Source organism: Hydrocarboniphaga sp. FW305-C-57, from assembly GCF_058783045.1.
The window spans coordinates 281013-324886 of sequence record NZ_JBYSYG010000007.1; the positions used below are offsets into that span (position 1 = coordinate 281013).

The 43874-nt window shown below is 63.5% G+C and carries 50 protein-coding genes (1 of these 50 only partly in view); 27 read left to right on the plus strand and 23 right to left on the minus strand.

Translation table 11 applies throughout. The annotated features are described in order from the left end of the window. The 6 genes in view from fabF to AC3WUM_RS16130 are tightly spaced (at most 46 nt apart) and all read left to right on the plus strand, a layout consistent with a single transcriptional unit that may run on beyond the window. Positions 1-293, plus strand: the end of a protein-coding gene (gene fabF / locus AC3WUM_RS16105; protein WP_492411324.1) for a beta-ketoacyl-ACP synthase II. 952 nt of this gene lie to the left of the window's left edge; only the last 293 of its 1245 coding nucleotides appear in the window; its start codon lies off the left edge, out of view; the stop codon is at positions 291-293. A 15-nt stretch (positions 294-308) separates the two neighbouring features. Then, positions 309-1625: an aminodeoxychorismate synthase component I gene (locus AC3WUM_RS16110; protein ID WP_492411326.1), complete on the plus strand. Its 1317-nt coding sequence runs from the start codon at positions 309-311 to the stop codon at positions 1623-1625. Further along, on the plus strand, positions 1622-2641 hold the full coding sequence (gene mltG, locus AC3WUM_RS16115) for an endolytic transglycosylase MltG (protein ID WP_492411328.1): 1020 nt from the start codon (positions 1622-1624) through the stop codon (positions 2639-2641). Before AC3WUM_RS16110 ends, mltG begins: the two co-directional genes overlap by 4 nt. An 8-nt stretch (positions 2642-2649) precedes the next feature. Next, on the plus strand, positions 2650-3267 hold the full coding sequence (tmk, locus tag AC3WUM_RS16120) for a dTMP kinase (protein ID WP_492411428.1): 618 nt from the start codon (positions 2650-2652) through the stop codon (positions 3265-3267). Then, the gene (gene holB / locus AC3WUM_RS16125; RefSeq protein ID WP_492411330.1) at positions 3264-4265 is read left to right on the plus strand and encodes a DNA polymerase III subunit delta'; all 1002 of its coding nucleotides are present in this window, start codon (positions 3264-3266) and stop codon (positions 4263-4265) included. The genes tmk and holB overlap by 4 nt, the downstream gene beginning before the upstream one ends. Before the next feature lie 46 nt (positions 4266-4311). Next, positions 4312-4671: a PilZ domain-containing protein gene (locus AC3WUM_RS16130; protein ID WP_492411332.1), complete on the plus strand. Its 360-nt coding sequence runs from the start codon at positions 4312-4314 to the stop codon at positions 4669-4671. A gap of 10 nt (positions 4672-4681) precedes the next feature. Here the strand turns inward: AC3WUM_RS16130 and AC3WUM_RS16135 are convergent, their stop codons facing one another. Then, positions 4682-5713: a cyclic nucleotide-binding domain-containing protein gene (locus tag AC3WUM_RS16135; protein ID WP_492411334.1), complete on the minus strand. Its 1032-nt coding sequence runs from the start codon at positions 5711-5713 to the stop codon at positions 4682-4684. 163 nt (positions 5714-5876) lie between these two features. Between AC3WUM_RS16135 and dksA the strand changes: the two genes are divergently transcribed. Next, on the plus strand, positions 5877-6800 hold the full coding sequence (gene dksA / locus AC3WUM_RS16140) for an RNA polymerase-binding protein DksA (RefSeq protein ID WP_492411335.1): 924 nt from the start codon (positions 5877-5879) through the stop codon (positions 6798-6800). Positions 6801-6875: 75 nt separating this feature from the next. Here the strand turns inward: dksA and AC3WUM_RS16145 are convergent, their stop codons facing one another. The 3 genes from AC3WUM_RS16145 to AC3WUM_RS16155 are packed head-to-tail and all read right to left on the minus strand — an operon-like array spanning position 6876 to position 9078. Beyond that, positions 6876-7163 carry a hypothetical protein gene (locus AC3WUM_RS16145; RefSeq protein ID WP_492411336.1) on the minus strand — a complete coding sequence of 96 codons (288 nt, stop codon included), beginning with the start codon at positions 7161-7163 and terminating at the stop codon, positions 6876-6878. Further along, complete coding sequence (locus AC3WUM_RS16150; RefSeq protein WP_492411338.1) at positions 7160-8761, minus strand: PepSY-associated TM helix domain-containing protein; 1602 nt, start codon at positions 8759-8761, stop codon at positions 7160-7162. The genes AC3WUM_RS16145 and AC3WUM_RS16150 overlap by 4 nt, the downstream gene beginning before the upstream one ends. Next, positions 8758-9078, minus strand: a complete 321-nt coding sequence (locus tag AC3WUM_RS16155; protein ID WP_492411339.1) for a hypothetical protein — start codon at positions 9076-9078, stop codon at positions 8758-8760. Before AC3WUM_RS16155 ends, AC3WUM_RS16150 begins: the two co-directional genes overlap by 4 nt. A 170-nt stretch (positions 9079-9248) precedes the next feature. Between AC3WUM_RS16155 and AC3WUM_RS16160 the strand changes: the two genes are divergently transcribed. After that, positions 9249-10202: a DedA family protein/thiosulfate sulfurtransferase GlpE gene (locus AC3WUM_RS16160; protein WP_492411341.1), complete on the plus strand. Its 954-nt coding sequence runs from the start codon at positions 9249-9251 to the stop codon at positions 10200-10202. On the opposite strand, the gene wrbA is transcribed toward AC3WUM_RS16160, so the two are convergent. Beyond that, the gene (wrbA, locus tag AC3WUM_RS16165) at positions 10199-10801 is read right to left on the minus strand and encodes an NAD(P)H:quinone oxidoreductase (RefSeq protein ID WP_492411343.1); all 603 of its coding nucleotides are present in this window, start codon (positions 10799-10801) and stop codon (positions 10199-10201) included. The two genes, AC3WUM_RS16160 and wrbA, sit on opposite strands and share 4 nt — an antisense overlap. Before the next feature lie 112 nt (positions 10802-10913). Here wrbA and AC3WUM_RS16170 point away from each other — a divergent pair, with 112 nt between their 5' ends. The 10 genes from AC3WUM_RS16170 to AC3WUM_RS16215 all read left to right on the plus strand — a co-directional run bounded on the left by AC3WUM_RS16170 (position 10914) and on the right by AC3WUM_RS16215 (position 18887). After that, the gene (locus AC3WUM_RS16170) at positions 10914-11483 is read left to right on the plus strand and encodes a rhomboid family intramembrane serine protease (protein WP_492411344.1); all 570 of its coding nucleotides are present in this window, start codon (positions 10914-10916) and stop codon (positions 11481-11483) included. A 49-nt stretch (positions 11484-11532) separates the two neighbouring features. Further along, positions 11533-11853, plus strand: coding sequence for a hypothetical protein (locus AC3WUM_RS16175; protein ID WP_492411345.1), 321 nt, complete (start codon positions 11533-11535; stop codon positions 11851-11853). Between the two features lie 244 nt (positions 11854-12097). Continuing rightward, positions 12098-12949, plus strand: coding sequence for an STAS domain-containing protein (locus tag AC3WUM_RS16180; RefSeq protein WP_492411347.1), 852 nt, complete (start codon positions 12098-12100; stop codon positions 12947-12949). Between the two features lie 10 nt (positions 12950-12959). After that, positions 12960-13349: an STAS domain-containing protein gene (locus AC3WUM_RS16185; RefSeq protein WP_492411348.1), complete on the plus strand. Its 390-nt coding sequence runs from the start codon at positions 12960-12962 to the stop codon at positions 13347-13349. Then, the gene (locus AC3WUM_RS16190) at positions 13330-13734 is read left to right on the plus strand and encodes an anti-sigma regulatory factor (RefSeq protein ID WP_492411350.1); all 405 of its coding nucleotides are present in this window, start codon (positions 13330-13332) and stop codon (positions 13732-13734) included. Before AC3WUM_RS16185 ends, AC3WUM_RS16190 begins: the two co-directional genes overlap by 20 nt. An 11-nt stretch (positions 13735-13745) precedes the next feature. After that, a complete protein-coding gene (locus tag AC3WUM_RS16195; RefSeq protein ID WP_492411351.1) occupies positions 13746-14750 on the plus strand; it encodes an ATP-binding SpoIIE family protein phosphatase in 1005 nt (334 codons plus the stop codon). Beyond that, positions 14747-15625 (plus strand): sensor histidine kinase, encoded by an 879-nt coding sequence (locus AC3WUM_RS16200; RefSeq protein ID WP_492411353.1) that lies wholly within the window; start codon positions 14747-14749, stop codon positions 15623-15625. Before AC3WUM_RS16195 ends, AC3WUM_RS16200 begins: the two co-directional genes overlap by 4 nt. Beyond that, positions 15622-17208 carry an ATP-binding response regulator gene (locus AC3WUM_RS16205; RefSeq protein ID WP_492411354.1) on the plus strand — a complete coding sequence of 529 codons (1587 nt, stop codon included), beginning with the start codon at positions 15622-15624 and terminating at the stop codon, positions 17206-17208. The genes AC3WUM_RS16200 and AC3WUM_RS16205 overlap by 4 nt, the downstream gene beginning before the upstream one ends. A 122-nt stretch (positions 17209-17330) precedes the next feature. Then, entirely contained in the window at positions 17331-17915 is a 585-nt protein-coding gene (locus AC3WUM_RS16210; protein WP_492411355.1) for a cysteine hydrolase family protein, read from the plus strand. 84 nt (positions 17916-17999) lie between these two features. Then, positions 18000-18887 carry an SDR family oxidoreductase gene (locus AC3WUM_RS16215; protein WP_492411356.1) on the plus strand — a complete coding sequence of 296 codons (888 nt, stop codon included), beginning with the start codon at positions 18000-18002 and terminating at the stop codon, positions 18885-18887. Positions 18888-19021: 134 nt separating this feature from the next. Here AC3WUM_RS16215 and AC3WUM_RS16220 read toward each other — a convergent pair whose 3' ends face one another. Both AC3WUM_RS16220 and AC3WUM_RS16225 read right to left on the minus strand, forming a co-directional pair. Then, complete coding sequence (locus AC3WUM_RS16220; protein WP_492411357.1) at positions 19022-19204, minus strand: hypothetical protein; 183 nt, start codon at positions 19202-19204, stop codon at positions 19022-19024. A gap of 53 nt (positions 19205-19257) precedes the next feature. Next, positions 19258-20187 carry an iron-containing redox enzyme family protein gene (locus tag AC3WUM_RS16225; RefSeq protein WP_492411358.1) on the minus strand — a complete coding sequence of 310 codons (930 nt, stop codon included), beginning with the start codon at positions 20185-20187 and terminating at the stop codon, positions 19258-19260. Between AC3WUM_RS16225 and AC3WUM_RS16230 the strand changes: the two genes are divergently transcribed. Next, on the plus strand, positions 20186-20524 hold the full coding sequence (locus AC3WUM_RS16230; protein WP_492411360.1) for a hypothetical protein: 339 nt from the start codon (positions 20186-20188) through the stop codon (positions 20522-20524). The two genes, AC3WUM_RS16225 and AC3WUM_RS16230, sit on opposite strands and share 2 nt — an antisense overlap. 39 nt (positions 20525-20563) lie before the next feature. Here the strand turns inward: AC3WUM_RS16230 and AC3WUM_RS16235 are convergent, their stop codons facing one another. Together AC3WUM_RS16235 and AC3WUM_RS16240 are read right to left on the minus strand one after the other, a co-directional pair. Next, positions 20564-21058: a DUF421 domain-containing protein gene (locus tag AC3WUM_RS16235; RefSeq protein ID WP_492411362.1), complete on the minus strand. Its 495-nt coding sequence runs from the start codon at positions 21056-21058 to the stop codon at positions 20564-20566. A 38-nt stretch (positions 21059-21096) separates the two neighbouring features. Further along, positions 21097-21675 (minus strand): hemerythrin domain-containing protein, encoded by a 579-nt coding sequence (locus AC3WUM_RS16240; protein ID WP_492411364.1) that lies wholly within the window; start codon positions 21673-21675, stop codon positions 21097-21099. Between the two features lie 87 nt (positions 21676-21762). Here AC3WUM_RS16240 and AC3WUM_RS16245 point away from each other — a divergent pair, with 87 nt between their 5' ends. Next, on the plus strand, positions 21763-21945 hold the full coding sequence (locus AC3WUM_RS16245) for a hypothetical protein (protein WP_492411365.1): 183 nt from the start codon (positions 21763-21765) through the stop codon (positions 21943-21945). Between the two features lie 182 nt (positions 21946-22127). Beyond that, the gene (locus AC3WUM_RS16250) at positions 22128-22859 is read left to right on the plus strand and encodes a response regulator transcription factor (RefSeq protein WP_492411367.1); all 732 of its coding nucleotides are present in this window, start codon (positions 22128-22130) and stop codon (positions 22857-22859) included. Positions 22860-22958: 99 nt separating this feature from the next. Here AC3WUM_RS16250 and AC3WUM_RS16255 read toward each other — a convergent pair whose 3' ends face one another. The 8 genes from AC3WUM_RS16255 to AC3WUM_RS16290 all read right to left on the minus strand — a co-directional run bounded on the left by AC3WUM_RS16255 (position 22959) and on the right by AC3WUM_RS16290 (position 32112). Continuing rightward, the gene (locus AC3WUM_RS16255) at positions 22959-25271 is read right to left on the minus strand and encodes an FdhF/YdeP family oxidoreductase (RefSeq protein ID WP_492411368.1); all 2313 of its coding nucleotides are present in this window, start codon (positions 25269-25271) and stop codon (positions 22959-22961) included. Between the two features lie 5 nt (positions 25272-25276). After that, entirely contained in the window at positions 25277-25459 is a 183-nt protein-coding gene (locus AC3WUM_RS16260) for a hypothetical protein (RefSeq protein WP_492411370.1), read from the minus strand. 426 nt (positions 25460-25885) lie between these two features. Next, complete coding sequence (locus tag AC3WUM_RS16265; RefSeq protein WP_492411372.1) at positions 25886-27004, minus strand: c-type cytochrome; 1119 nt, start codon at positions 27002-27004, stop codon at positions 25886-25888. Then, positions 27001-27603, minus strand: a complete 603-nt coding sequence (locus AC3WUM_RS16270; protein WP_492411374.1) for a cytochrome c oxidase assembly protein — start codon at positions 27601-27603, stop codon at positions 27001-27003. The genes AC3WUM_RS16265 and AC3WUM_RS16270 overlap by 4 nt, the downstream gene beginning before the upstream one ends. A 29-nt stretch (positions 27604-27632) precedes the next feature. Next, the gene (locus AC3WUM_RS16275) at positions 27633-28025 is read right to left on the minus strand and encodes a hypothetical protein (RefSeq protein WP_492411376.1); all 393 of its coding nucleotides are present in this window, start codon (positions 28023-28025) and stop codon (positions 27633-27635) included. Beyond that, on the minus strand, positions 28022-30541 hold the full coding sequence (gene ctaD / locus AC3WUM_RS16280; RefSeq protein WP_492411378.1) for a cytochrome c oxidase subunit I: 2520 nt from the start codon (positions 30539-30541) through the stop codon (positions 28022-28024). The genes AC3WUM_RS16275 and ctaD overlap by 4 nt, the downstream gene beginning before the upstream one ends. After that, positions 30538-31548: a cytochrome c oxidase subunit II gene (coxB, locus tag AC3WUM_RS16285; protein WP_492411380.1), complete on the minus strand. Its 1011-nt coding sequence runs from the start codon at positions 31546-31548 to the stop codon at positions 30538-30540. Before coxB ends, ctaD begins: the two co-directional genes overlap by 4 nt. Positions 31549-31653: 105 nt before the next feature. Then, positions 31654-32112 carry a hemerythrin domain-containing protein gene (locus tag AC3WUM_RS16290; RefSeq protein WP_492411382.1) on the minus strand — a complete coding sequence of 153 codons (459 nt, stop codon included), beginning with the start codon at positions 32110-32112 and terminating at the stop codon, positions 31654-31656. Positions 32113-32297: 185 nt separating this feature from the next. On the opposite strand from AC3WUM_RS16290, the gene AC3WUM_RS16295 reads away from it, so the two are divergent. Both AC3WUM_RS16295 and AC3WUM_RS16300 read left to right on the plus strand, forming a co-directional pair. Beyond that, positions 32298-32783, plus strand: coding sequence for an asparaginase domain-containing protein (locus AC3WUM_RS16295; protein ID WP_492411384.1), 486 nt, complete (start codon positions 32298-32300; stop codon positions 32781-32783). Positions 32784-32940: 157 nt separating this feature from the next. Beyond that, entirely contained in the window at positions 32941-33972 is a 1032-nt protein-coding gene (locus AC3WUM_RS16300) for a site-specific integrase (RefSeq protein ID WP_492411385.1), read from the plus strand. Between the two features lie 9 nt (positions 33973-33981). Here AC3WUM_RS16300 and AC3WUM_RS16305 read toward each other — a convergent pair whose 3' ends face one another. Continuing rightward, positions 33982-34644 carry a TetR/AcrR family transcriptional regulator gene (locus AC3WUM_RS16305; protein WP_492411387.1) on the minus strand — a complete coding sequence of 221 codons (663 nt, stop codon included), beginning with the start codon at positions 34642-34644 and terminating at the stop codon, positions 33982-33984. A 584-nt stretch (positions 34645-35228) separates the two neighbouring features. On the opposite strand from AC3WUM_RS16305, the gene AC3WUM_RS16310 reads away from it, so the two are divergent. From AC3WUM_RS16310 to AC3WUM_RS16320, 3 genes are all read left to right on the plus strand, one after another. After that, positions 35229-35834, plus strand: a complete 606-nt coding sequence (locus AC3WUM_RS16310) for a tyrosine-type recombinase/integrase (RefSeq protein ID WP_492411389.1) — start codon at positions 35229-35231, stop codon at positions 35832-35834. Further along, positions 35831-36190, plus strand: a complete 360-nt coding sequence (locus AC3WUM_RS16315; protein WP_492411390.1) for a tyrosine-type recombinase/integrase — start codon at positions 35831-35833, stop codon at positions 36188-36190. Before AC3WUM_RS16310 ends, AC3WUM_RS16315 begins: the two co-directional genes overlap by 4 nt. A 159-nt stretch (positions 36191-36349) precedes the next feature. Then, entirely contained in the window at positions 36350-37375 is a 1026-nt protein-coding gene (locus AC3WUM_RS16320; protein ID WP_492411392.1) for a site-specific integrase, read from the plus strand. Between the two features lie 176 nt (positions 37376-37551). Here AC3WUM_RS16320 and AC3WUM_RS16325 read toward each other — a convergent pair whose 3' ends face one another. The 5 genes from AC3WUM_RS16325 to AC3WUM_RS16345 form a co-directional block, all read right to left on the minus strand. Continuing rightward, positions 37552-38151, minus strand: a complete 600-nt coding sequence (locus AC3WUM_RS16325) for a hypothetical protein (RefSeq protein WP_492411393.1) — start codon at positions 38149-38151, stop codon at positions 37552-37554. A gap of 860 nt (positions 38152-39011) precedes the next feature. After that, positions 39012-39506: a hypothetical protein gene (locus AC3WUM_RS16330; RefSeq protein WP_492411395.1), complete on the minus strand. Its 495-nt coding sequence runs from the start codon at positions 39504-39506 to the stop codon at positions 39012-39014. 330 nt (positions 39507-39836) lie between these two features. Next, positions 39837-40957, minus strand: a protein-coding gene (locus AC3WUM_RS16335) for an IS3 family transposase (protein WP_157534484.1) whose coding sequence is annotated in 2 segments (ribosomal slippage) — positions 39837-40699 and positions 40699-40957 — 1122 coding nt in all. Because the reading frame shifts where the segments join, the coding sequence is not laid out codon by codon here. Positions 40958-41001: 44 nt separating this feature from the next. Then, the gene (locus AC3WUM_RS16340) at positions 41002-41955 is read right to left on the minus strand and encodes a DUF4238 domain-containing protein (protein WP_492411397.1); all 954 of its coding nucleotides are present in this window, start codon (positions 41953-41955) and stop codon (positions 41002-41004) included. A 262-nt stretch (positions 41956-42217) separates the two neighbouring features. Next, positions 42218-42649 (minus strand): helix-turn-helix domain-containing protein, encoded by a 432-nt coding sequence (locus AC3WUM_RS16345; protein ID WP_492411398.1) that lies wholly within the window; start codon positions 42647-42649, stop codon positions 42218-42220. Between the two features lie 99 nt (positions 42650-42748). On the opposite strand from AC3WUM_RS16345, the gene AC3WUM_RS16350 reads away from it, so the two are divergent. Then, complete coding sequence (locus tag AC3WUM_RS16350; protein ID WP_492411400.1) at positions 42749-43555, plus strand: hypothetical protein; 807 nt, start codon at positions 42749-42751, stop codon at positions 43553-43555. The last annotated feature ends 319 nt before the right edge of the window (positions 43556-43874 follow it).

Consider the following 43874-nt stretch of genomic DNA (forward strand, 5'->3'; position numbering starts at 1 on the left):
TCGCGGTCAAGCATGCGCTCGGCGAGTATTCGAAGAAGGTCGCGGTGAGCTCGACCAAGTCGATGACCGGTCATCTGCTCGGCGCGGCGGGCGGCATCGAGGCGATCTTCTCGATCCTCGCGATTCGCGACGGCATCCTGCCGCCGACCATCAACCTCGACAATCCGAGCGAAGGCTGCGATCTCGACTACGTGCCGCACAAGGCGCGCGAGTCCAAGATCGACGTCGTGGTCTCGAATTCGTTCGGTTTCGGCGGCACCAACGGCTCGCTCGCCTTCGCGCGCTTCAAGTAAACGGCGGCGCACGACATGAGCGTGCGCGCCGATCTCGCGGGCGAGGTCGATCTCTTCGATCTCCATCGCCACGATCCGCAGCGCTATCCGTTTCTGCTGCAATCCGTCGCCGGGCATCCGGTGTCGGGTCGCTACGACCTGCTGTTCGGTTTTCCGCGCGAGGCGCTGACGGGAGCGGATTTCTTCGCCCGGCTCGACGCCGAGTTTCGCGCGGCCGAAATCGAAAGCCCGCATCCCGATCTGCCCTTCGTCGGCGGCTGGTTCCTGCTGCTCGGCTACGAGGCGGCGGGCCAGGTCGAGCCGAGTCTGCGGTTGCCGCAATCGCCGTTTCGCCTGCCCGATGCGCTCGCGGTGCGCTGCACGGCGGCGGCGATCTATGACCGCGAACTCAAGCGGCTCACGCTGATCGCGGAGGACGACGATGCGCTACAGCTCGAGACGATGCGGCGCGATCTCGCTGCCTGCCGTAGCAGCGCGAACGCGCGAACCGAAGTCCAGACCGTCATCGGCCCCGCTCAGGAAGACGATCCGCAGCGCTATCTCGACGGTGTCGAACGCATCCTCGAATACCTGCACGCCGGCGACATCTTCCAGGCCAATCTGTCGCGCGGCTGGAAAGCGCCGATGCTGCAGGGCGACGCAGCTTCGCTTTACTCGCGGCTGCGCGAAAGCAATCCGTCGCCGTTCGCGGGCATCGCGCAGTGGCGGGGCAGTGCGGTGCTCAGCTCGTCGCCCGAACGCCTGCTGCGTATCGACGGCGGCATCGCCGACACGCGGCCGATCGCCGGAACGCGGCCTCGCGGTGTCGATGCGGCCGAAGACCAGCGCCTGCGCGAACACCTCGTCGGCAATCTCAAGGAGCGCGCCGAACACGTGATGCTGATCGATCTCGAGCGCAACGATCTGGGCCGCGTCTGCGAACCCGGCAGCGTCGGCGTCAGCGAGCTCATGACCGTCGAGAGCTACGCGCACGTGCATCACATCGTGTCGAACGTGCGCGGCCGCCTGCGCAAGGGAGTCGGCCCGGGAGCCGCGCTCGAAGCGGTGTTTCCGGGCGGCACGATCACGGGCTGCCCGAAGGTGCGCTCGATGGAAATCATCGCGGAACTCGAAGGCGTCGGCCGCGGCCCCTACACTGGCGCCATGGGCTACCTATCGCGCTGCGGCAAACTCGACACCAACATCCTGATCCGGAGCTTCGTCGTCGAAGACGGCTGGGTCAGCTTCAGGGCCGGCGCCGGTATCGTTGCGGATTCGAACGCGCAGGCCGAACTCGCCGAGACGCGCGCCAAGGCGCGCGGCCTGCTGCGCGCGCTCGGAGTGCAGGCATGAAGAAGTTTTTTCGCTTCCTCGTGCTGCTGATCCTGCTCGCGCTCGTGGCCGCGGCCGGTCTGCTCTACGACGCGCATGCGCAGCTGTCGACGCCGCTGCGCTACGAGCAGCCCGAGAACCTGCAGCTCGCTCCGGGCGCGCGCCTGCGCGACACCGTGCTCGCGCTGCGCGACGCCGACAAGCTCGCGAGCCTGCGCCAGGGGCTTTATCTCGAAATCTACGCGCGCCGTTCGGGCAAGGCCGCGCGCATCAAGGCCGGCGAATACCGCATGGAGCCCGGCATGAGCGCGTATCAGGCGCTCGATCTGTGGGTGTCCGGCAAAGTCGTCGTCTACGAATTGCGCGTCGTCGAAGGCTCGCGCTTCGAAGTGGCGCTGTCGCAGATCATCGCGCATCCGCAGATCCGCAAGACGCTGACGACCACCGACGCCGCGCAGATCATGTCCGCGCTCGGCCGCGCCGGGCAGCATCCGGAGGGGCGTTTCTTCCCGGACACCTACCTGTTCCCGCGCGACACCACCGACGTCGCCTTGCTCAAGCGCGCTTTCGATGCGATGGACAAGGCGCTCGCGGCCGAGTGGGAGACGCGCGCCGCCGATCTGCCGTATCGCTCTGCCGAAGACGCGCTGACGATGGCCTCGATCGTCGAAAAGGAAACCGGCCTGCCGGCCGAGCGTCCCGAGATCGCGGGCGTGTTCGTGCGTCGCCTGCGTCTGGGCATGCGCCTGCAGACCGACCCGACCGTGATCTACGGACTCGGCGCCATCTTCGACGGCAATTTGCGCAAGCGTGATCTGCTCGCCCCGAATCCGTACAACACCTATCTCAACACCGGTCTGCCGCCGACACCGATCTGCCTGCCCGGACGCGCGGCGATCAAGGCCGCGTTGCATCCGGCCGACGGCAAGACGCTGTACTTCGTCTCGCGCGGCGACGGTTCGCACCAGTTCTCCGAGACGCTCGAAGAGCACGAAGCCGCGGTGCGTCGCTTCCAACTGCGGCAAGGCCAGCGTTGATGTCTTCCGTGCGCGGCCGACTCATCACGCTCGAAGGCGGCGAGGGCGCCGGCAAGACCACGCAGGCGCGTTTCATCGGCGACTGGTTGCGCGCACGCGGACGCGAGGTGGTGATGACGCGCGAGCCCGGCGGCTCTCCGCTGGCCGAGGCGATTCGCCAGGTCGTGCTCGCGGACTGGAGCGAGGGTGTCGCTCCGATCACCGAACTGCTGCTGATCTTCGCGGCGCGCTCGGCGCATCTGCAGGCGACCGTATTGCCTGCGCTGCAGCGCGGCTGCGATGTGGTCTGCGATCGTTTCGTCGACGCGAGCTGGGCGTATCAGGGCGCGGGCCGCGGCGTCGAAGCGCACAAACTCGCGGCCGTCGAGCAGATGGTGCTCGGCGATCTGCGGCCCGATCTGACCTTGGTGTTCGACATCGAGCCGGGCGTCGGGCTCGCGCGTGCGCACCGGCGCGGCGACGCCAATCGCTTCGAAGCCGAGACGCTGGCTTTCATGCAGCGTGTGCGTCAGGCCTATCTCGATCGCGCGGACGGCGAGCCGCAGCGCTGCGTGGTGATCGATGCGAGCCTGCCGCCTGATGCGGTGAGCGAGCGCATCAAGAACATTCTGGAGCAGCGACTGTGAGCCGCATCGAAGCCCTGCCTTGGCAGCGCGAACTCTGGACCGGCCTCAACGAGGCGCGCAACAACGGCCGGCTCACGCATGCGCTGTTGTTCGCCGGGCCCGAAGGCGTCGGCAAGCGGCACTTCGCGCGTGCGCTCGCCTACGGCCTGATCTGCGAAGCGGCGGGGCCGGATGGCTACGCCTGCGGCCAATGCCGCAGCTGTCTGCAGCTGGCCTCGGGCACGCATCCGAACCTGCACTGGATCCGCGTCGATCACGACGAGAAGACCGGCAAGGACAAGCGCGACATCAGCATCGACCAGCTGCGCGATCTGAGCGCCAGACTCGCGCTGAGCAGCCATTACGGTGGCGCGAAAGTGGCGGTCATCGATCCGGCCGATGCGATGAACGTCGCCGGCGTCAACGCGCTGCTCAAGACCATCGAAGAACCGCCGCCCGCGACGCATCTGATCCTCGTCTCCGAGCGCCCGATGGCGCTCGCCGCGACCTTGCGCAGCCGTTGCCAGCGACTGCGCTTCACCGTGCCGTCCGAGGAAGATGCGCTGGCCTGGCTGCGCTACGAGGAGCCCAAGCTGCCGGCCGAGGCGCTGCAACTCGCATCGGGTGCTCCGCTCAAGGCGCTCGCGTTTCATCGCGACGGGCTGCTGCTGCAGCAGATGCAATGGCGCCGCGACTGGCTCGACGTCTGGTCGCAGAAGAAAGCGCCGCTCGCGGCCGCGACGAGCGTCGGCAAGGATCGCGAACTCGCGTCGGTCTGGCTGTCGGCGCTCGTGGTGTTCCTCGGAGAAGTGCTGCGCCAGCGCGTCGCGGGCGATGCGGGCGGTGAGATCGGTGCGATCGCGGCGCGCATCAGCATCAACGGTCTGCAGCAGCTCATCGACGAGGCGCTCGAAAGCCAGCGCCGCCTGCGTTCCAACGCGGCGCCGCAGCAGGTGCTCGAATCGCTCATGATCGCCTGGTGGCGCTGGTCGATGACGCGCCCGGCCGTGAGCGCCTGAGCCCAGTCTTGCGGCAACCCGGCGGTTTGCGGATAGTGCGGAGGCCATGACTCCCCAGCGACCCACAGGCGTGCAGCCCGGCATCCTGACCTTGAACCTCAAGGACAAGAGCGCGCTGTACGTGTCCTACATGCCGTTCATCAAGAACGGCGGCCTGTTCATTCCGACCAGCAAGGAATACCGCCTCGGCGACGAGGTCTTCATCCTGCTGACGCTGATGGACAACGCCGAACGCCTGCCGGTGGCCGGCAAGGTGGTCTGGGTCACGCCACGCGCCGCGCAGGGCAAGCGTGCCCAGGGCATCGGCGTGCAGTTCAGCGCGCAGGACGGCGGTGCGACGCAGAAGAAGATCGAGTCGATCCTGGCCGGTGCGCTGACGGCGGACAGGCCGACGCACACGATGTGATGCTCGGCTTTCAGCCCTGAAGATTCAGCGCTTCGAAACCGCCTTCGAGCGCGAACGCGCCGATTCCGCGCTGCTGCAGCAGGAAGGTCGCGACCCGGCTCCTGAAGCCGTTCTCGCAGACGCAGATGTATTCACGCTCCGGATCGAGCTGCTCGCTGCGGCTGCGCAGCAGATGCGCCGGCATGCGAATGCCGTGTTCGAGCGGAGCGCTGTCGTCGGCGCGCAGGTCCAGCCATAGCGCTTGCCGTTTCGAGATGCGCGCCAAGGCGTGATCGAGGCCGATGCTCCGCGTCAGCGGCTCGTTGAGCAGCCTCAGGAAGTTGGCCCGATCGATGCGCCGCAGCCGGCTCGCCCGGTTCGCGACGACGGTCGCGCTTCGCGGTGCGCCCGATATCAAGGCCTCCTCACCGAAGCAGTCGCCCCCCGTGAAGCGGGCGAGCAGTTCGGGCTCGACATCGGAGCCGCGCTCGTACAGCACCCGGCATTCGCCTTCGTCGATCACGTAGAAGTAATCGCCGTGTGCGCCTTGCTCGATGATGCGGGTTCCGGCGCAGACGTCGAAGGGCTGCATCGCCATGAACAAGGCCTGCAGGTGAGGCGACGGCAGTTGCTGCATCGTGCGGGTCTGCAGCAGCCGGAAGATCCAGTCGCGATCGCCGAAGCCGCCGATCTCGGCGACCTCGACGCCGCTGGACTGATCCCAGCTCAGGGTGATTTCGAGCAGGCTCGCATCGATGCGCAGGCAGAGCACGTCGCTGATGCAGCGGGCACTCGTCGTCTGCGGCGACTCGGTGCCGAAGGCATCGCTGGCCGACGCGCTCGAGCCGCGCAGTTCGGCGAGCGGCCGGCCGTGCTCATCTTCGATCTGGACGATGCCATGCAGCAGGAACAGGGCCTGGGTCGATTGCTGACCGCGGCGGAACAGCCAGCTGCCGGCCTCGTGCCGACTGCGCTCGGCATGCCTGGCCAGCTGAGCCACGCCCTCGGTCCGCAGGCGACGAAGTGCGGCGAAGGCTTTGAAAAGATCGGGATTGACGGGCATGGTAGGGCGCTCCGGCTGCACTTGTCTGACCGGTCTTTTGTGCCACAATGCTGTATTGCATAGCTTGAAATGGATCACGTCGTTCGATGGGAATCGAGTGCGGCGTGGGGCGTAATGCCGCGCAAGCTGGCTCTTTCGCTGTAATTGGTCATGGAGAGGCTCTATGGCGTCCAGCAAAGGTACGAAGTCATCCGGCTCTAAAGAAAAGAGCTCCAAGAAGGTCATCGCAAAAGCCGTCGCGAAAAAAGCTCCGCCCGCCAAGGGCGCAAAGAAAGTCGCCGCTCCGGCGAAAGGCGCTCCCGCCAGCAAGGGGGTTCAGCAAACGGCAAAGTCCGCAACCGCAAAATCCGCCGCCGCCAAGTCTCCCCGGAAGCCCGCACCCATCTCGTCCGTTTCCAAGAAGTCCGCAACGTCCAAGACAGCCGGGGCCGCAAAAGCCGAGACCAAGCCCGCCGCTCGTTCGCCTGCCAAAGAAACGGCAAAAAAATCGGCGCCGACACTCCCAGCTGCCACGAAAGTTGCATCCACATCCGCTAAGTCAGCCGCAGCACCTGCGGCCGCACCAGGAAGAATTGCCAAAATGACGTCCGCCTCCAAGGAAGCCGTTGCCCCTGTGGCCACCCCAACGAAGTCCGCCGCCAAAGCTTCCAAGTCTTCCAAGGCGCCTGTGATCGCCGGCCTGCTGAGCGAAGAACAGATCCGCAATGCTCCGAACTCCGAGTACATGAGCGACGAGCAGCTCGTGTTCTTCCGTGAGCGCCTGCTGCAGATGCGGAGCGAGGTGCTCGCCCGCGAACTCGAGGTCAAGGAACGCCTGCATCAACGCGAAGTGTTCGCCGATCCGGCCGACCGCGCGAGCGCCGAAGAAGAGCACTGGCTCGACTTGCGCCTGCGCGAGCGCGAGTCGCTGCTGCTGCGCAAGATCGAAGACGCGCTCAAGCGCATTCGCGACAAGGAATACGGCTACTGCGAAAAGACCGGCGAGCCGATCGGCATCGCCCGCCTGCTCGCGCGCCCGACCGCGACGGTCTGCGTCGACATCAAGGGCCAGGACGAGCGCGCCGAATCGCAGTATCGCGATCGCTGATCGGTTCGACGCTGGTCGAGCAAAAAAAGAGGGCGCCGCAAGGCGCCCTCTTCGTTCATGCGTTGCGCCCGTTTTTCAGTGCCCGCGCATCGAGTTGATCGCGAAGCCCTGGGCGAGGCCCCAGCCGATCGCGGCGACGGCGCCGAGCCAGATCAGAAAAGCCGGCCACTGGCCCGCGGCGATCGTCGCGATTCCAGGCAGCAGGCTGCCGTAGCCGAGCATGGTGCGCATCGTCGAACCCATCGCGACACGCTGGGTCGCACGAAGGCTGCGCAGGCGTTTCGGATCGCGCAGGGCGAGGGGCGTCAGCAGCATGGCGCTGGCGACGATGGCGCCCAGTGCCCAGATCAGGGTCGGGCTCATGCGAGCTGGCTCTCGGTCTCGATGCCGCTACGGGCCGCGGCGGCGAGTCGGGCGTTCGACTTGCGCGCGGCAAGGCCGCAGAGCACGCCGCCGACGAGCATCGCCAGATCGAGCGAGAACACCGGCAGCAGTCCGTTGGCGAGCGCCGATGCCCAGCCCGGGCCGCCGGTCGCGAGCCGCAACAGCGGCAGCGACAGCAACACGAGCCCGGTCGCCGCGAGCAGCACGCGGCGCAGGCTTTCGAGATCGCGCAGGCTCAGCGCGAGCACGCCGGCGAGCGCGGCGGCGCTCAGGAACGCGCTTGCCATCGAATCGTGCAGTTCGACGAGGCCGAGCGAGCGCCCGATGAAGAAGCCGATCGGCGAGGCGGCGAGCGACAGCGGCAGGCCGTAACCGACCCAGATCGTTGCCCGAGCCAGACGCTGCCAGGCCGGTGATTCGGCACGGCGCATGGTCCACAGCAGCATGCCGGTCAGCGTGACGTAACAGGCCGCGAAGCCGAGCGCGAACCAGACCGCTTTGGACAGCACGCCGGCGAAATTGCCGAAATGCAGTGGGCCCATGAGGTCGAACAGCAGGCCGCCGGCCGAGGGCACTAGGCCCAGGCCCGGCTTCTGGTGCATGAAGGCGCCGCTGGCGCCGTCGTAGACGAGGTTGTTCGAGGAGACATGGCCTTCGGACGGCGGCGTGAACACGTTCACGCGCGCATCGGCCCGGCCGTAGTGCGCGATGCTGACGAAGCTCGGCTCGACGCCGACGCGCGAGTGCGCATCGGCGATCATCGCGTCGAGATCGGCGAGCGGCCTGGGCGTCTTGTCTTCGGCCGGCGGGACGCCGACGAGGGTTTCGATGAGCTTTTCCTGGTCGCCGCCGAAAGCCACCATCGCCACCACCGGAATGCCCACCGTGCTCGCGAAGCTGAAGAAGCTTCCCGTGAACGCGAGGATGAAGGCGAATGGCAGGTTCCAGGTTCCCGCGATCACGTGCGCATCGCGCTTGGCGAGCAAATCCTGGCGGCGCCGGCGGATCGTGAACAGCTCGCGCAGCAGGTGCCGGTGCACGACCAGCCCGCTGACCGCGGCCACCATCATCGCCAGGCCGAGCGCGCCGGTCAGCAGCAGGCCCCAGGGATTCGGCACGTGCAGGCGCACGTGCAGGTCGATGAGGAAGGCCGACAGCGCAGCTGGAGTGTTGTGCTCCTGGATCGCCTCGCTGATGCCCTCGCGGCGATCGAGCACGGCGAGCGTGTTCGGGTCGAGGTCGAATTCCACGCCCTCGGCGCTCGGCTGGCCGTCGACGACGATGTCCTTGTGGAAGAAGGTGCGGATGCGCCCGCCGGCCTGCGGGAAGAAGAACAGGTCGTCGTGATACTGCTCGTCGACCTGCGTCGACAGCTCGGCCAGTTTGGCTCCGATGCCTTTGGGCAGCGCAGCCGCGGGCTCGTGCTGCAGCGGGCTCGACCAGCCGCCGATCTCGTCGGCGAACACCGCGATCACGCCGGTCAGGATCACCGCGTAGAGCAGCAGGCCGAGCAGGGCGCCGCTCCAGCCGTGGATGGCGAGCAGCGATTTGGCGTTGTCCTGGGACAGGCGAATCATGAGGCGGCTCCCGCACGGACGTAGACGAGCGCTGCGAGTCCGGCGTTGACGAGCAGCAAGGCGAAGGTCACGAGATATGCCCGGCCTAGCCTGCGATCGAGGCTCGTGTAGAAGAAAACGGCCGCCCAGATCAACGGAAAGAAGCCGATCGGCAGCGCGATGTTGTCGATCTGCGCGGCGCCCTTGGGCAACCAGGCGGTGCCGCCGGCCATGATCACGCCGGCGGTCAGGAAGGCCAGCGGGCCGGCGAGTACGCCGCGCGCCCAGGCACGCTTGGGCCACGGACTCGATGTGGCGGGGGAACGGGGATGAGCCATGTGGGACAAGAGGCGTCCAGCAGATGAGATGCCAGTGTAAATGCGAAATATTCGCAATGCCAGGTTCGCGCAGGACTGCACAGGCACCGCCCGACGCTGAATCCGGCACTTGCAAGCGCGCGATTCGACCTCAGAATCAGCGCCAGTTTCATCGGTGGATCGACCGTCCCATGCTCAGCTCCATAGACCCCAGCGTGCTTGCCCCCGTGCTGGCCGGACTGTGTGTGCTCGCGGCTTCGCTGGGCTTGCCGGTTCCGACGATGCCGGCGCTGATTTACGCGGGCAGCGTCGCCGCCGGCAGTTCCCAGCCCGCGAGCATCGTGGCCGCGAGCTTCGCCAGCGCATTCGCGGGCGGGCTGGCCGGGGACATCGCCTGGTTTTTCGCAGGCCGGCGCTATGGCTTCCAGGTGCTGCGGCTGTTGTGCCGGGTCTCGCTGTCGCGCGATACCTGCGTGCGTCGCACCGAGAGCTTCTTTTCGCGCAGCGGCGTGCGGATATTGCTGATCGCCCGCTTCGTGCCGGGACTATCGGTGGTTTCGGTCCCGATGTCGGGAACCGCGCGCACTCCGTTCACGCGCTTCGTCGCGCATGACGCGATCGGCGTCGCCCTGTGGATCGGCTGCGGCCTGCTGCTCGGCCATTGGTTCGCGAACCAGGTCGACGCCCTGCTGCTCGTCCTGCATCAGTTCGGGCTCGGAATCGGCAGCGCGGCCCTGCTGATCCTGCTCGGCTTCACGGCCTGGCGCTGGAGCCGCCGGCGCAAGCTGTTGCGCGACCTAGAGACAAGCCGGGTGTCGGTCAGCGAGCTCTACGAACTCATGGCGGCCGAGACCGGGCCCGTGATCATCGACGTGCGCTCGGCCGAGAGCCGGCAGCATGATCCGTTCCTGATTCCGGGCTCGATGCTGCTCGATCTCGGCGCGCTCGAGCAGGCGATGGCGGGCGTCGATCGCAAGCGCTGCATCGTGGTCTATTGCGCGTGTCCGAACGAAATCAGCGCGGCGCTGATCGCCAAGCAGCTCAGAAAGCTCGGCTTCGACAACGTGCGGCCGCTGCTCGGCGGCATCGACGCCTGGCGCGAGCAGGGCGGGGAGCTGCATCCGCTGCAGGCGGCGACGGTTTAGGCCGCGAGCTTGGCCGCGATCTGGGCCACATGCCGGCCCTGGAATGCGGCCATGCCGAGCTCGATCTGGCTAGGCTGACGCGAGCCGTCGCCATCGGCGATCGTGCTTGCCCCATACGGCGATCCACCCTTGATTTCGTCGAGGCCCATCTGCCGCTGCTCGCTGTACGGCAGGCCGACGACGATCATGCCCAGATGCAGCAAGGTCGGATGGAACGTCAGCAGCGTGCTCTCCTGGCCGCCATGCTGGGTGGCGGTCGAGGTGAACACGCTGCCGACCTTGCCGATCAGCGCGCCCTTGGCCCAGAGGCCACCGGCCTGGTCGAGGAAGTTGCGCATCTGCGCGGTCATGTTGCCGAACCGCGTCGGCGTGCCGAACAGGATCGCATCGTAGTTCGGCAGCTCGTCGATGCGCGCGATCGGCGCATCCTGGTTGGTTTTCGCGCCGGATTTGGCGAGCACGTCGGCCGGAACGAGCTCGGGCACGCGCTTGATGTCGACCTCGACGCCAGGCACTTCGGCGGCGCCCTTGGCGACCGCCTTGGCCATGGTTTCGATATGACCATACATGCTGTAGTACAAGACGAGAACCTTGGCCATCGTTCGCTCCGTTTCCGTACGCCGGCGATGTGCCGGCCGCGTCCAGTGTCGGGAGCGCAGCTGAGCAAGGCATGAGCAAGCTTCGCGAACCGCACATACGAAGAGGGCAAGCATGACGCCGGTGACTTATCTGCTGCTGGGCATCAACATCGTGGTCTTCGGCTTGCAGCTGCAGGATCCCCAATCGCTGCTTCCGGGCTACGCCTTGTGGCCGCTCGGCGGCGGCTTCGCGCCCTGGCAGATCATCACCTGCGCGTTCCTGCACGGCAGCGTCGGCCATCTGGCGGCCAACATGTTCGGCCTGTGGATGTTCGGGCGCGACGTCGAGCGCGAGATCGGCTCCGCGCGCTTCGTGAATCTCTACATGGCCAGCGTCGTCACCGCGAGCCTCGCGCAGCTGCTGGTGACTTCGGCGGCTGCCGAGGCGCAGCCCACCGTCGGCGCCTCGGGCGGATTGTTCGGTGTGCTCGGCGCGTTCGCGCTGCTGTTCCCGAGCCGGCGCGTCATGCTGATCTTCTTTCCGGTACCGCTGCCGGCTCCGGTCTTCGTCACGCTCTATGCGCTGTTCGAGCTCTATACCGGCGTAACCGGCACCATCAACGGCGTGGCGCACTTCGCGCACCTCGGCGGCCTCGTCGGTGGCCTCGCGCTGGCCTGGTACTGGAAGGCGCGCAGGACCTGATCGCTTATTATCGTCACTCGTGACAACTAATGAGTGACACCACGCGCGCATGAAAAGAACGGACGAAAGCCAGAACCCGTCGACCGATGCTCCGAAGCGCGGCCGCGGACGCCCCAAGAGTGCCGATGGCGCGATGAGCGGTGCGCTCAGGCAGAAGCTCTATCGGATGCGGCACCAGGCCGACCTGCAGGCGAAAACCCCGGCCGGCATGCGCAAGGCGGCCGAAGCGCAGCTGCGCCGCATGATCCGCAACGATTGCCGGCCCGGCGAGCTCGAAGGCGCCTTGCAGATGGGCTACATGCTCGGCCTGCTGCAGCTCGCCGAGCTGCCGGCCTGGCGCGCCCGCCTAGCCAAGACGCGGACCGATTGAACGCGCCGTGATCGCCGGAAGCTCTCTTCCGATCTGCTGATCGATCCTCCGGTCGACGCGCTCGACGAGCCTCCGACGAGCCTCGTCTCGTGAACGGCGAGAGTCGCAAATACACGCCGGTAACGGCATTTGCTGCGTTCGCGCGCCTGATCAGTACGTTAAGGATCGCGTGATAGACTCGATCGAAACAGCTATTAAGAGCTGTCAAAAAATCCGAACTTAAAAACACGACGAGGGCTGAGCGATGGCGTTCGCTTCAAAGCTGGGTTTGCTGCTGTCTGACGATTCGTCTTCCATCCATCAGCAGTGGCTCAACGAGCTGCGCCAGATCGTCGCCACCGGTGGCGGGCGCATCAGTGAAGCCGCCCTGCATCAGCAAACCACCGAGTTCATGCGCCTGCTCGCCGCGGCCACGCAGGGTGGCAATCTGGCCTCGGCCATGCCGGCCAAGCCATCACCGCTGCGCGATTTTCTTGAAGAGGTTTCGCGCAGCCGGGCGGTACAGGGCTTCAGCTTCGACGAAACCGCCACCTTCATCTTCTCGCTCAAGCGGCCGATCTTCGATTCGATGCGCCGCCTCTACAAGGACGACGCCGCAGGGCTCGCCGAGGACGTCTGGGCGGTGACCGAGCTGCTCGATGCGCTCGGTCTGCACACGGCCAGAACCTACCAGCGCTCGCGCGAAGACGTCATCAATCGCCAGCAGCAGGATCTGCTCGAAATCTCCACGCCGGTCGTCAAGCTCTGGGACGGCATCCTGGCGCTGCCGGTGATCGGCACGCTCGATTCGGCGCGCACGCAGGTGGTGATGGAAACGCTGCTGCAGCGCATCGTCGAGACCGAAGCGGAACTCGCGATCATCGACATCACGGGCGTTCCGACCGTCGATACGCTGGTCGCCCAGCATCTGCTCAAGACCGTCACCGCCATTCGCCTGATGGGCGCCGATTGCATCATCAGCGGCATCCGCCCGCAGATCGCGCAGACCATCGTGCATCTGGGCGTCGAGCTCGGCGCGGTCGCGACCAAGGCCACGCTCGCCGATGCCTTCGCGCTCGCGATCAAGCGCGTCGGCCTCAACGTGACGCGCGCCTGAGTCGTTTGCCATGGAGCGCATTCCGATTCTGCGCATGGGCGAGTTCTTGCTCGTCACCATCCAGGTCGACATGCACGATCAGCTCGCGCTGACCCTGCAGGAAGACCTCACCACGATGATTTCGAAGAAGAACGCCAAGGGTGTGCTGATCGACATCTCGGCGCTCGAAATCGTCGACTCGTTCATCGGCCGCATGATCGCCGACATTTCGGCGATGTCGCGCCTGCTCGATGCGCGCACGGTGCTCGTCGGCATGCAGCCGGCGGTGGCGATCACGCTCGTCGAACTCGGCCTGAGCCTGACCGGTGTGCGCACCGCGCTCAACGTCGAGCGCGGCATGCGCCTGCTCAGGATGGATATGGATTCCTGGGAGGACGTCGATGGCCGTCACCGCGGCTGACGTCGTTCCGGTGCGCTCGGAGCAGGACATCGTCCTGAGCCGCCAGCTCGTGCGCAAGCTTGTGCAGCAGATCGGCTTCTCGCTCGTCGACCAGACCAAGATGGTGACGGCCGCGAGCGAGATCGCGCGCAATACGCTGATCTACGGCGGTGGCGGCGACATGCACTGGCAACTGCTCGACGACGGCGTGCGCAAAGGCCTGCGGCTGAGTTTCGAAGATCGCGGACCGGGGATTCCGGATCTGGGCCTGGCGATGACCGATGGCTGGACCTCCGGCAACGGGCTCGGCAAGGGGCTCACCGGTTCGAAGCGCCTCGTCAACGAGTTCGAATTGCAGACAGCTGTGGGTCAGGGGACCACCGTCACGATCACCCGCTGGAAGTGATACCGAGCCCCATGACTCAGCAGCGTCGCATGGCGATCACGGACGCGAGCGCGATCGGCTCTGCGCGCCGCATGGCCACGCAGATCGCGGTCGAGGCGGGTGCCGACGAAACCCACGCCGGCCGCGTCGCCATCGTCGCATCCGAACTCGCGACCAATCTGGTTCGCCACGGCGGCGGTGGCAGCCTGCTCATACAGGTTCTCGATCAGTCCGGACAGCCAGTGGTGGAACTCGTCGCGTTCGATTCCGGACCCGGCATGGGCGACACCGCGCTGTGCCTGAGCGACGGCTACTCGACGCGCGGTACGGCGGGCAATGGCCTCGGCGCGGTGCGTCGCCTGTCGGTGTTCTTCGACCTCTATTCGCAGCTCGGCAAGGGCACCGTCGTCGTCGCGCGCGTGGCGGTTTCACCGCGTGGCTCGCTGGCGGCCGCCGCCTCGTTCGAACTCGGCGCGGTCAGTGTGGCGCTACATGGCGAGCCGGTCTGCGGCGATGGCTGGTCGCTCGTGGCGAGCGGAGACCACATCGCGCTGATGGTCGTCGACGGACTCGGTCATGGCCTGCTTGCGCACCAGGCAGCGCTGGCCGCAAAGGCCGCTTTCGAGGCGACCCCCTGGCCGCCGGTCGCGAGCTTGCAGCGCGCCAACGAGAAGCTGTCGTCGACGCGCGGCGGCGCGGTGGCCTGCGCGCTGCTCGATCGCTCGCGCGGTGTGCTGAGCTATGCGGGCGTCGGCAACATCAGCGGCACGCTGGTCGGCGAGCGCAACCAGGGGCTGATCTCGCACAACGGCACCGTCGGCGCGCAGATGAAGCGCCTGCAGAGCTTCGACTACGCCTGGAAGCAGAATGGCCTGCTCGTGATGCATTCGGACGGCGTTTCGGCCCGCTGGAAGCTCGACGACTATCCGGGGCTGGCCGCGCGCCACCCGGCGATCATCGCCGCCGTGCTGTTCCGCGATTTTGCGAGAGAGCGCGACGATGCCACGATCGTGGTGCTCAGGCAGGCCGAGGCATGAACGCGGATTCCGACGTCTCGATCGCCGAACTGCGCGAGCTGCTCGCGCAGCGCGAGGTGCAGATCGAGCTGCTCAACGCCGAGCTCGCCGAAACCAATCTCGGCGTCGTCGCCCTGTACTCCGAGCTCGAAGACAAGGCCGCCCAGTTGCGCGATGCGGCCGAGCTCAAGAGCCGTTTCCTGTCCTACATCAGCCACGAGTTCAAGACGCCGCTGAGCTCGATCCGCTCAATCGCCCGCATCCTGCTCGATGAGCTCGATGGGCCGCTCGGCGACGAGCAGAAGCGGCAGGTCGGCTTCATCCAGACTTCGGCCGTAGAGCTCAGCGACATGGTCGGCGATCTGCTCGATCTGGCACGCGTCGAAGCCGGCAAGATCAACATCTCGCCGGCCTGGTTCGAGATGGTCGACCTGTTTTCGACACTGCGCGGCATGTTCAAGCCGCTGGTCGGCGAAACCGCGGTGGCGCTGATCTTCGAAGAGCCCGTCGGTCTCGAGCGTGTCTACACCGATGATCGCAAGCTCTCGCAGATCATGCGCAACTTCATCGCCAACGCATTGAAGTTCACCTCCGAAGGCGAGGTGCGTGTGGCCGCCAAGGCGATCGACGGAGACCGCGTGGAGTTCTCGGTCAGCGACACCGGCATCGGCATCGCGCCCGAATATCAGAGCGCCCTGTTCCAGGATTTCACGCAGGTGGATTCGCCGATCCAGAAGCGCTATCGCGGTGCGGGCCTCGGCCTGGCGCTGTCGAAGAAGTTCGCCGAGCTGCTCGGTGGCGAGGTCGGCGTCATCAGCGAGGTCGGCCGCGGTTCCTGCTTCTGGGTGCGGCTGCCGCTGCGACTCGAAGGCAGCGCAAGCGGGACTGCGGAATGAAGCCCGCGGATTTCACCATCCTGGTCGTCGACGACAATCCGGCCACACGCTATTCGACCTCGCGCGTGCTGCGCGCCGAAGGCTTCAATCTGCGAGAAGCCGGAACCGGCGGCGATGCGCTCAGGCTCGCGGACGAACGTGTCGATCTGGTCGTGCTCGACATCAATCTGCCGGATCTGAGCGGCTTCGAAATCTGCCAGACCCTGCGCGAGCGGCCCGATACGGCGCGCGTCGCGATCGTGCACCTGTCCGCGAGCTTCGTCGACGAAGGCTCCAAGGTCACCGGCCTCAACGCGGGCGCCGACGGCTATCTGACGCACCCGGTCGAGCCGCGCGTGCTGGTCGCCACCGTCAAGGCCTTCCTGCGTGCGCGCAAGGCTGAAGCCGAGCGTGAGCAGTTGCTCGAGAGCGAGCGCGCCGCGCGCGCGGAGGCCGAGCGCGCAAACCGCCTCAAGGACGAGTTCCTGGCTACTCTGAGCCATGAACTGCGCACGCCGCTCAACGCCATTCTGGGCTGGGCCGAAGTGCTGGCGCGGCAGACGCAGGGCGCGGATCAGCGGCAGGGTCTGCAGGCGATCGAGCGCAACGCGCGCCTGCAGGCGCAGCTCATCAACGATCTGCTCGACGTCTCGCGCATCACCTCGGGCAAGATGCGGCTCGACATCGAGCTGCTCGATCTGAATGCCGCGCTCGAAACGGCGATCGAGGGCGTGCACTCCACCGCCGAGGCCAAGGGCGTGCGCCTGGAATTCACCGGCGAGGCCGCGCACGCCGTAGTGCTCGCCGATGGCGCGCGCATCCAGCAGGTGCTCTGGAACCTGCTCTCCAACGCGATCAAGTTCACGCCCAAGGGCGGCAACGTCCGCGCCGAAGTGCACAACGACGAGCATCAGGTTCGCGTCGTGGTCTCGGACAGCGGTCGCGGCATCGAGCCCGAGTTCCTGCCGCACATTTTCGATCGCTTCCGTCAGGGCGAGAGCGGCAGTGCGCGCGCGGCCGGTGGGCTCGGGCTCGGGCTGTCGATCGTCAAGCATCTCGTCGAAATGCACGGCGGCTCGGTTTCGGCGCACAGCAGTGGCAAAGGCGAGGGCGCCATGTTCTCGGTGCTGTTGCCGGCGACCTCGCTTCAGCCCGATGCCGAGCAAGCCGCGACCCTGTCGGTGCAGAGTTCGTTCACGAGCGATCATTCGCTGAGCGGCTTGCGCGTGCTGATCGTCGAGGACGACGACGATGCGCGCCTCCTCGTCGGCCGCGTGCTCGGTGAAGCCGGCGCCGAGGTGCTCGAATGCAGCGAGGTCGACACCGCGCTCGCCCAGCTAGACGAATTCGCTCCGCAGGTGCTCGTCAGCGACATCGGCATGTCGCCGCGTGACGGCTATGAGCTGATTCGCAAGATCCGCAGTTCGGGGCTCGGCGCGGCGCAGCTTCCGGCCGTCGCGCTGACGGCGTTCGCGCGCATGGAAGACCGCCGTTCGGTGCTGCTCGCCGGTTATCAGATGCATCTCGCCAAGCCTGCCGATCCGCAGGAGCTCGTCGCGGCCGTCGCGTCGCTGGCCGGCCGCACCGGAAATCGCAGCCGCTAGAAAAAAAGCGGGCTCGATGGAGTCATGTCCGGTTCCGGCACGCTGTGTCACTAAGCATCCCCGTCGCTCGCGTTTGCTCACGCAATTCGCGCAGGCAAGCGGCGAGCACAGGAGCCAACGACATGGACGCCATCACCGACGCGGTCCACGTTTGCGTGGACATGCAGCGGCTCTTCGATCGCAACGGACCTTGGGAAACACCGTGGATGTCGCGCGTGCTGCCGGTCGTCACACGGCTGGCCGAAGCGCATCCCGAGAAAACACTGTTCACGCGCTTCGTTCCGCCCGAGACACCGCAGCAGGCGCGCGGACGCTGGCGCGATTTCTATGAGCATTGGCGCGACGTCACGCTCGAGCGGCTCGATCCGAAGCTGGTCGATCTCGTCGAGCCCCTGGCCGCGCTGGTGCCACCCGCGACCGTGATCGACAAGCCCGCGTATTCGCCGTTCGAGCGCAGCCGGCTGCAAGCCATATTGCAGGAGCGGGGCGCAAAGACGGTGATCGTGTCGGGTGCCGAAACCGATGTCTGCGTGCTGGCCGCCGTGCTCGACGCGGTCGATCTGGGCTATCGCGTCGTCATCGCGCGCGATGCGCTATGCAGCGCCAACGACGCCACCCACGATGCCCTGCTGACGCTCTACGAGCGCCGCTACAGCCACCAGATCGACCTGGCCGACAGCGCCGAAATTCTCGAACGCTGGCGCTAGTGCCGCTACCCGTTGCGTGCGGGAATGTCGTTTGCTCTTACATTGCTCTCACGTTATCCCGACATTCGATCAAGGAGGATCATCATGTCAGCAACGTCACTCAAGGATCCACGCGAACTCGGCCCCAAGCCTCCGTTCCCGCAACAACCGACGTCGCCTCCGGGCAAGGAAAGGGCGATGAACCCGCCGGCCGATCATGGCGAGTCCGGTTACCGGGCGAGCGGCAAGTTGCAAGGGCGGGTGGCTCTGATCACGGGCAGCGACAGCGGCATCGGCCGCGCGGTTGCGTTGCTCTATGCGCAGGAGGGCGCAAGTGTCGTCATCAACGGCTTGCCCGACGACGCGGAAGACGCCGCCAAGACGGTGGCGACGATCGAGAAGCTCGGCGGCAAAGCGATCGCGGTCAATGGCGACGTCAGTGATCCGGCATTCTGCAAATCGCTCGTGGAGACAGCCGTGTCGGAGTTCGGCAGCCTCGACATCCTCGTCAACAATGCGGCCTATCAGCGCTCCTACGAGAAGTTCGAGGAGATTCCACTCGACGAAATCGAGATCACGTTCAAGACCAACGTGTTTCCGGTCTTTTATCTGACCCAGGCGGCGGCCGCTCATTTGCGTCCCGGCGCCTGCGTGATCAACACGAGTTCGATCCAGGCGCTGTCTCCCACACCGAACCTGCTGTTCTACGCCGCGACCAAATCCGCTATTTCGAGCATGACCAAGAGTCTGGCCGGCCTGCTCGCGGACAAGGGCGTTCGCGTCAATGCCGTCGCGCCGGGGCCGGTCTGGACCCCGTTGATTCCGTCGACGCTGGACCCTGATTTCGTCAAGCAGTTCGGGTCTCACACGGCATTCAAGCGGCCGGCGCAACCGGTGGAGCAGGCCACGCTGTTCGTGTTCCTGGCGTCGGACGATGCGAGCTATGTCACGGGCGAGGTCTTCGGCGCAACGGGCGGACAGACTCCCATCTGAAAATCCCGCGCAGAACGTGGCATCAGAAAAACGGCCGGGGCAGTGATGCTCCGGCCGTTTTCGTTTCGCCGTATTGGGGCGGGGGTGGGATCAGTGGATCGTATCGTCCGATAGAGCTGTCCTGATCTGTTCGCTCATCGGCGTGCGCGGACGGATTGGTCAGATCGGCTGGATTGCTGCTGTCTTGCACTTGGGCCCTGTTTCGGATCGTCGTCGTTCGATGCCAGTCCGCGGCTGACGGTCTTCTCGTTTTCGTCGAGCCGGCGCTCGAGTTCGACTTTGCGTGCTCCGGGTCCGCGATGCTGTTGCTGTGCCATGAGGAATCCTCCTGTCTGCACGAATGGTGCTCGATGCTTCGAGCGAGAAAAAATCAGGCCGCACGGGCAGCGGGGTTCGCAGCCGCTTCGGTCGGCGGCAGTCGCAGCTCCTTGCGATAACGCATGAAGCAGCGCTCTCCGCAGCGCAGACGCATCAGCGCGCCTTCGGCGATCGCGAGGGCGGCTTGCGGATTTTCGGCGACGATGGGGCGGATCGCCTCGCGATTCCAGGCTTCGGAATGGCGCACGTCTAGCCCCGCATGCAAGGTGAAATAGCGGCGCCCTTGCGCCGAAATGCCAAGTCGCTTGAGGCCTTCATCGACCTTGCAGACTCGCGTCGGCGCCGTTAGCTCGACGACGCCCAGTGCACCGATGGACTGGTAGGCATAGCGACGATGAGCCGCCAGCGCCAGCATGGTATTGGCCAGCGCCAGTGCCTCGTGCACCGTGGTTTCGATCTTCGGCTGGAGATCCAGCTCGCGCGCGGTCGCGCTGAGCATGAGGCCATGCATGCCTTCCTCGCGACCGCGGCCCATCTCGTCCCAATAGTTGCGGGCCAGTTCGAGCTTGGGTTGCGGAGCGAGACCGAGCTGCGTCAGCGCCACCAGATCGTCGAAGCCCGCTTCTCCGGCCACTTCCTGGGTCAGGAACCAGCGCATCTGCGCCATAGTCGCTTGCTCTGCCAACCAGGGAAACAGCGCATCTCCCTGTCCGGGCCCGTGCTCGCGCAGCCCTTCGAACCACTTCATGAAGCCATCGACGTCGGTCGGTACGTTCTGCAGCAGCGGGGCGAGCTCGCGTCGCTGCGACTCGATGAGTTCGATGTCCATGCGCCGAAGCTGCATTTCACTCTCGAGCTCGAATTCCCAATCGGGCGTCGGCAGCCGGGCTTGCAGTCGACCGACATTTTTCTGCGCGAGATCGCGGTGGAAACGCTCGCTGCCGATGCGATGCAAGCGCGAAGTGGAATGGATCGGGTTCATGAAGACCTCTCGTAGTAATAATGGGTGCTGCGGCTACGCCGTGGCGTGTTTCACTAGCTTGTCTGCAAGCGCTGTCCATCCCATGAACTCGAATGGCGATCCGCTTCAAATCGAACTCGCCGCCCGGCATCAGGCGCTTTTGCTCGTCGAGGCCAACGAGGGGACGAAGCGCCTGCGGGCTGAAGCCGCGCTGTCCCTCAACGGTGCTCGTGTGACTTCGGTCGGGAACGGCGAGTGGCTCGAAGCGAATCCAGCAGCTGCGCGCTGCATCGACTGCCAAAGCCGCCACGAGCGTCATTACGCCGGTGAGGGGATCAGCATCGGCAGCCAACTGTGAATGGAGACCGGCGCGATCTTGTCGCGTCGACTGCCTTGTCTACTGCCGCAGCACGCTGATGCGGCCGTCGCTTTCGAGCAGACAAAGCCGCACCTCGGCCGGGCTTTCCGCGCCTTGCTCGCGCAAGTGTGAAAGCAGTTCCTCGTCGCTGATCTTGTGCTTGCGCAGAGCGTCTTGCCGCACTTGGCCACCGCGTATCAGCACGGCCGGCGGCGGTTCGGCCACCGGTGTGAACCAGCGGTAGCGATAGGCAAGATGGTCGATCAGGCGATCCCAGAACACGATCGTCGCGATCAGCACGAAGCCCGAGCTGATCGATTCGTAATTGCCGCCCATCGCGTTCTGCGAGGCGTCCGCGAGTATCGTGATCAGCAGCACATCGGCGATGCCGAGCTGCCCGGTTGGCCGCCTGAACAGGCGCAGGATCAGGAACAGAAACCAGTAGGTCAGCGTACCGCGCAAGACCATTTCGGCCACGCTCGAATCCGGAATCATCAGCGCCTGCCAATCGACGCTGACGATTTTTTCGAGCACGGCTCAGGATTTCCGTCTTCGCGGAAACACGGAATCGCCTAATGCGTCTGCGCCTTGTAGGCCTTGATGACGCTCGCGGACGTGTCGTCGCCCACGTAGCGCTCGAAGCTTTCGGCATAGAGGCGCGTCAGGCGTTCCATGGTTTCAGGCGAAGCCTTTTCCTGCAGCTTGCGGAACCAGGTGTGCTCTTCCTCGTACATGTGATGCTCGACGGCGCCCCGGATATGGCCGAGCTTGTCGACATAGTCCTGGCTCATCGGATCGAGCTCGTCGAGCGCCGCGGTTTCGCCCTTGGCTGCGCTCTGTTCCTGATAGGCGAGCTCGGTCCGTAGTTTCTCGCCATGCGAGGCCATGGCCGGATACAGCGTGACTTCCTCGGCGATGGAATGGCCCGCAAGCAGGATCGAGAGCCACTTCTGCGTGGCGCGCCGCTGCTCGGGCGTCCTGGCTTTTTCGACCGCATCGAAGGCTGCTTCGATCTGCTGATGGTGGTCGAGCACCATCGCGAACCAGCTGCCCGGCACCGCCTCGGCGATGGCCTGACGGCGGGCTTTCTCACGGGCATGGCGGGTTTCGGGCGGCGTGACGGCGGATACGATCTTATCGACGATGGACATGGCGATTTCCTTGGTTTGCGAAGTGGACCTGGGTTTTTCGCGTCGAACTTCCTGCGCTGCAGCCTAGGCGAGGGCGCTGAATCGGCGATGGCTTCACGCGGCGCTCCGTCGAACCAGCGATTCCTGATCGACGATGCGATCGATATTGACGAAGGCGATATCCGTCCTGGACGCAGCGCGGTCATCGTCACCTGCGTGTTCTTGAACTCGTCGAAGGCCGACTGCGAAAAGTTAGACGAACGCCCTGGTGCCCGCGTAGACGGCCGGTAAGGAGAGGCGTGATACCCGGGCTCGCTTGCGCCAGCATCACCGTTTGCCGTGAACGAACGCCGATGGCGCGCCGCGCGTTTCGGGTGCTGCGCGCAGTCATCGAGTGCTTTCGTTCAGTCGAAGCTCATTTCGCGCCGGTTATTCATCCTTTCATCATCTTCATATCGCATCACGGAGGAACTGTGCGGGCACTCGTAATCGAAGACGACGTTAAGCTGAGAGACAACATTTCGGGCTGCCTGGCCGAGGCCGGCTTCGAGGTCATCGGTGCGCACGACGGACGCAGCGGCATCGATGTGGCGATCCAAGACGGCATCGATGTCGCGGTGGTCGACGTCGGTCTTCCGTATGTGTCTGGCATCGACATCATCCGCCAAGTGCGGCGCGCGGGGCGTGTGTATCCGGTACTGATCCTCACCGCGCGTGACGGCTGGCAGTCGAAGGTCGAGGGCCTCGAGGCCGGAGCGGACGACTATCTCGTCAAGCCGTTCCAGAAGGAGGAACTCGTCGCCCGCGTCAAGGTGCTGCTGCGCCGTTCAAACACGCAGCCCAAGTCGGTTTTGCAAAGCGGTCCGTATGCGCTCGACACCGCCGCGAAGTCGGTCAGCGTCAATGGCCAGCCCGTGGAACTCACGAGCTACGAGTACAACCTGCTCGAGCATCTGGTCACGCACGCCGGCAAGGTGCTTTCCAAGGATGCGCTGTCCAACTTCCTGTACGGCGGTGACGAAGAGCGCGACAGTAACGTGATCGAAGTCTTCGTCCGTCGTCTTCGCAAGAAGCTCGATCCCGACGGTACGATCGCTCCGATCACCACCTATCGCGGATCGGGCTACAGCTGGGGAGTCGAACGTCCGCAGGACGAACGTACGGTGGACAAGATTTCGGGTTTCATGGCCAAGGCGGCCGTTTGAGCGGGACGACCGCTTAAATCGCAGCATTGGTTGAATCGGAAAAGGCCGCTCTTTCGAGCGGCCTTTCTTGTTGGAGTTCGTAGTCGGACTTCGGCTCGGTCACACCCGTGAGCGGAACATGGCGCGAAGGCGGATCGGGATCGACTTTGCGGCGGGCACCTTGCTGCCTTCGGCGTGATGCCAGAGCGGGATCAGCGCATTGAGCTCCGGGTAATAGCCCGCGCAGCAACCCGACGGAATGTCGTAGGCGACGACCCGTAGCCCGGAGACTTCACGCGTGATGTCGTCGGCAGACCAGGTGCTTGCGGTGACCACATCCGCATCGGTCAGACCGAGCCGCGCGATGTCGGCGCTGTTCATCAGCAGCACCATGCGCGTCCCGACGATGCCGCGAAAGCGATCGTCGTAGCCGTAGACGGTGGTGTTGAACTGATCGTTGCTGCGCAAAGTGATCAGGCGCAGAACTTCCGCGCGCCCGTCGAGCGGCATGTCCGGATCGGTGTCGAGCGATTTCGGCGCGATGAAGTTGGCCTTGCCGCTGTCGGTCTTCCATTGGCGCTCTCGTGCCGGCAACGGACGATGGAAGCCGCCGGGCTCCCACAGGCGATCGTTGAAATCGTGGAAGATCTCCGGATACGTCGCGGCGATCGCATTGCGCACCTTGGAGTAGTCGCTGCTCCAGGCGGCCCAATCGACTTTCGGGTTCGGCGGCAGCGTCGCCAGTGCGATGCCCGCGACGATCGCGGGCTCGGACTTCACGAGCGGGCCTGGCGGCTCGACCTGTCCACGCGAGCCATGCATGCAGCCGGTGCTGTCTTCCACCGAAACCACCTGCTCGACGCCGTTCTGGCGATCGATGTCGATGCGCCCGAGGCAGGGCAGCAGGTAGGCGATCTCGCCGTGGATCACGTGGCTGCGATTGAGCTTGGTCGCGATCTGCACCGACAGCCGCAGGCGGCGCCAGGCCGGCTCCATCACCTGCGTATCCGGAATCGCGCGCATGAAGTTTCCGCCCAGCGAGAGAAAGGCGCGCACCGAACCGTCGAGCATGCCTTCGCAGGCTTCGACGGTGTTGAGTCCCTTGTGCATCGGCGGCTCGAAACCGTAGAGCTCGCGCAGCTTGTTGTTCGGCACCATCTCGGGCTTTTCGGTGATGCCGACGGTGCGCTGGCCTTGCACGTTCGAATGCCCGCGCACAGGACAGACGCCCGCACCGGGCTTGCCGATCATGCCGCGCAGCAACAGCAGGTTCACGATCATGTGCACGTTCTGCACGCCGAGCCGATGTTGCGTGAGGCCCATGCCGTAGACGCCGATGACCTTGTCGGCCTTGGCATAGGTGCTCGCGGCCTCCGTGAGCGCGGCGCGCGAGAGTCCGCTTTCGGCTTCGATCTCGTCCCAGCCGGTGCGGCGCACGCAGTCGGCGTAGGCTTCGAATCCTTGCGTGTGCTCGGCGATGAAATCGACATCGAGCACGCGCGGCTCGCCGGCGGCTTTCGCGGTGTCGTCGAGATCGAGCAAGACCTTGCTGATGCCCAGTATCGCCGCGGTGTCGCCGCCGGCCTTGACCGCGTGATACTGCGAGCTGATGCGTGTGGCCGGCGCGCCGAGCATCTGCAGCGGCGATTGCGGATTGCGAAAGCGTTCGAGCCCGCGTTCCTTGAGTGGATTGAAGGTGATGATCGGCACGCCGCGCTGCGCAGCCTGCTGCAGATCGTGCAACAGTCGCGGACTGTTGCTGCCGACATTCTGGCCGAAGAACAGGATGCAGTCGGTCTGGTTGAAATCCTCGAGCGTGCAGGTGCCCACGGGTACGCCGATGCTCTGCGGCAGACCAACCGATGTGCTTTCGTGGCACATGTTCGAGCTGTCCGGCAGGTTGTTGTTGCCGTAGAGCCGGGCCAGGAGCGCCCACATGTAGGCGGTTTCGAGCGAGGCGCGGCCCGATGCATAGAACACCGCACTTCGCGGATCGAGAGCGCGCAGCTCGGCGCCGATTTCGGCGAAGGCCTGTTCCCAGCTCACGGGCAGGTAGCGATCGCTGCTCGCATCCCAGCGCAAGGGCTCGGTCAGGCGGCCCTGCGCTTCGAGCTCGTAGTCCGACCACTGCTCGAGTTCGCTCAGGCGATGCTGCTCGAAGAACGCCGCACCGACGCGCTTCGGCGTGATCTCCCAGGCTGTCGCCTTGGCTCCGTTCTCGCAGAACTCGAGCGCGTGCGGCTTGGCCGGTTTGGCCCAGGCGCAGCTCACGCAGGCGAAGCCCCTGGGGCGGTTCTGCTCGACGAGGGTTTTAGCACCCTCGATGTAGACACGCTCGTGACGCAGGATCTGGTTGACCGATTTCGCCGATCCCCAGCCGCCCGCAGGGCCGGAGTAGGGCTTGAACGAGGGCTTGCGCGTCTTGCCGGGCATGGATATCAGCCCCGGACCGGACAGCCGCTGTGCTCGCGCCGAAAGCGCGTCGACATTTCGCAGGCCGGACGCCGCGCCCGCATGAGCATGGTCTCCACGAGTTCGGCGATGACCTGCTGCTCGTCCTCGCCGGGCTTTTCGAGATCGTCGCTGTAGAGAATCGGGAGCGTGGCTGACGAGCCGTCCATGAGGCTCTCCGCGGAGCATGGAATGAGCGCTCACGGTAGAAGCGGAGAACAGGACCGCGCGTGAATTCAGCGGCCTTACGGGACCTGGAAGCGTCGATGACGGAATCGACACCGGGGTTTCGAGGATCGATCGGTCGGTTTCGCGGCCGACACGGGTGGTTTCGTCGATTTACACGTCGGATCAGACAGCTGACACCTTGGTTTCGTCGACCGACACGTCGAATTCACCGGCTGACACCACGGTTTCGTCGTCTGACGTGTCGGATTCACGGGCTGACACGAAGTTTTCGTCGACTGACATGCCAAATTCTTAAGCTGACACGAAAGATTCAGCGACTGACACCCCGAATTCATCGACTGACATCGACGATCCGTCAGCTGCTTGCCCTGTAGTGAGGAAGGAACGACCCCGAGCGCCGGCTTCGCTCAATGAGCGGATTCCATCGCTTGCCGAGCGGCGTAGTAGGCGGCGACGTCGTCGATGTCGGCGTCTTCGAGCATCGAGGCGACCGGCCGCATGAGATGTTCGCGGTCACTGCCACCACGTCGCTGCTGCTTGAACAGCCGCAGCTGCTGCGCGAGATATTCCGCGGGCTGGCCCGACAGCATCGGAATCCGCGCGCTGCGTGGATGGTTCGGCTCATGGCAGCTACCGCAGACCGGTACGCGGCGATCGCGCAGGCCTTCGAGTGCGATGCGCTCGCCGCGCCGTGCATCGCCGGTTCCAGCCTCGCTCTCGACGAGTTTCGCAGGCAGCGCGGCGTAATGGTCCGCGAGTTGCCGCAGCGTGCCGTCCGACAAGCCGGCGAGCGCGGACTGCATCGCGCCACCGTATCGTCGGCCCGCTGCGTAGGCGCGCAGGCTTTCGAGAAGATAGGCCTGCGTCTGTCCGGCCAGCCGCGGAAACGCGCCGTCGCGCCCGTTGCCGTCGTCGCCGTGGCAGCGTGCGCAGACTTCGATCGTGTCGCGCAGATCGTCGGGCGCGGCGACCGGCGCGCGTTGCTGCGAAGAGCCGAACACCAGTTCGTCATAGGTTTCGCTCCGCATCGAGCCGAGCGCGCGCAGGAAGATCACCATGTCCCAGACCTCGTCCTCGCGGCTCGCGGCGGGCCAAGCCGGCATCGCGGTGTACTTGACACCCTCGTGCACGATCCAGAACAGCTGCTGATCGCTCCATTCGGCGACTTTGGGAGCCAGCGAAGGCGTGGGCGGCGTCATCGCGAGCGAGAACGGCGCCTGCGGACGACCCGGAGCGCCGTGGCAGAGCACGCAGCTCAGTTCGTAGGCCCCGGCGCCGCGCAGCAGACGCTGGCGCGTGGCGGCGGGCGGCTCCTCGGCCGGCGCTCTCATCGCCACCGAACGCTGCATCGTGTAATGCAGGAACCAGTCGGTGATGCGCCAGTGTCCGTTGCTTGCCGCAATCGGCACCAGGCCGGAGGCTGCGGTGAGCAAGGCGAGCGCAGCCGCTACGAACAGCGCCGCCACGGCGAGCAGGCCGAGCCGCTTCGACGGCTTTTCGGCGAGCCAGAGCAGCAGCGGTCTCATGCGTGCAGCCCGAGAGTGGACGGCGGACGCAGCAGGCCCGCGAGCAGCCACAGCGCACCGATCGCGTAGCTGATGCCGCCGGCCAGCAGCATGATCACGCCGCCCAGGTGCTGGTCCTGCAGGGCGTCGAGACCGCTGCCCGCAGGATGCGCGTGCTCATGCGGATACAGCGGGCGCGGCGTCAGCGCGAGCAGGGCGCCGAGCAGGGTCATGTGCATCGAGGTCATCAGCAGCCCGGCGATGCCGCCGCCCGCGCGCAGGCGCCGCGTCGCTCGCTCGCCGCCGCAGGCCGACAGCCAGACGAGCAGGCTCGCGAACAGGAACGAGCCTTGCTCGAGCGTCTTGCCGCCGGCGCTGTGCCGGGCGAAATCGTGCAGCGCCGGCGCATGCCAGGCCCAGACGATGACGAGTTCGAGCGCCGAGGCGGGCAGCGGTGCGAGCAGCCAGGCCCAGCGCATCGCGGGATCGAAGTGCGAGCCCGCGAGGCCGATCGCGAGCAGCGGCGCGGCGACGGCAACCACGCTCATGTGCATGAACATGTGTGCGGTGAAGGCCGGCAGCGGGTCGAGCAGGCTCGTGCACCAGACCAGCGCGAGCACGCCGCATCCGCACAACCCGGCAGCGAGCCTCATCCGCATTGCGCGAAGAACAGCGCGGGCAGGGCGACGAAGATCGTCGCGAGGGCGGACAGGCCGCTCAGCAGCACGGTGGCGAAGCCGAGCGAGCGGTGGCGATCGAGCGCAGTGGGTTCGTCGAACGGCAGTTCGCCCGGAACGCGCCGATGCCGGCGCAGGCCCGAGCGCGCGGTGAGCGCGATGCCGATCAGCGCGAGCAGCGTGTAGACGACGATCGCCCAGCGTGCGGGCGCCAGCGTGGCCGTGAGCCCGGCCTTGGCGCACCAGACCGAGGCGGTCAGATAGCAGGCCAGGAAATGCAGGGCCCAGAGCGCCGGTGCGACGGTGAGCCGCCAGAGGCTCTCGCGATGCTCGGGCAGATGATGCGCGTGCGGATCGGGCCTCACGAGAGCTCCGGGAAGCCGGCGATCACGGCCACCGTGACGAAGATCGTGATCGCGAGGAAATGCCAGTACAGCGTGACGTTGTGGATGTCGATGTCGTAGCGCGCGCTCATGCGTTTCGCTGCGCGTCGGGCGATGCAGTACAGCAGCATGATGAGCCCGAGCGCGATGTGTACGCCGGCCCAGATCACCATGAGCCAGACCACCGCCGCGTAGACATGCGCGCTCGGATCCATGTCGTGGCTCAGCGGGCCCGCGAGCAGGGCCGCGAAGCCCGCGAGGCTCAGCAGCGCGGCGGTGATCATCGCGGCGTAATACGCGGCGGCGCGATCGGCCGCGTTGAAGCCTCGTGCGGCGACCACGAGCCGCCAGGCGCTCAGCAGGCAGGCCGCGCCCGTGAGCGGCCACAGCAGGCCCGGGCCCGCGATGTCGCGTGGCGGAAAGTCCGCGTGCAGCGTCCAGTAGAAGAAATAGCCGAACACCAGGCTCGCGAACGCGGTCATGTCGCCGACCATGGTGATGAACATCGCCCACCAGCCGGCCGAACTCGGGCCCGAGACGTAGATCGGCAGGCGCAGCCCGCGACCGACGTCTTTCTCGTCCTGCTCGGGGATCAGCGCGGTGCCGGTCCACAGCCAGTACAGGATGCTCGCGAGTGCGAGCACGGCGCTGATGCCGGCCGCCCACCACCAGTGATAGGTCGTGAAGATGAAGACGCCGCCCGTCGAGGCGGCCGCGGCGATCGAGATCGCGGTCGGCCCCGGTGTGCGCAGGCATTGCACCGGCTGCGCGTCGATGGTCGTCGTCACGAGCGTTTCGCGCTTGCCTTCGGGCGCATCGGCCAGATACCAGCGGCCTTCGGCGACTTCGCGCGCGAGCGTCGGCTGATCCCACAGCGGATAACGGCTCTCGATCTCGGGAATGCTGCGCACGCCCCAGTCGCGGTTCGGAATCGGCTCTAGCCATTCGAGCGTGCCGGCCTTCCACGGATTGTCGGGCACCGGCTTGTGCTTGCGTCCCCAGGGCCAGAGCATGTCCCAGACGAAGATCGCGATGCCGAGCGCGAGCACGAACGAGCCGATCGTCGACACGAGATTGAGCGCATCGAAGCCGATGCCTGGCGCATAGGTGTAGACGCGCCGCTGCATGCCCGCCAGGCCGGTCACGTGCATCGGCAGGAACGCGACGTTGAAGCCGACGAACATGAACCAGAACGCGATCTTGCCGAGCCGCTCGGACAGCAGCCGGTTCGCCGCGATCGGAAAGAAATAGTGGAACGCGGCGATGATCGGAAACACCATGCCGCCGATCAGCACGTAGTGCAGATGCGCGACGACGAAGTAGGTGTCGTGCGCCTGGAAGTCGAACGGCGCGAGCGCGACCATCACGCCGGTCAGGCCGCCGAACACGAAGATCGCGAGCGCCCCGGCGACGTAGAGCATCGGCACGCTGCGCACGAAGCCGCCGGTCAGGATCGTCGCAAGGAAGCAGAAGATCTGCACGCCGGTCGGAATCGCCACCGCCTCCGAGGCGGCGCTGAAGAAGGCCAGCGAAATGCCCGGCATGCCCGTGGTGAACATGTGATGCACCCACAGGCCGAAGCTGATGAAGCCGGTGCCGACCGCCGCGAGCACGATCCAGGTGTAGCCCACGAGCGGCGTGCGCGCGAAGGTCGGCACGATCATCGCGACGAGCCCGATCGCGGGCAGGAACACGATGTAGACCTCGGGGTGGCCGAAGATCCAGAACAGGTGCTGCCAGAGCAGCGGATCGCCGCCACCCGAAGGATCGAAGAACGGCCAGTCGAGCAGGCGTTCGAACTCGAACAGCAGATCGCCGACGATCAGCGGCGGAAACGCGAACAGGATCATGCCGGCGACCACGAGCAGGTACCAGGCGTACAGCGGCATCATGTGGATGCGCATGCCGGGCGGCCTGCACTTGAGGATGCCGACCATCAGCTCGACTGCGGCCGCGATGGAGGCGATTTCGATGAACGAGAGCCCGAGCATCCAGATGTCCGGCCCGAGCCCCGGTGAATACTGCGTCGCGAGCGGCGGATACATGAACCAGCCGCCGTCGGGCGCGGCGCCGAAGAAGATCGAGCCGCAGACGAATACGCCGCCGATCAGAAAGCTCCAGTAGCCGTAGGCCGACAGGCGAGGGAAGGGCAGATCGCGCGCCATCAGCATCTGCGGCAGGATCAGGATCGAGAAGGCTTCGAAGATCGGCACCGCGAACAGGAACATCATCACCGAGCCGTGCAAGGTGAAGGCCTGGTTGTAGGTTTCGGCCGACAGAAAATCGTTGCCGGGCAGGGCGAGCTGCACGCGCATGAGCAGCGCGAGCACGCCTGCGAACAGAAAGAACGCGAAGGCCGTGAGCGTGTACCAGACGCCGACCTGCGAGTTGTTGACCGACAGCCAGTAGCGCCAGCCCTTGGCCACTTCCCAAACCGCCTGCAAGCGCGATTCTTCGGCGCGCTGGCGTTCGAGATCGGCGGCGTCGGATGCGCTCATTGCAGGCGGCTCAGGTAGTGCGCAATCGCCTCGATCTCCTCGGGCGGCAGCATCGCGTAGTGCGGCATCAGCACGCCGGGCTTGGCCTGCGCGGTGTGGGCGATCCAGCGGGTCAGCGCAGCGTGCTCCATCGGCAGGATGCCGGCACCGAGGCTCAGCCGGCTGCCGACATGCGTCAGATCGGGGCCGATGAATCCTTGCGCCTGCGTGCCTCTGATCGTGTGGCAGGCCCCGCAGCCATTGGCGACGAAGGCCTCGAAACCTTGGCCCGACCGTGTGACAGCGGGCTCGGCCTGCGCTTGCCTCCAGCGCTCGAACTCGTCGCGCCGCAGGACCACGGCCTTGAACAGCATCTGCGCATGCGCGGTTCCGCAGTATTCGGCGCAGACGCCGTTGAACACGCCGAGCTGCGTCGCCTTGAGCGAATAGCGATTGCGTCGGCCCGGAATCATGTCGAGCTTGCCGCCGAGCGACGGAATCCAGAACGAGTGGATGACGTCCGGGCTCACGAGCTCGATGTCGATGCGCTCGCCGAGCGGCAGGCGCACTTCATTGGCGGATTCGAAGTTCGTGCCGTCGGCGAACCGATATCGCACGCGCCACCACCAGCGCTCGCCCGAGACTTCGATGCGATCGGCCGATGGATCACGCGCAGGCGCATGCAGGCCCGGCATCGTCGACAGGCCCCAGATCAGCAAGGCCGTCAGCACGATGCTCGGAAACGCCACGCCGCCGCCGATGACCCAGAAGCTTACGTGGCGGCCGTGCCGACGATCGGGCCGCAGCAACATCGCATAAAGCGCCAGGCCGATGACGATCGCCCAGATCAGCGCCGCGCCGGCGATCATGATCCAGAACTGACGGCCTATCGTCGCCGCGTCCTCGCCGGCGTGAACGAAGCTCGACTGAGGGCCGTCGCATCCGCTCAGCAGCAGCGCGAGGCACAGCGGGGCGCAACGCGTCGCGCAAGGTCGGCAGGCAGCCAATGCCGGTGGAATCCATTCCATGTTTCGGGCTCGCAGGCGAACCCGCATGATGCCCGCCGAAGCTGTCTGACCGCCTAACCGCTGCCTTGGAGTCGCCGCGCGTGGCGCGGGCGGTGTGTCGTACGGCTAGGCTTTCTGCAGGCTGCGAACCATGCGCGCGTGTTCGCGACGATAACGCTTGGCCAGGCGCGCCTTGAGCGCATCGTCGAGGATTTTTCCCGAGGCCTGGAAGAATTTCTTCTCTTCTTCGCGCAGGTGATGATGCACCTTGTGTGACAGCTGCTTGGCGGTCGCCATCCACGAGGCGCCCGAATGATCCGTGACTTGCAGGTCTTCGACGAGCTCGTCCATCTGGTGATGCTCGTGAAGCGCATGCCGGGCGGGCGACAGTCCGCGATCGTCCATCAGGATCGGAACGTACAGATGCCGTTCCTCGGCGGCCGCGTGAGCCGCGAGTTCGATGCGCAACGCGGTGAAAATCGACAGCCGGTCCGCCGTATGCGGTTTGGACCGTAGCAGCTGGCGACACAGGGCACGCTGCCGTTCGTGGCTCTCGCGAAGCGCATCGAATATCGATTCGGTCATCGAGTGCACCGGAAGTTTGGGAGATGTCTGCACCTTCGATGCACGCATGATTTCCTCGTTCATCAAGCCCGTAATGCCGCAATCAGAAAGCCAGAGCGATGACTCGTGTCTGAACATTGTCCAGCATCGGTTCAATCGACCACGAGCGCGCTAACATTGCGGTGAAATCAACTGCGAGCTTGTTCATGCCAGCGTTCAACGTCATTACGGTCGGCGGCACCATCGACAAGGTTTACTTCGATGCGGCGAGCCAGTTCGAGATCGGTGATCCGCAGATTCACAGGGTGCTGGCCGGCGCGGGCGTCGACGATTTCGTGGTCACGCCGCTCATGCGCAAGGACAGCCTGCAGATGGACGATGCCGACCGGGAGGCCGTCAGACAGGCCGTGCTCGCCAGCGCCTGCGATCGCGTGCTCGTGACGCACGGAACCGACACCATGGCCTTGACGGCCCGGCATCTCGGGGATGTCGGAACCAAAACCGTCGTCTTCACCGGTGCCATGCAGCCGGCGCGTTTTCACGAAACCGACGCCATCTTCAACATCGGCTTCGCACTTGGAACGCTGATGAGCGCAGAGCCTGGCGTCTACCTGGCGATGAACGGCCGGGTATTCGATCCGCACAAGGTGCGCAAGAACCGCGACGAGGGCCGCTTCGAGGAACTCGGTTGATCGATGATGGTTGAGCGGGCGCTTAGCCGAATATTCGTAACTAGTGACGATAAAGATTGGAAAAATGCCCAATTTCATAATGTCCGATAATTAAACCTATCGACCATTATGAAAGTCGGATAGACTGAGCGCAGACCGCATTCAAGCCCTTCATGCCATGACAACTTCCGAACAGAGGCTGGTTCTCGCCGCTGAAAACGATGATCGCGTCGAGTTCATCGCATCGGCGCCGCCCGCGCTGATCGGCGAACGGCTCGCCGGCGCCATCCCGTTCTTCCATGGCTATGCGCCGAACACTCGCAGATCGCTGATGGCCTGCTGGAGAGTCTGGGCGGAGTTCGCGCTTCAGGAAGGCATTCCGATCTTTCCGCCGACGCTGGATCACATCGCGAGATTCCTGCTGGCCGGTATCGCCAACGGACGAAAACGAGCCACCCTCGAGCAGTACCTGTTTGCGATCGACCAGCTGTTTCAGTACGCGGATATGGAAAACCCGATGAAGTCCAAAGCTGGCCGGATGCTCTGGAAACAGCTGCAGAACGATCACGGGCTCGACGAGGAACAGAGCAAGAAGCAAGGCCTGCAGCTCGAGGACCTCGAGCGGATCATGGCGGTGGTTTCGGGCGACGAGCCGAGTGCCGTGCGGGACCGCGCGCTGTTGCTGGTGGCTTACGAGTCGATGACCCGCCGCTCAGAAGTCGCCGCCATGAAGGTCGAGAAACTGGAATTCAAGCGAGACGGCTCCGGTGCCATCAAGCTCGGCAAGACCAAGACCGATCAATCCGGCAAAGGCGCGCGCTTGCCGCTCACCGCCGAGGCGATGAGCCACCTCGATGCCTGGCTCAAGCTCGCCAATATCAGCGACGGGCCGATCTGGCGATCGGTTCCGGCGCGCTGGAGCGGCAAGCGTCCGCTGCTGAAGCCTCTGGAAGCGCGTGAAGTCGCGCGGATACTCAAGCGCCGGGCCCAGCAGGCGGGACTGAATCCGGCGGTGTTCGCCGGCCACAGCACCCGCATCGGGGCTGCGGAAGACCTCGTCGCGGACGGCGCGACCGATGCGCAGGTGATGCAGGCCGGCCGCTGGAAGTCGTCAACGATGGTGGCCCGCTACACCAAGCATCTGCGTGATAGCGACAACGCGATGATGCGGTTCCGCGCCAAGCGCGGCCGGCTCGACGGCGAGTCGTAATTCCAAAACTTACTTGTTGCGGGATTTCACGGGCTCGTCTTGCGGCTCTCCGGGTGGTCCGGCTGCCCGTGAACTCTGGGCGATGCGCAGAGCTTCCTTGGGCTTCAGGCCCAGCGCGAGCAACACGTGCTCGACGATGTGTTCACCCATCGGGCCCGGTTCGGCGCCTGAGTTGACGCTGCGCATGCCGGCCAGAATCGAGCCACCGACGACGTTTCGCGCGGCGATCGGATCGCGGAACGTCATGCGGCCGCTCTTGTGCGCCTCGTCGAGGATGTCGGGAATCAGGTTGGTGAGCTTCTCGGTCGTGCGATGGGTTGCATCGACGAGCCGCAGCACCGCGGCGCCCCACTCCGGCTCGTCGGCGATCAGCTGAAACGCGGACTTGATCACGATGGCCAAGCGTTCGGCGGTGTCTTCGACGCGCTCGCAATCGCGCCAGACCGGCCCGTTGATGCGCTCGACAAGCTTCACGGCCGCCGCTTCGATCAGCTCGTCCTTGCTCTTGAAGTAGTTGTGGACGGTGCCGCTGGCCACGCGGGCCTCGTCGGCGATCTCCATGAAAGTCGTGAGGATCGCGTCCTTGCGCGAGAACACGCGCGTGGCCGCTTCGAGCAGCTCCTCGAGGGTTCGGGCCCGTTTCTTGTGCCCGCGCGTCAGCGGTTCCGCCATCGCGATTTCTCCTTAGATTTCAGGGCGATGTTCATGTCAGCTCCGGCCCACTGAGCGCGGTATCGAGTGTTGCTATGCGGCGTTACCGACCGCGGATATTGGACCGAATTAATATCCATCATATGTCCATGTTTATACGAAACTTTTGGCTCTAGCCTTGCGGCCTAGGACTTTACTTGCTGGGCGGAAATCTGGGCTAGAACCGCTTTCGAGCGCAGCTTGTAGCTGTTCCTCTTCGCGTCACATAAGGACAGAACAGGCGCTGTCACTCCGGGCGGCAGTTCCTCCTAGCCGCGTACGAGTCTTTTGTTAAAGATCCAAGCAGTTGTTGGATCTGCCGCTGATCACAAATGGGGAATAGACATTCTGCTATTCCTGATTAACTTCTGCGCCGGTAACTGCGCCCCATTTATTTATCGTTAAGCTCTTCGCCCTTGTCTGCGGTCGATAAGCATTTTTCAGGATGCCAAAAGCCGCGCCGGGCTCCTGTTAGCACCTTGATTTACGGAGCTTTCTCGATGGGGCCGACACCTACGGAACAAACCCTAGTCTTGGCCCGGGATGCCACTGATCCGATTGAGATCATGGAGTCTGCAACCCCTGAAGGCATCGGAGTCAAGCTCGCCAGCGTCATTCCATTTTTCAATGGATACGCCGCGAACACGCGACGCTCACTTATGGCGTGCTGGAAAATATGGGCGGAGTTCGCACTTCAGGAGGGAATTCCGATTTTCCCACCGCGAATTGATGACATCGGACGCTTTCTACAGGCTGGGATCGCCAAAGGCCGCAAACGAGCGACGCTTGAGCAGTATCTATTTGCGCTGGACCAATTATTTCAGTTTGCCGGCGCCGATAACCCCATGAAGGCTAAGGAAGGCCGGATGATGTGGAAGCAGTTGCAGAATGAGCATGGTCTCGAGGAAGAACAGTCGAAAAAACAAGGGCTGTTATTTGAAGATATTGAGCGAATCTTGGCCGTTGCCATCGGAGACGAGCCGAGCGCGGTTCGAGATCGCGCACTGCTGATGGTCGCTTACGAATCGATGACCCGACGCTCGGAAGTGGCCTCGATGCGTGCGGAGAAACTCGAATTTAAAAGGGACGGATCCGGGGCTATTCGGCTGGAAAAACAAAAACCGACCAGTCCGGCAAAGGGGTGCGCCTTCCGCTCACTGCCGATGCGATGACGCATCTACACGTCTGGCTCAGGCTAGCCAACATTACAGAGGGCCCTATTTGGCGTGCCGTGCCTGCCCGCTGGACAGGCAAGCGACCTCTATTGAAGCAGTTGGAGGGACGTGAAGTCGCGCGCATCATCAAGCGACGAGCAGCTCAAGCTGGGCTGAATCCTGCTGTTTTTGCAGGTCACAGTCCCCGAATCGGCGCCGCTGAAGATTTGGTGGCGGATGGCGCAAGTGACGCGCAGGTAATGCAAGCTGGTCGATGGAAGTCGACAACGATGGTCGCGCGATACACCAAACACCTGCGTGATCGCGACAACGCCATGATGCGATTCAGATCTAAGAGGAAATCAGAGGTTTGATGTGGCGGCCGTGCTGGCCGCTGGATCGGGCCTTGAATATCCGAGTGGTGTCACGGAATGCCGGCTTGAAAATTTCTTTTAAAATCAATATTATGTGTCCGACAAATGGCATTGTCGGACACATTAAATTAGGATCGATTTCGCATCCAGAACGCGCGAATGACCATGCCAAGTCCAACTCAGATCGACGACCGCTCACAAACCGTCGCCGAACTCCTGACCTACACGCCTGACCATGCAGTCGATCGACTGCGTGTGCTCGCTGACGATCTGCAGATTGCTTATGCGCCGAACACGCTCAAAAGCTGGCGCGCGGACTGGCGAGTCTGGACTGACTTCTGTGTGCAGCACGGCTACTCGTCGTTGCCAGCATCCCTTGTCGTTCTTCGCGAGTTTCTTCTTGATCGCATCAAGGCTGGGCGTAAACGCGCGACCATTGAGCATTACCTGGCTACGCTCAATGTAGTTCACCGACTTGCCGAGCTGCCGACACCGATGGACACCATGGAAGCCAAGCTGATGTGGCGCGGCTTGAAGCGCGAGTACCTAACATCTCGCCAACGTCAGGCAAAAGGTCTCACGATGGAGGCCATCGAAACGATCCTGGAGACGCTCGATTTCACGAATCCACGAGACATTCGGGACGCAGCGCTGGTGAGCCTTGCGTTTGAAACGATGTTTCGGCGCTCCGAGCTCATTGGGCTTCAGCTCGAGCACTTGAGCATCGAGTCAGATGGATCAGGCCGCATTTTCTTGCCGCACAGTAAGACCGATCAGGAAGGCGCAGGGCATCTGCAGTATGTGTCACCTGAAACTGTTGAATTGATTCAACAGTGGCTCGACGTTACTGGCATCACAGCTGGTGCAATCTTTCGGTCGACGCCAAGATCGAATAAAGCGAATCGCTATGACACACCTCTTTCCGACCGTGACGTCGCTCGGATATTCAAGGCCCGAGCCCTGGCTGCCGGACTCGATGCAGAACTGATCTCAGGCCACAGCACGCGTGTCGGGGCTGCTCAGGATCTAGTGGCTGCCAACTTCAGTAGTGCTGAAATCATGCGCCAAGGGCGCTGGAAAACCGAGCGAATGGTGATCAGATATAGCGAGAGTTTGAATGCGGCGCGCGGCGCTATGGCTCAGTTAAAGAAGCGCCGAAGGACTGCTGACCCGAGCAATCGTTAGCCCCCCCTGCCGCTTCGATTCCCCTTTAACGCAGAATCCAACCGAGCGCGCACGTAGGGAGAGTTGCGTGCCCACTCGGCCAAGGGCGCTGCGCAAGCGGACGCTGATACAGGATCATGGCGGGGACCAGGCACTGGCCGACACGATGGTTGCGCCAAACGATTCGATTGCAGACGTCATGCTGCGCGCAACGGGGACTCTTTGTACGGGAAGAGAATCTGCAAGTTGCCATTTGCGTCGAGCAGCGCATCGACCTCGCGTCGGACTTCAAGAATTGCGGGCTTGAATACCCTCCCCGTCGTCGTACCAGTAATGTCTTCGTGCCGCCTGAGCAGCGACCGAATCAGTTTCCCACGGGCCGCATGCGTAGCCAGTGGCCCGGAGAACGCTGCGCTAGTAACGCCGAAAGCTTGAGCTGCAATAAATTGCAGGTCGTCGAAGGCCGACAAACTCCACGCGTTGGAGGCAGGCGCTACATAGAGCGAACCGGACGGCTGCATCGGACCAAGTGACCACGTTGTGAGTTCGTGCGATATCTTCCTAAGATCGAGATCGAGCTGATGAAGACTCGTGATCACGCTGGGGCGCAGGTGGTTCTCGGCCTCCCTCTGGGCCGCCAGCCGTTCGGCTTTTTCTAGTTCGAGCTGGGCAATGAGATCAGCTCGATCATCCGCCCTCTGCTTGGCGTACATTCGCTGTGCATGGACTAATGCGCCCAAGGCAATACATGCCTGCAGCAGTGCGATCAAACCACTAATGACCTCGTTTTTGCTCATCGACTCCTCCTTTGAAATTCGTATCAAGCAATTAGATGCAGCATGTCGGCTCTGACTGTCTTGATGAATCAGGCGCTTTACATGACAAAGGTTGCTTTCACTCGTTTAGAAACGCGCATATATCATCAGCAGCGAACAGGTTTAGATTGATATCTTTTCCGAACTTCAAGCGGAGAACGCTAGGCTCACATGTGAACCACGACCAGGAACACAAGCACTAGATCGATCACCACTCGCCCAGACTTTATGTAAATGACTGGTTCCAATATAAAATATGAAAAGAAAGAACTACGAGTGCGCTCTAGATGACTGTCGCGAACCTCCCTATCTAGGCGGTCTCTGCAAGGCTCACCATCAAATCCGATCTGAGAGAGATGAGCTGCGGCAACAGGCGATTCGCACACTTCATAGGCTCACAATCTTCGAGGGCCCAGTTGAAGAGCCGTCGCTTCGCGAGGAACTACTTCGCATCAATCGATGGTGGGATCGAGCCTGCTTCTCGCTGATATATCGCATAACAGACGAGGTACTTGGAGATGAGGCCCGGTACGCTCAGGAATGGTGTATTTCGCTTGCTGAAGAAATCATCAAAGCGGAGAAAGCATTTCGCGCGGGGCTTCCCGCCCCCGCCACACTGGAGTTCGAGCGCAGCTTAGTCTGGAGTCGCTTTGCCAACCTGGAAGCGGGCATGATGAGTAACGGCGCAAAGCGCTCACCCCAACTCGCATCCTCCGCTCCGGCACGGAAAAATAGAGGCAGCAGCCAATACTAGTAGCTGGACAGTAAGATCGAGCCGACTACTGCTAGCACTCCGGTCCGGCCATTTGGCAATTGGGCGTCGCTTTCATCATCTTGGGCTCTCACTGTCCACGGTGCTGATGGCGCTCGCTGCGGAAAGGTAGCTGATCCTCGCCATCCGGGAATCTAAAGGGCCAAAGATCCGTCTTGTCTAAGGCGTTATAGGACGTAAGGACTGCCAGCATCATCTCCCGCTGCGACTCGGGCCCGTCGATTGGCAATCCCCGTGGCGGGAGCGGAAAGTACTGATTATTTAGTCTCGTGCGCCACAACTCGATGAAAATGCACGCATGGTGAAGCATCAAAGCTTCTGACGTGGGATTCTTCTGAAGATGGCGCTTCCGATCACGAGCCTTCTGCCAATCGTACTTGGTAATGTCTTTCCGCGCGTCCTCAAGCCATGTCAGCCATTCGGAAAGCGTTTTGACCCTCAGGGAATCATAAAGCCGACGAAGCGCGGCCTCATCAAGTTCTTCGCTTAGCTCGGTTGCTCTATCGGATACGTGCCAAGGATGCCAAGCATTCTCTTGTGCAAAGTCATGGTTGTCATACGACACGACCTGGGCCTCATGCACTTTGGGAGAAGACTAGTCTACTAGCCCGTGTGCTTGCATGGTGTTGTCACGCTGGACTTATTTCTGTTTACAGGGTGGCTGGACAAGCCACGGCGTCAGTGAAGTAGTCCGTCCCGAAGCATTGGCGGCGATGCGCCGCCCTTTCGGCCAACAATGCGGTGCCGTCTAGGCTTCCGAGCGCAAGGCAGTAGGGCATCCCTACGCGCCACAGCCTTGATAATCTGCGCTCCTCAGTTTGCCTGAGCTGCATTCACTCAATCTTTGATCGTGGCCCGCTCCGGAGCTGCGGATGATCCCGACGTCCCCCCGCGTTCAGTAGCAGGCGGTTTTGGAATCCGAGGTTAATGTAACGGCCTTTGCGGCCAACTGCTTTGCATAGCTGGCGGGCGTCAGTCCGCCGAGCGCTTTCTTCGGTCGCTCCTCGTTGTACTCACGGACCCAGGCGTTGATCACCGCCTGCGCGTGCGCGAGGCTGACGAACCAGTGCTCGTTGAGGCATTCATCGCGCAGGCGTCCGTTGAAAGATTCGACGTAGGCGTTCTGATTGGGCTTGCCCGGTTCGATCTGTCGCAGCGTGACGCCGTTTCGATGTGCCCAGGTCAGCATGGCCTTGCCGATCAGTTCGCGGCCGTTGTCCGAGCGGATCACCGACGGCTTGCCGCGACGCGCGCAAACTTCGTCGAGCATCCGCGTGAGCTGGTGGCCGCCGATGCTGTGCTGAGCCATCACGGCAACCGCTTCGTGCGTCGCGTCGTCGACGATGACCAGACACTTGAGCGCGCGACCCGATGCGATCCGGTCGAAGATGAAATCGATCGACCAGATCTCGTTCGCCGCGCTGGGACGGATCAGCGGCTGACGGTTCGCTGGCGGTACCTTCTTTCGGCGACGCCGGCGCACATGCAGTTTCTCCAGTGCGTACAGCCGATCCACGCGCTTGTGGTTCACCTGCAGGCCATCCTGCCGCAGCTTCAGGTAGATCATCTCCGCGCCGTAACGCCGATATTTCTGCGCCAGCGCCACGATCTTCCGCCGAAGATCGACGTTGCGGTCCGGCGCTGGCACGTAGCGCAGCGAACTGGCACTCATGCCGATCGCCGTCAGCGCACGTCGCTCTGTCAGTCCCAGCGATTTCATCTCCCACACCGCCTCGCGTCGAGCCGGTGCGGTCATCACTTTTTTCGCAGAACCTCACGGATCACCTCCGTTTCCAGAAGGCTCTCCGCCAGCATCTTCTTCAGTCGCGCGTTCTCGACTTCCAGCGCCTTCAGCCGTTTGGCATCCGACACGTCCATGCCGCCGAACTTGCTCCGCCACAGGTAGTAGCTGGCGTCCGAGAACCCGTGCCGCCGGCACAGCTCCTTGATCGGCACGCCGGCATCCGCTTCCTTCAGAAATCCGATGATCTGCTCTTCGCTGAACCGCTTCTTCACGTCCAATCTCCTTGATGTCAGGGATTGGATTCCAAACCGGGCCGCTACTCAACTACGGGGGGACGTCGATCCTTGAGCATCGTTTTTACCAGAGAAAAATCGTCATTCGAGGAGCACACATAACGCTCACTCCCTGCCACTTGTAGCGAGTTAAAGTTGATCACGTTGTCTCCGCCAAACATAGCGGGGCATCCGTGGGTTATCGCGTAGTCGAGTGCGAGAATCCCTTCGAGATCAACTTTGCCGCGCTTGCCTGCGTCATCACCTGATTGGCGCTGGCGCCGTGCAGCATCTCGGACAATATTCACTAATGTTGGGCACCAAATTGCCAGGGAGCGCGTTGACGAGAGTGGGAAATAGATTTCAATGCCCTCCGACTCCAAACCCGACTCTCCCGGATGCAGGCTATTTTGGCGAACGAACGGATTGTCTCCGAGCATGAATGGCCTTATCGGCGTAGTCGCGACCAGCAACCATGGTTTGCTGAGGAATGCACGAGAAAACAGTTGCGGTGCTTTCATCATAAAGCTCACCGTCTGCGTTTTGGACTCGTTATCCGAGATATCCGCAATGAGCTGAGCCACCTGAGTCCCTGGCTCCACGGTGTTGCCGTCTCGTTCCAGACGCTCTCTTAGAAGCTTGGGAAACTCGTTCCACTGTTCGCGAAAGGCTTTGGTTCGCGTCAACTGCACCGAGAGAAAAGCAGCAATTGTCTCCCTGTCCTCTGAGCTGAGAACGACCAGCGAATCTGCCTTTAGAACGCCTTCAATGATTGGCTTCGTAGCGCTCTCGATCTGAGACAAGAACGGCTCAAAGCTCACTACCTCGCCGTCCATAGTAAAGTCGTAAAAGCGGCCCTCACAGGCGACATTTTTTGCGTTTGTGCAAAAGCTACGGCCGGTCCATTTATCGAAGACGTGAACTTGATCCTTTTTCCCCGCCCCAAAGTTACGAAGCAAGAACTGTGGAACGTAATGTTGGATCTTTGTTTCGGGCATTGGCGTAGGCGTGATCCCTACAGTTAAGGATCTGAAAGCCGCATTCGAAAAGCTCTGGATCGAAAACCGCGCGATTAACAAGACAGCTGTCGGAATACTCTTCAAACACCGGCAACCAAAGAAGCCGCTTCGTCTGGCAAAAGTTGGCGGGCCACAGACTCGTGCTGTTAGGGGCAGCGTTGAGGAATGCTCGCGGACGAGCGTCATCGATCTGTGGCCCGCCGAGGCAATGATATCCCGGCCGCAGGTGGTTGCTACAGGGCTATTCGGTCAGTGCCGCCACCCGACGCTGGGCCTCGCGCTTTCCGACGGTCGCAAGATTCGCAAAAGCCTCAAGCGGTGCGCTCCGCGGTAAGGACAGTCCTTTCTCGTAGTTGTAAATGGACAGCGGAGAGACACCAAGCAATTGGCTGAAGGCCTTCTGGGATAGCCCAAGTTTTTGCCGGCGTTGGCGGCATAGTTCTGCGGTGAAGCGTGGCGCATGTCGACGCTCTTTCTTCGGCTTGAGCGCCCTCGCCTTCACTGCACGTTTCTGCTCCGTTAGTTGGCGCTTTAGTTTCAAGAGCTCTGCGCGCAATTGAGCATTCACTTGTCGCTGCCCATGTAGCGATTTTTGGAGCGGCAAGAGCTGATGGCGCACTATCCGCTTGGCTACGCGCTCAATCTCCACTTTGATAGCGCTCGCGATGTTCATGCATGTTCCGGTTGTAATGATGTGTGAACAGCTTACTCTCCATGAGAGTGGGCGCGATGTGGGGGCGTTCAGAGCGGACAATACCTGGGAGCAAATACCGTGGCAGCTGAGATAATGGTCCCGCTGCAAAACAGTCGCCTTCACCTGGTTCGATGGCTGCGCAAACAGAGCATTCCCTTGCCGCTTCGCAGCGAGGGGCGCCGAAAGCACCATGTCGAGAAGTGGGTTCTTTTTAGGCTGATTGCCACGCTAGCGCAGCGGGATAAACTCACCTACCCTCTAGAAATTCAGAAGAGCGAGCGCCCTGACTTTGACCTAATTCAGGGAGGCTTGACGATCGGCATTGAGGTGACCGAGGCCCTGCCGGCTAATTACGCCGAGCACCAAATCCTTCAAGAGCGGGAATTTCCCGAGGCGCTAATGGAGCCTGGGCACTTTCGCGCTGGGCACGTGCCGCGAGATACGCAGCGATCCATTCTCGCGAGCGGTAGGCTGACAGCCGCCCCGTATATGGGGGACGCGGTCGAGCAGGAGTGGGCCAAGAACATCTCGGATGCTATCACCGGAAAATGCGAGAAACTCGCCGGATTTCGACCGCAAGCTGAAACTTGGTTGCTCATAAAGAACAGCCTTCCGCTTCACAGTAGTGAAATCGAGAAAGCACTGCGCTATTTGCGGCCTGCCTTGGGTTCGATTTGGTCCACCAAGCCAACTTTTGAGCGAATTTACATCGATCACGGGACAAACGCGCTGATCGTTCTGACACCAGCGCAGCAACACGTCGAGGCGATTCTGGATTTGTGGTGGCCCAGGAAATCTGGCTGGAAGTCTCCATCGATGGCGCTATTTGCGGTCGCCCTTCTTGCTGCCGGGGCTTTAGGCTGGATTGTTTTCAGCCATCGATGAAGCCAGGCTTGGTTACCTCTTCAGCGGCTTCGACGGCAAGCAACGTCCCTACAGATCCAAACCGAACTCGGCTTTTGAGAGCCGCCTAGCTCGGCGCCCCGCTACGGCCGCGCGACTGATCCAAACAATCGTTGAGCGCCCTACCCGACCACCCGCCGTTTTGATTCCTCCCTAACTCCGAATCCAACCGAGCGCGCACGTAGGCGGCAACAGGCATTCGGCTATTCGTGAAGTTCTGGCCGCCGGCGCGCGTCAAGATAGTTGTCGCCTCAGTCATGCAGCCAATCGCTGTTTGGTTGTAGCGCCTGATGAGTTCGGC

Excerpts from the sequence above, each read along its gene's own strand:
- AC3WUM_RS16110 (WP_492411326.1), top strand. The coding sequence starts at position 309 with ATGAGCGTGCGCGCCGATCTCGCGGGCGAGGTCGATCTCTTCGATCTC.
- mltG (WP_492411328.1), top strand. The coding sequence starts at position 1,622 with ATGAAGAAGTTTTTTCGCTTCCTCGTGCTGCTGATCCTGCTCGCGCTC.
- AC3WUM_RS16130 (WP_492411332.1), top strand. The coding sequence starts at position 4,312 with ATGACTCCCCAGCGACCCACAGGCGTGCAGCCCGGCATCCTGACCTTG.
- AC3WUM_RS16135 (WP_492411334.1), bottom strand. The coding sequence starts at position 5,713 with ATGCCCGTCAATCCCGATCTTTTCAAAGCCTTCGCCGCACTTCGTCGC.
- dksA (WP_492411335.1), top strand. The coding sequence starts at position 5,877 with ATGGCGTCCAGCAAAGGTACGAAGTCATCCGGCTCTAAAGAAAAGAGC.
- AC3WUM_RS16145 (WP_492411336.1), bottom strand. The coding sequence starts at position 7,163 with ATGAGCCCGACCCTGATCTGGGCACTGGGCGCCATCGTCGCCAGCGCC.
- AC3WUM_RS16150 (WP_492411338.1), bottom strand. The coding sequence starts at position 8,761 with ATGATTCGCCTGTCCCAGGACAACGCCAAATCGCTGCTCGCCATCCAC.
- AC3WUM_RS16155 (WP_492411339.1), bottom strand. The coding sequence starts at position 9,078 with ATGGCTCATCCCCGTTCCCCCGCCACATCGAGTCCGTGGCCCAAGCGT.
- AC3WUM_RS16160 (WP_492411341.1), top strand. The coding sequence starts at position 9,249 with ATGCTCAGCTCCATAGACCCCAGCGTGCTTGCCCCCGTGCTGGCCGGA.
- wrbA (WP_492411343.1), bottom strand. The coding sequence starts at position 10,801 with ATGGCCAAGGTTCTCGTCTTGTACTACAGCATGTATGGTCATATCGAA.
- AC3WUM_RS16170 (WP_492411344.1), top strand. The coding sequence starts at position 10,914 with ATGACGCCGGTGACTTATCTGCTGCTGGGCATCAACATCGTGGTCTTC.
- AC3WUM_RS16175 (WP_492411345.1), top strand. The coding sequence starts at position 11,533 with ATGAAAAGAACGGACGAAAGCCAGAACCCGTCGACCGATGCTCCGAAG.
- AC3WUM_RS16180 (WP_492411347.1), top strand. The coding sequence starts at position 12,098 with ATGGCGTTCGCTTCAAAGCTGGGTTTGCTGCTGTCTGACGATTCGTCT.
- AC3WUM_RS16185 (WP_492411348.1), top strand. The coding sequence starts at position 12,960 with ATGGAGCGCATTCCGATTCTGCGCATGGGCGAGTTCTTGCTCGTCACC.
- AC3WUM_RS16190 (WP_492411350.1), top strand. The coding sequence starts at position 13,330 with ATGGCCGTCACCGCGGCTGACGTCGTTCCGGTGCGCTCGGAGCAGGAC.
- AC3WUM_RS16195 (WP_492411351.1), top strand. The coding sequence starts at position 13,746 with ATGACTCAGCAGCGTCGCATGGCGATCACGGACGCGAGCGCGATCGGC.
- AC3WUM_RS16200 (WP_492411353.1), top strand. The coding sequence starts at position 14,747 with ATGAACGCGGATTCCGACGTCTCGATCGCCGAACTGCGCGAGCTGCTC.
- AC3WUM_RS16205 (WP_492411354.1), top strand. The coding sequence starts at position 15,622 with ATGAAGCCCGCGGATTTCACCATCCTGGTCGTCGACGACAATCCGGCC.
- AC3WUM_RS16210 (WP_492411355.1), top strand. The coding sequence starts at position 17,331 with ATGGACGCCATCACCGACGCGGTCCACGTTTGCGTGGACATGCAGCGG.
- AC3WUM_RS16215 (WP_492411356.1), top strand. The coding sequence starts at position 18,000 with ATGTCAGCAACGTCACTCAAGGATCCACGCGAACTCGGCCCCAAGCCT.
- AC3WUM_RS16220 (WP_492411357.1), bottom strand. The coding sequence starts at position 19,204 with ATGGCACAGCAACAGCATCGCGGACCCGGAGCACGCAAAGTCGAACTC.
- AC3WUM_RS16230 (WP_492411360.1), top strand. The coding sequence starts at position 20,186 with ATGAAGACCTCTCGTAGTAATAATGGGTGCTGCGGCTACGCCGTGGCG.
- AC3WUM_RS16225 (WP_492411358.1), bottom strand. The coding sequence starts at position 20,187 with ATGAACCCGATCCATTCCACTTCGCGCTTGCATCGCATCGGCAGCGAG.
- AC3WUM_RS16240 (WP_492411364.1), bottom strand. The coding sequence starts at position 21,675 with ATGTCCATCGTCGATAAGATCGTATCCGCCGTCACGCCGCCCGAAACC.
- AC3WUM_RS16245 (WP_492411365.1), top strand. The coding sequence starts at position 21,763 with ATGGCTTCACGCGGCGCTCCGTCGAACCAGCGATTCCTGATCGACGAT.
- AC3WUM_RS16255 (WP_492411368.1), bottom strand. The coding sequence starts at position 25,271 with ATGCCCGGCAAGACGCGCAAGCCCTCGTTCAAGCCCTACTCCGGCCCT.
- AC3WUM_RS16260 (WP_492411370.1), bottom strand. The coding sequence starts at position 25,459 with ATGGACGGCTCGTCAGCCACGCTCCCGATTCTCTACAGCGACGATCTC.
- AC3WUM_RS16265 (WP_492411372.1), bottom strand. The coding sequence starts at position 27,004 with ATGAGACCGCTGCTGCTCTGGCTCGCCGAAAAGCCGTCGAAGCGGCTC.
- ctaD (WP_492411378.1), bottom strand. The coding sequence starts at position 30,541 with ATGAGCGCATCCGACGCCGCCGATCTCGAACGCCAGCGCGCCGAAGAA.
- coxB (WP_492411380.1), bottom strand. The coding sequence starts at position 31,548 with ATGGAATGGATTCCACCGGCATTGGCTGCCTGCCGACCTTGCGCGACG.
- AC3WUM_RS16290 (WP_492411382.1), bottom strand. The coding sequence starts at position 32,112 with ATGACCGAATCGATATTCGATGCGCTTCGCGAGAGCCACGAACGGCAG.
- AC3WUM_RS16295 (WP_492411384.1), top strand. The coding sequence starts at position 32,298 with ATGCCAGCGTTCAACGTCATTACGGTCGGCGGCACCATCGACAAGGTT.
- AC3WUM_RS16300 (WP_492411385.1), top strand. The coding sequence starts at position 32,941 with ATGACAACTTCCGAACAGAGGCTGGTTCTCGCCGCTGAAAACGATGAT.
- AC3WUM_RS16305 (WP_492411387.1), bottom strand. The coding sequence starts at position 34,644 with ATGGCGGAACCGCTGACGCGCGGGCACAAGAAACGGGCCCGAACCCTC.
- AC3WUM_RS16310 (WP_492411389.1), top strand. The coding sequence starts at position 35,229 with ATGGAGTCTGCAACCCCTGAAGGCATCGGAGTCAAGCTCGCCAGCGTC.
- AC3WUM_RS16315 (WP_492411390.1), top strand. The coding sequence starts at position 35,831 with ATGACGCATCTACACGTCTGGCTCAGGCTAGCCAACATTACAGAGGGC.
- AC3WUM_RS16320 (WP_492411392.1), top strand. The coding sequence starts at position 36,350 with ATGACCATGCCAAGTCCAACTCAGATCGACGACCGCTCACAAACCGTC.
- AC3WUM_RS16325 (WP_492411393.1), bottom strand. The coding sequence starts at position 38,151 with ATGAGCAAAAACGAGGTCATTAGTGGTTTGATCGCACTGCTGCAGGCA.
- AC3WUM_RS16340 (WP_492411397.1), bottom strand. The coding sequence starts at position 41,955 with ATGCCCGAAACAAAGATCCAACATTACGTTCCACAGTTCTTGCTTCGT.
- AC3WUM_RS16345 (WP_492411398.1), bottom strand. The coding sequence starts at position 42,649 with ATGAACATCGCGAGCGCTATCAAAGTGGAGATTGAGCGCGTAGCCAAG.